Origin of the sequence: uncultured Phyllobacterium sp., from assembly GCF_902479695.1 — a bacterium.
Classification (GTDB): Bacteria; Pseudomonadota; Alphaproteobacteria; order Rhizobiales; family Rhizobiaceae; genus Phyllobacterium; species Phyllobacterium calauticae.
The window spans coordinates 57,672-113,272 of the sequence record NZ_CABSQF010000010.1 but is presented as its reverse complement, the minus strand read 5'-3'; the positions used below and the strand labels follow the sequence as shown (position 1 = coordinate 113,272).

The 55,601-nt window shown below is 60.3% G+C and carries 60 protein-coding genes (1 of these 60 only partly in view); 33 read left to right on the top strand and 27 right to left on the bottom strand.

Annotation, left to right across the window (positions count from 1 at the left end; all coding sequences use genetic code 11):
• A protein-coding gene (locus RDL77_RS08670) for a SulP family inorganic anion transporter (protein WP_374042693.1) crosses the window boundary here: on the top strand, positions 1–933 show its 3' portion. It extends 768 nt beyond the left edge of the window; only the last 933 of its 1,701 coding nucleotides appear in the window; its start codon lies beyond the left edge, outside the window; the stop codon is at positions 931–933.
• Between the two features lie 8 nt (positions 934–941).
• Positions 942–1,562 (top strand): ParB-like protein, encoded by a 621-nt coding sequence (locus RDL77_RS08665; RefSeq protein ID WP_223613472.1) that lies wholly within the window; start codon positions 942–944, stop codon positions 1,560–1,562.
• Here the strand turns inward: RDL77_RS08665 and phnF are convergent, their stop codons facing one another.
• Positions 1,563–2,309 carry a phosphonate metabolism transcriptional regulator PhnF gene (phnF, locus tag RDL77_RS08660; protein ID WP_288192537.1) on the bottom strand — a complete coding sequence of 249 codons (747 nt, stop codon included), beginning with the start codon at positions 2,307–2,309 and terminating at the stop codon, positions 1,563–1,565. It lies immediately after the preceding gene.
• Positions 2,310–2,393: 84 nt separating this feature from the next.
• On the opposite strand from phnF, the gene phnG reads away from it, so the two are divergent.
• From phnG to phnN, 14 genes are all read left to right on the top strand, one after another.
• Positions 2,394–2,882: a phosphonate C-P lyase system protein PhnG gene (gene phnG / locus RDL77_RS08655; RefSeq protein WP_288192536.1), complete on the top strand. Its 489-nt coding sequence runs from the start codon at positions 2,394–2,396 to the stop codon at positions 2,880–2,882.
• Complete coding sequence (gene phnH / locus RDL77_RS08650) at positions 2,882–3,493, top strand: phosphonate C-P lyase system protein PhnH (protein WP_288192535.1); 612 nt, start codon at positions 2,882–2,884, stop codon at positions 3,491–3,493. Before phnG ends, phnH begins: the two co-directional genes overlap by 1 nt.
• Positions 3,494–3,496: 3 nt before the next feature.
• Positions 3,497–4,603: a carbon-phosphorus lyase complex subunit PhnI gene (locus tag RDL77_RS08645; protein WP_288192534.1), complete on the top strand. Its 1,107-nt coding sequence runs from the start codon at positions 3,497–3,499 to the stop codon at positions 4,601–4,603.
• Positions 4,600–5,481, top strand: coding sequence for an alpha-D-ribose 1-methylphosphonate 5-phosphate C-P-lyase PhnJ (locus RDL77_RS08640; RefSeq protein ID WP_182549213.1), 882 nt, complete (start codon positions 4,600–4,602; stop codon positions 5,479–5,481). Before RDL77_RS08645 ends, RDL77_RS08640 begins: the two co-directional genes overlap by 4 nt.
• A 2-nt stretch (positions 5,482–5,483) precedes the next feature.
• Complete coding sequence (phnK, locus tag RDL77_RS08635) at positions 5,484–6,260, top strand: phosphonate C-P lyase system protein PhnK (protein ID WP_091877674.1); 777 nt, start codon at positions 5,484–5,486, stop codon at positions 6,258–6,260.
• Between the two features lie 4 nt (positions 6,261–6,264).
• Entirely contained in the window at positions 6,265–6,972 is a 708-nt protein-coding gene (gene phnL, locus RDL77_RS08630) for a phosphonate C-P lyase system protein PhnL (RefSeq protein WP_288192533.1), read from the top strand.
• A complete protein-coding gene (locus RDL77_RS08625) occupies positions 6,969–7,583 on the top strand; it encodes a DapH/DapD/GlmU-related protein (protein WP_288192532.1) in 615 nt (204 codons plus the stop codon). Before phnL ends, RDL77_RS08625 begins: the two co-directional genes overlap by 4 nt.
• Positions 7,584–7,681: 98 nt before the next feature.
• Entirely contained in the window at positions 7,682–8,515 is an 834-nt protein-coding gene (phnC, locus tag RDL77_RS08620) for a phosphonate ABC transporter ATP-binding protein (RefSeq protein ID WP_223612877.1), read from the top strand.
• A gap of 84 nt (positions 8,516–8,599) precedes the next feature.
• Complete coding sequence (gene phnD, locus RDL77_RS08615; RefSeq protein WP_223613473.1) at positions 8,600–9,511, top strand: phosphonate ABC transporter substrate-binding protein; 912 nt, start codon at positions 8,600–8,602, stop codon at positions 9,509–9,511.
• 77 nt (positions 9,512–9,588) lie between these two features.
• Positions 9,589–10,548 (top strand): phosphonate ABC transporter, permease protein PhnE, encoded by a 960-nt coding sequence (phnE, locus tag RDL77_RS08610; RefSeq protein ID WP_223612878.1) that lies wholly within the window; start codon positions 9,589–9,591, stop codon positions 10,546–10,548.
• Between the two features lie 9 nt (positions 10,549–10,557).
• On the top strand, positions 10,558–11,892 hold the full coding sequence (gene phnE, locus RDL77_RS08605; RefSeq protein ID WP_288192531.1) for a phosphonate ABC transporter, permease protein PhnE: 1,335 nt from the start codon (positions 10,558–10,560) through the stop codon (positions 11,890–11,892).
• A 65-nt stretch (positions 11,893–11,957) separates the two neighbouring features.
• Positions 11,958–12,665, top strand: a complete 708-nt coding sequence (locus tag RDL77_RS08600; protein ID WP_223612880.1) for a DUF1045 domain-containing protein — start codon at positions 11,958–11,960, stop codon at positions 12,663–12,665.
• Between the two features lie 2 nt (positions 12,666–12,667).
• Complete coding sequence (locus RDL77_RS08595; RefSeq protein ID WP_288192530.1) at positions 12,668–13,807, top strand: alpha-D-ribose 1-methylphosphonate 5-triphosphate diphosphatase; 1,140 nt, start codon at positions 12,668–12,670, stop codon at positions 13,805–13,807.
• Entirely contained in the window at positions 13,807–14,433 is a 627-nt protein-coding gene (gene phnN, locus RDL77_RS08590) for a phosphonate metabolism protein/1,5-bisphosphokinase (PRPP-forming) PhnN (protein ID WP_308526389.1), read from the top strand. The genes RDL77_RS08595 and phnN overlap by 1 nt, the downstream gene beginning before the upstream one ends.
• Before the next feature lie 66 nt (positions 14,434–14,499).
• Here the strand turns inward: phnN and RDL77_RS08585 are convergent, their stop codons facing one another.
• Entirely contained in the window at positions 14,500–15,567 is a 1,068-nt protein-coding gene (locus tag RDL77_RS08585; RefSeq protein WP_223612882.1) for a porin, read from the bottom strand.
• 309 nt (positions 15,568–15,876) lie between these two features.
• Here RDL77_RS08585 and dusA point away from each other — a divergent pair, with 309 nt between their 5' ends.
• Positions 15,877–16,887 (top strand): tRNA dihydrouridine(20/20a) synthase DusA, encoded by a 1,011-nt coding sequence (gene dusA, locus RDL77_RS08580; protein WP_288192529.1) that lies wholly within the window; start codon positions 15,877–15,879, stop codon positions 16,885–16,887.
• A 5-nt stretch (positions 16,888–16,892) separates the two neighbouring features.
• Here dusA and RDL77_RS08575 read toward each other — a convergent pair whose 3' ends face one another.
• From RDL77_RS08575 to RDL77_RS08565, 3 genes are read right to left on the bottom strand one after another with little or no spacing between them, the layout of a single operon-like run.
• On the bottom strand, positions 16,893–17,597 hold the full coding sequence (locus RDL77_RS08575) for a TIGR02281 family clan AA aspartic protease (RefSeq protein ID WP_223612884.1): 705 nt from the start codon (positions 17,595–17,597) through the stop codon (positions 16,893–16,895).
• Positions 17,597–17,830 carry a DUF1289 domain-containing protein gene (locus tag RDL77_RS08570; RefSeq protein WP_223612885.1) on the bottom strand — a complete coding sequence of 78 codons (234 nt, stop codon included), beginning with the start codon at positions 17,828–17,830 and terminating at the stop codon, positions 17,597–17,599. The genes RDL77_RS08575 and RDL77_RS08570 overlap by 1 nt, the downstream gene beginning before the upstream one ends.
• An 18-nt stretch (positions 17,831–17,848) precedes the next feature.
• Positions 17,849–18,622 (bottom strand): adenosylcobinamide-GDP ribazoletransferase, encoded by a 774-nt coding sequence (locus tag RDL77_RS08565; RefSeq protein WP_223612886.1) that lies wholly within the window; start codon positions 18,620–18,622, stop codon positions 17,849–17,851.
• 133 nt (positions 18,623–18,755) lie between these two features.
• Between RDL77_RS08565 and cobT the strand changes: the two genes are divergently transcribed.
• Positions 18,756–19,775 (top strand): nicotinate-nucleotide--dimethylbenzimidazole phosphoribosyltransferase, encoded by a 1,020-nt coding sequence (cobT, locus tag RDL77_RS08560; RefSeq protein ID WP_288192557.1) that lies wholly within the window; start codon positions 18,756–18,758, stop codon positions 19,773–19,775.
• 27 nt (positions 19,776–19,802) lie between these two features.
• On the opposite strand, the gene RDL77_RS08555 is transcribed toward cobT, so the two are convergent.
• Positions 19,803–20,240 carry a MarR family winged helix-turn-helix transcriptional regulator gene (locus RDL77_RS08555; protein ID WP_288192528.1) on the bottom strand — a complete coding sequence of 146 codons (438 nt, stop codon included), beginning with the start codon at positions 20,238–20,240 and terminating at the stop codon, positions 19,803–19,805.
• Positions 20,241–20,336: 96 nt separating this feature from the next.
• On the opposite strand from RDL77_RS08555, the gene RDL77_RS08550 reads away from it, so the two are divergent.
• Positions 20,337–20,690, top strand: coding sequence for a hypothetical protein (locus RDL77_RS08550; protein ID WP_288192527.1), 354 nt, complete (start codon positions 20,337–20,339; stop codon positions 20,688–20,690).
• 55 nt (positions 20,691–20,745) lie between these two features.
• Here the strand turns inward: RDL77_RS08550 and RDL77_RS08545 are convergent, their stop codons facing one another.
• Together RDL77_RS08545 and RDL77_RS08540 are read right to left on the bottom strand one after the other, a co-directional pair.
• Positions 20,746–21,192: a DoxX family protein gene (locus RDL77_RS08545; protein ID WP_288192526.1), complete on the bottom strand. Its 447-nt coding sequence runs from the start codon at positions 21,190–21,192 to the stop codon at positions 20,746–20,748.
• A gap of 90 nt (positions 21,193–21,282) precedes the next feature.
• A complete protein-coding gene (locus RDL77_RS08540; protein WP_288192525.1) occupies positions 21,283–22,806 on the bottom strand; it encodes a HAMP domain-containing sensor histidine kinase in 1,524 nt (507 codons plus the stop codon).
• A gap of 134 nt (positions 22,807–22,940) precedes the next feature.
• Here RDL77_RS08540 and RDL77_RS08535 point away from each other — a divergent pair, with 134 nt between their 5' ends.
• The 4 genes from RDL77_RS08535 (at position 22,941) to RDL77_RS08520 (ending at position 25,420) form a co-directional block, all read left to right on the top strand.
• On the top strand, positions 22,941–23,591 hold the full coding sequence (locus RDL77_RS08535) for a thermonuclease family protein (RefSeq protein WP_288192524.1): 651 nt from the start codon (positions 22,941–22,943) through the stop codon (positions 23,589–23,591).
• Positions 23,588–24,199 carry a glutathione S-transferase family protein gene (locus RDL77_RS08530; protein ID WP_288192523.1) on the top strand — a complete coding sequence of 204 codons (612 nt, stop codon included), beginning with the start codon at positions 23,588–23,590 and terminating at the stop codon, positions 24,197–24,199. The genes RDL77_RS08535 and RDL77_RS08530 overlap by 4 nt, the downstream gene beginning before the upstream one ends.
• Before the next feature lie 10 nt (positions 24,200–24,209).
• On the top strand, positions 24,210–24,830 hold the full coding sequence (locus RDL77_RS08525; protein WP_223612893.1) for a uracil-DNA glycosylase family protein: 621 nt from the start codon (positions 24,210–24,212) through the stop codon (positions 24,828–24,830).
• Positions 24,831–24,940: 110 nt separating this feature from the next.
• The gene (locus RDL77_RS08520) at positions 24,941–25,420 is read left to right on the top strand and encodes an Lrp/AsnC family transcriptional regulator (RefSeq protein WP_105732368.1); all 480 of its coding nucleotides are present in this window, start codon (positions 24,941–24,943) and stop codon (positions 25,418–25,420) included.
• 31 nt (positions 25,421–25,451) lie between these two features.
• Here the strand turns inward: RDL77_RS08520 and RDL77_RS08515 are convergent, their stop codons facing one another.
• Positions 25,452–26,081 carry a TetR/AcrR family transcriptional regulator gene (locus tag RDL77_RS08515; RefSeq protein ID WP_288192522.1) on the bottom strand — a complete coding sequence of 210 codons (630 nt, stop codon included), beginning with the start codon at positions 26,079–26,081 and terminating at the stop codon, positions 25,452–25,454.
• Positions 26,082–26,213: 132 nt separating this feature from the next.
• Between RDL77_RS08515 and gap the strand changes: the two genes are divergently transcribed.
• The gene (gene gap / locus RDL77_RS08510; RefSeq protein ID WP_288192521.1) at positions 26,214–27,221 is read left to right on the top strand and encodes a type I glyceraldehyde-3-phosphate dehydrogenase; all 1,008 of its coding nucleotides are present in this window, start codon (positions 26,214–26,216) and stop codon (positions 27,219–27,221) included.
• Between the two features lie 50 nt (positions 27,222–27,271).
• Here the strand turns inward: gap and RDL77_RS08505 are convergent, their stop codons facing one another.
• Complete coding sequence (locus tag RDL77_RS08505) at positions 27,272–28,141, bottom strand: NAD(P)-dependent oxidoreductase (protein WP_288192520.1); 870 nt, start codon at positions 28,139–28,141, stop codon at positions 27,272–27,274.
• Between the two features lie 61 nt (positions 28,142–28,202).
• On the opposite strand from RDL77_RS08505, the gene RDL77_RS08500 reads away from it, so the two are divergent.
• A complete protein-coding gene (locus tag RDL77_RS08500) occupies positions 28,203–30,659 on the top strand; it encodes a penicillin acylase family protein (protein WP_288192519.1) in 2,457 nt (818 codons plus the stop codon).
• A 5-nt stretch (positions 30,660–30,664) separates the two neighbouring features.
• Here RDL77_RS08500 and RDL77_RS08495 read toward each other — a convergent pair whose 3' ends face one another.
• The 8 genes from RDL77_RS08495 to moaA form a co-directional block, all read right to left on the bottom strand.
• Entirely contained in the window at positions 30,665–31,285 is a 621-nt protein-coding gene (locus tag RDL77_RS08495; protein ID WP_288192518.1) for a glutathione S-transferase family protein, read from the bottom strand.
• A gap of 25 nt (positions 31,286–31,310) precedes the next feature.
• The gene (locus RDL77_RS08490; RefSeq protein WP_288192517.1) at positions 31,311–32,147 is read right to left on the bottom strand and encodes an ABC transporter permease; all 837 of its coding nucleotides are present in this window, start codon (positions 32,145–32,147) and stop codon (positions 31,311–31,313) included.
• The gene (locus RDL77_RS08485; RefSeq protein ID WP_223612900.1) at positions 32,144–32,854 is read right to left on the bottom strand and encodes an ABC transporter permease; all 711 of its coding nucleotides are present in this window, start codon (positions 32,852–32,854) and stop codon (positions 32,144–32,146) included. Before RDL77_RS08485 ends, RDL77_RS08490 begins: the two co-directional genes overlap by 4 nt.
• Before the next feature lie 156 nt (positions 32,855–33,010).
• Positions 33,011–33,802, bottom strand: a complete 792-nt coding sequence (locus RDL77_RS08480; protein WP_223612901.1) for an ABC transporter substrate-binding protein — start codon at positions 33,800–33,802, stop codon at positions 33,011–33,013.
• 233 nt (positions 33,803–34,035) lie between these two features.
• Positions 34,036–34,545 (bottom strand): molybdopterin-guanine dinucleotide biosynthesis protein B, encoded by a 510-nt coding sequence (gene mobB / locus RDL77_RS08475; protein ID WP_288192516.1) that lies wholly within the window; start codon positions 34,543–34,545, stop codon positions 34,036–34,038.
• Positions 34,542–35,189, bottom strand: a complete 648-nt coding sequence (gene mobA, locus RDL77_RS08470; RefSeq protein WP_288192515.1) for a molybdenum cofactor guanylyltransferase MobA — start codon at positions 35,187–35,189, stop codon at positions 34,542–34,544. The genes mobB and mobA overlap by 4 nt, the downstream gene beginning before the upstream one ends.
• A 3-nt stretch (positions 35,190–35,192) precedes the next feature.
• Positions 35,193–36,122, bottom strand: a complete 930-nt coding sequence (locus RDL77_RS08465; protein WP_308526388.1) for a DMT family transporter — start codon at positions 36,120–36,122, stop codon at positions 35,193–35,195.
• 91 nt (positions 36,123–36,213) lie between these two features.
• Positions 36,214–37,203 (bottom strand): GTP 3',8-cyclase MoaA, encoded by a 990-nt coding sequence (gene moaA, locus RDL77_RS08460; protein ID WP_223613476.1) that lies wholly within the window; start codon positions 37,201–37,203, stop codon positions 36,214–36,216.
• 182 nt (positions 37,204–37,385) lie between these two features.
• Here moaA and RDL77_RS08455 point away from each other — a divergent pair, with 182 nt between their 5' ends.
• Positions 37,386–37,766: a DUF971 domain-containing protein gene (locus RDL77_RS08455; protein WP_288192514.1), complete on the top strand. Its 381-nt coding sequence runs from the start codon at positions 37,386–37,388 to the stop codon at positions 37,764–37,766.
• Between the two features lie 276 nt (positions 37,767–38,042).
• Here the strand turns inward: RDL77_RS08455 and RDL77_RS08450 are convergent, their stop codons facing one another.
• Positions 38,043–38,276, bottom strand: coding sequence for a hypothetical protein (locus RDL77_RS08450; protein WP_288192513.1), 234 nt, complete (start codon positions 38,274–38,276; stop codon positions 38,043–38,045).
• Between RDL77_RS08450 and RDL77_RS08445 the strand changes: the two genes are divergently transcribed.
• Positions 38,257–40,131 carry a murein L,D-transpeptidase gene (locus RDL77_RS08445; RefSeq protein ID WP_288192512.1) on the top strand — a complete coding sequence of 625 codons (1,875 nt, stop codon included), beginning with the start codon at positions 38,257–38,259 and terminating at the stop codon, positions 40,129–40,131. The genes RDL77_RS08450 and RDL77_RS08445 overlap by 20 nt on opposite strands.
• Before the next feature lie 187 nt (positions 40,132–40,318).
• Positions 40,319–41,488, top strand: a complete 1,170-nt coding sequence (locus tag RDL77_RS08440; RefSeq protein ID WP_288192511.1) for a Fic family protein — start codon at positions 40,319–40,321, stop codon at positions 41,486–41,488.
• Positions 41,489–42,126: 638 nt separating this feature from the next.
• On the opposite strand, the gene RDL77_RS08435 is transcribed toward RDL77_RS08440, so the two are convergent.
• The 6 genes from RDL77_RS08435 to RDL77_RS08410 form a co-directional block, all read right to left on the bottom strand.
• A complete protein-coding gene (locus RDL77_RS08435; protein WP_288192510.1) occupies positions 42,127–42,858 on the bottom strand; it encodes a proteasome-type protease in 732 nt (243 codons plus the stop codon).
• A 31-nt stretch (positions 42,859–42,889) separates the two neighbouring features.
• A complete protein-coding gene (locus RDL77_RS08430) occupies positions 42,890–43,687 on the bottom strand; it encodes a transglutaminase family protein (protein WP_223612909.1) in 798 nt (265 codons plus the stop codon).
• Positions 43,688–43,692: 5 nt separating this feature from the next.
• Positions 43,693–44,634: an alpha-E domain-containing protein gene (locus RDL77_RS08425; RefSeq protein ID WP_223612910.1), complete on the bottom strand. Its 942-nt coding sequence runs from the start codon at positions 44,632–44,634 to the stop codon at positions 43,693–43,695.
• Between the two features lie 72 nt (positions 44,635–44,706).
• The gene (locus RDL77_RS08420) at positions 44,707–46,119 is read right to left on the bottom strand and encodes a circularly permuted type 2 ATP-grasp protein (RefSeq protein WP_223612911.1); all 1,413 of its coding nucleotides are present in this window, start codon (positions 46,117–46,119) and stop codon (positions 44,707–44,709) included.
• A gap of 226 nt (positions 46,120–46,345) precedes the next feature.
• Positions 46,346–46,849: a BA14K family protein gene (locus tag RDL77_RS08415; RefSeq protein WP_288192509.1), complete on the bottom strand. Its 504-nt coding sequence runs from the start codon at positions 46,847–46,849 to the stop codon at positions 46,346–46,348.
• A 185-nt stretch (positions 46,850–47,034) separates the two neighbouring features.
• Complete coding sequence (locus tag RDL77_RS08410) at positions 47,035–47,718, bottom strand: HAD family hydrolase (RefSeq protein WP_288192508.1); 684 nt, start codon at positions 47,716–47,718, stop codon at positions 47,035–47,037.
• Between the two features lie 243 nt (positions 47,719–47,961).
• Between RDL77_RS08410 and rpiA the strand changes: the two genes are divergently transcribed.
• The 3 genes from rpiA to gor all read left to right on the top strand — a co-directional run bounded on the left by rpiA (position 47,962) and on the right by gor (position 50,827).
• Positions 47,962–48,657: a ribose-5-phosphate isomerase RpiA gene (gene rpiA, locus RDL77_RS08405; RefSeq protein WP_288192507.1), complete on the top strand. Its 696-nt coding sequence runs from the start codon at positions 47,962–47,964 to the stop codon at positions 48,655–48,657.
• Between the two features lie 36 nt (positions 48,658–48,693).
• The gene (locus tag RDL77_RS08400) at positions 48,694–49,314 is read left to right on the top strand and encodes a DUF2059 domain-containing protein (RefSeq protein ID WP_223612915.1); all 621 of its coding nucleotides are present in this window, start codon (positions 48,694–48,696) and stop codon (positions 49,312–49,314) included.
• 121 nt (positions 49,315–49,435) lie between these two features.
• Complete coding sequence (gene gor, locus RDL77_RS08395; RefSeq protein WP_288192506.1) at positions 49,436–50,827, top strand: glutathione-disulfide reductase; 1,392 nt, start codon at positions 49,436–49,438, stop codon at positions 50,825–50,827.
• 41 nt (positions 50,828–50,868) lie between these two features.
• Here the strand turns inward: gor and RDL77_RS08390 are convergent, their stop codons facing one another.
• Entirely contained in the window at positions 50,869–52,368 is a 1,500-nt protein-coding gene (locus RDL77_RS08390) for an FAD-dependent oxidoreductase (protein ID WP_288192505.1), read from the bottom strand.
• Positions 52,369–52,472: 104 nt separating this feature from the next.
• Here RDL77_RS08390 and RDL77_RS08385 point away from each other — a divergent pair, with 104 nt between their 5' ends.
• Positions 52,473–53,111: a TetR/AcrR family transcriptional regulator gene (locus tag RDL77_RS08385; RefSeq protein WP_288192504.1), complete on the top strand. Its 639-nt coding sequence runs from the start codon at positions 52,473–52,475 to the stop codon at positions 53,109–53,111.
• Between the two features lie 18 nt (positions 53,112–53,129).
• Here the strand turns inward: RDL77_RS08385 and RDL77_RS08380 are convergent, their stop codons facing one another.
• Positions 53,130–54,014: an alpha/beta fold hydrolase gene (locus RDL77_RS08380; RefSeq protein ID WP_288192503.1), complete on the bottom strand. Its 885-nt coding sequence runs from the start codon at positions 54,012–54,014 to the stop codon at positions 53,130–53,132.
• Between the two features lie 196 nt (positions 54,015–54,210).
• On the opposite strand from RDL77_RS08380, the gene RDL77_RS08375 reads away from it, so the two are divergent.
• Complete coding sequence (locus tag RDL77_RS08375) at positions 54,211–55,590, top strand: class II 3-deoxy-7-phosphoheptulonate synthase (protein WP_223612920.1); 1,380 nt, start codon at positions 54,211–54,213, stop codon at positions 55,588–55,590.
• The last annotated feature ends 11 nt before the right edge of the window (positions 55,591–55,601 follow it).

Sequence of the window (55,601 nt, the reverse complement as noted above, 5' to 3'; positions counted from 1 at the left end):
CGCAGCCTGCTGCCCCTCGCATTGCTGGTCGCCGTGGTGGTAATGGTGCAAACGGCCGCCACGACACGGTCTTTCGTGTCCAGGAACGGCGCCGCGCCCGACGTCAACCGCGATTTTGTCGGCGTGGGGGCGGGCAGCATCCTGTCGGGGCTGTTTGGCGCCTTTCCGGTCAATGCCAGCCCGCCGCGCACGGCGATTGTCACGGAAACCGGCGGGACATCGCAGATCAGCGGCCTGATCGCAGCGGCAATTGTCCTGGCGCTGGTGGCGTTTGGCGGCCAGCTGCTGGCGAGCGTGCCGCATGCTGCCCTGGCGGGCATCCTGCTTTTCGTCGCCCAGAGGATCATCCGCTGGCCGACGATTATTGCCGTCTACCGGGAAGCGCGGGGCGAATTCGGCCTGATCCTCATCACCATGGCGGCGATCGTCGCCCTGCCCATCGAATCGGGGGTGACCATCGGCATCGGGCTGTCGCTGCTGCATGGCCTGTGGGCCGTGATGCGCGCCCGCCCCATCGAGTTCGAAAAAGTGCCCGGCAGTTCGATCTGGTGGCCGCCGAGCGCCGCCAGGGACGGCGAGAAGATACCCGGTGTGCTGGTCGTGGCGTTTCAGGCGCCGCTTTCCTTTGTCAACGCCGATGATTTCAAGCGCGGTCTGTGCAGCACCATCGATGCGAGCGGGCCGGCGCTCAACCTCGTTGTCCTCGAAGCCAGCAGCATTATCGAGATCGATTACACGGCATCGCAGGCCCTGACGGACGTGATAAACTACTGCCGGAACGCCGATGTGAAATTCGCCATAGCCCGGCTGGAATCGGTCCGGGCGCAGAATGCCCTGTCCCGGTTCGGGCTTATCGCCTTGCTCGGGCCGGGCAACATCTTTCACAGTGTCGATGATGCCATCCGAAAACTGGCACCAAGCGTAGGGGAATGATCATGCAGATATCCGGAACGAGAGAACCCATTGTAACGCCGGTTGCGATCAAGGATCTGCGGCCGACCCAGATCACCGTCGGCATGCGCGAAGTGGACGAAAAGCGCAAGAAATGGCGCCAGCAGAAGGGCGAGAAGGGCGGCAAGTTTCTCGGCGAACACATGATCCCCGTGGTGCTTGGACCGAACAGGCGCAATTACGTCATCGACCATCACCATCTTGCGCGCGCGCTGCACGAGGAGGGGGTGAAACACATTCTTGTCACTGTCGTCAGCGACCTGTCATCGCTGGAGAAGGATGCGTTCATGGTGGTTCTCGACAATCGCGGCTGGATGCATCCCTTTGATGCGGAGGGCAAACGCCGTGACTATGCGGCCATTCCCAAGGCGATCAAGGATCTTGACGACGATCCGTTCCGCAGCCTTGCGGGTGAACTGCGCCGTGCCGGCGGCTATGCCAAGGACACCACGCCGTTCAGCGAGTTCCTCTGGGCGGATTTTCTGCGGCGCCGGATAGGCCGCAAGACGGTGGAAGCCGATTTTGACGCTGCTCTCAACCGCGCCCTCAAGGAAGCCAAGGGCGATGCCGCCGGCTATCTGCCGGGCTGGTGCGGGTCGGTGACGGATTAGCTAGACCATCGACTTGCCGTCGATTGCGATCTCCATGCGGTCGGCGGCAAAGCGGCTTCTGGCATATTCAATGGGATGACCGTCCATATCGACATTGATCGCCGTCGAGACCAAAACGATGGCGCCCGGCGACAGGCGCAGGTGCCGCAAATCCTCCGCATCCGCATGGCGCGCGGCGATGATGGTCGATTTGCGCAGATAGTCGTCAATGCCGGCCGCCTTCAGGGCGGCGGTGATGGAACCTGACGCCCGGTAATCCTCGACGATATTGGGAACGCGCGCGATATCGAACCATACGGTTGCACAGGAGATCGGATTGCCGTCCGCCGTGTGCATGGAATCGATCCTGATCACCTGACCGCCTGTCATGCCGAGGGCCGAAGCCACTTCTTCGCTCGGGTCTTCGATGCTGTGGCCCAGCACGATACCTTTTGTCTCGCGCACCTGCGTCGACATGATTTCGGAAAACCGTGTCCGTTCGCCGATGCGATAAGTGAGCTTCCTGCTGTTGGCAACGAATGTGCCACGGCCCTGCTCGGCGCGCAGGACGCCTTCCTTGGTCAGGGCGGCAATGGCGCTGCGAATGGTGTGGCGGTTGACCGCGAATCGTTCGGCCAGCGTAACCTCCGGCGGCAGCCTGGCACCGCTCGGCATTTTGCCCGCCGTGATGTCGCCGCGAATCTGGTCGGCAATCTGCCGCCAGATGGCAACGCCGCTGTTGCGGGTGATGAATCGTGCGGATTTCACGTTTTGTCATGCTCCTGTCATTGACGGGATTTATAGGTGTGTTTATTGTCTAGTTGTATAGATAAATAGACAAATCTGAGCGAGATGTCAATGATCAAAGAAAATATACAGTCCACGGAAACCGGCAGCGCGCCGGATCTGCAGCGCAAGGCGGCCATGGCCCTGCTGGCGCAGGCCACCGCGCCTGAAATAGCGGCCCTGTGGGCCGGATGGGGCGACAAGCCCGAGGTAGAAACCCTGCGCGGCCCGGAAACCGGCCTCGTCATGCTGCGCGGCCGTATCGGCGGCGGCGGCGCGCCGTTCAACCTGGGCGAGGCGACCGTGACGCGCGCAACGGTGCGGCTCGGCAATGGTTCGGTCGGGCATGCCTATGCGCTTGGGCGTCACCGGGAAAAGGTGCAGCTCGCGGCGGTCTTTGATGCGCTCTGGCAGCAGCCGGAATGCCGCGAAGCGGTGGAACAGGTGGTGCTTGCGCCAATCGCTGATCGCCTTGAACGCAATCGCACGTTGAAGCACGCCGAGACGGCAGCCACCAAGGTCGACTTTTTCACAATGGTACGGGGTGACGACTGATGCGTTCCGACACACAAATCTTCGAAGGCGGTTTCAGCGACAGCGTGCTGAACGCGCAAACCGTCTTCCGGGCGCTGATGGATGCCATGGCCAATCCCGGCAGGATCGTGGAAGTGAGCGATCTTGCCGTGCCGCCTGCACCGCTTACGCCTCTCGCTGCGTCGATTGCCGCAACCCTGTTCGATCATGATGCAACGGTGTGGTGCGACCGGGCGATCTCGGGTTCGGCGGCATGCACGGGATGGCTGAAATTCCATACGGGTCTCGAACTGACCGGCGAACCGGCGGATGCGGATTTTGCCCTGATCAGCGATGTGGCAATGATGCCCTCGCTTGAATCCTTCTGTCGCGGCACGTCGGAATACCCTGATCGTTCGACGACGCTGATCCTGCAGATCGATGGTTTCGACGGCGCGGACACGCTCGTTCTCGAAGGGCCGGGGATCAAGGATTCCATGGCGTTCTCACCCAGCCAGCGGCCGAAAATGTTTATCGATCAATGGATCGCCAATCGCGCGGCCTTCCCGCGCGGTGTCGACCTGATCTTCGCCGGTAAGGGTGCGCTTGCCGCGCTGCCCCGCACCACGCGCATCAAGAAGACGGAGGCCTGAACCATGTATGTTGCAGTCAAGGGCGGCGAAGCCGCCATCCGGAATGCGCACAAGCTTCTGGCCGACCGGCGCCGCGGCGACCGGGATGTGGCACCCATCCAGCTCGATCAGATTGTCGAGCAGATGTCGCTGGCCGTCGACCGGGTCATGGCTGAAGGCTCGCTCTACGATCCTGAACTTGCGGCTCTGGCCATCAAGCAGGCACGCGGCGATCTGATCGAAGCAATTTTTCTCGTGCGTGCCTACCGGACCACATTGCCCCGTTTCGGCTATACCAAGGCGCTTGAAACGGCGCAGATGCAGATCGAACGGCGCATTTCCGCCACGTTCAAGGATCTTCCCGGCGGGCAGCTTTTGGGCCCGACATTCGATTACACCCACCGTCTGCTCGATCCTGAGCTTGCCGTGGATGCACCGATTGAAGCGCCAGACCAGCGCGACGAGCCGGAGGTTTTCACACCCCGGGTCACCGACATCCTCGGCCATGACGGCATGATCGAGGAAGATGGTGACCTGCCGGAAGGTGCAGTTGCCGGCGACTTGACCCGCGAACCGCTGACCTTTCCGCTGGAACGCGATCTGCGCCTGCAGGCGCTGGCACGCGGCGATGAAGGTTTTCTGCTCGGGCTCGCCTATTCGACGCAGCGCGGTTATGCCCGCAGCCATCCCTTTGTCGGTGAAATCCGCATCGGGGAGGTCGAGGTTGAACTTGAGGTGGCAGAGCTGGATTTTCCGCTGACGCTCGGCACCATCCGGGTCACCGAATGCCAGATGGTCAACCAGTTCAAGGGGTCGGCAAAGCAGCCGCCGCAGTTCACGCGCGGCTATGGCCTGGTGTTTGGCCAGAGCGAGCGCAAGGCCATGTCGATGTCGCTGTGCGACCGTGCCCTGCGGGCAAGGGAGCTGGGCGAAGATATCACCGCCACCGCGCAGGACGAGGAATTCGTCATTTCCCACAGTGACAACGTGCAGTCGACGGGCTTCGTCGAGCACCTGAAATTGCCGCACTACGTGGATTTCCAGGCCGAACTCGATCTGATCCGGCGCATGCGCGCCGAGCATGAGCGCAACCGGCTGGACGGCGTCGAAACCAAAGAGGCAGCAGAATGACCGATCTAGCGACCTATAATTTCGCCTATCTGGATGAACAGACCAAGCGGATGATCCGCCGCGCCATCCTGAAAGCCATTGCCATTCCGGGTTATCAGGTGCCGTTCGCCTCGCGCGAAATGCCGATGCCCTATGGCTGGGGCACCGGCGGCGTACAGGTGACCGCCGCCGTTCTTGGACCCGATGATACGTTGAAGGTGATCGACCAGGGCGCCGATGACACGACCAATGCCGTGTCGATCCGGGCCTTTTTCCAGAAAGTCGCCAATGTCCGGGTGACGACGAAAACAGCGGATGCGACGATCATCCAGACGCGCCACCGCATTCCCGAAGCACAGCTGCAGGCCGGGCAAATTCTCGTCTATCAGGTGCCGATCCCCGAGCCGTTGCGGTTTCTGGAGCCGCGCGAGACCGAAACCCGCAAGATGCATGCGCTGGAAGAATACGGCCTGATGCACGTCAAACTCTATGAGGACATTGCCCGCCACGGCCATATCGCCACCACCTATGCCTATCCGGTGAAGGTCGAGGGGCGTTATGTGATGGATCCGTCGCCGACGCCGAAGTTCGACAATCCGAAGATGCATATGTCTCCGGCATTGCAGCTTTTCGGGGCAGGGCGCGAAAAGCGCATCTATGCGGTTCCGCCTTATACGGAAGTCGTCAGTCTTGATTTCGAGGATCATCCCTTTGAAATCCAGACATTTTCCCAGCCTTGCGCCCTGTGCGGGGCAAAGGGCAGCTATCTGGACGAGGTCATTTTGGATGACAAGGGCGGCAGCATGTTTGTCTGTTCGGATACGGATTTTTGTGAAGACCGGCAGGCCAAGGGGCATCGCGGTGCGCTGGCGGCGGATACTGCGGAGGCAGCAGAATGAATATGAGCGATACACCTCTCTTGAAGGTCAAGGACCTCTCCAAATTCTATGGCAGCCGCATCGGCTGCCAGAATGTCTCGTTCGAGCTGTGGCCGGGTGAAGTGCTGGCGATCGTCGGTGAATCCGGCTCGGGCAAGACCACTTTGCTCAACTGCCTGGCAACGCGTCTTGCCCCGTCGGCTGGCTCGGTGGAATACCGCATGCGCGATGGTCAGTTCCGCGATCTCTACCGGTTGAGCGAAGCGGAACGCCGCTTCCTCATGCGCACCGACTGGGGTTTCGTGCACCAGAATCCGGCCGATGGCTTGCGCATGACAGTCTCCGCCGGTGCCAATGTCGGCGAACGGCTGATGGCCATCGGCGACCGGCATTATGGCAATATCCGTGCGACGGCCACCGACTGGCTGGGCCGGGTGGAAATCGCCTCCGACCGTATCGACGACCAGCCGCGCGCCTTTTCCGGCGGCATGCGCCAGCGCCTGCAGATCGCGCGCAATCTCGTCACCAATCCCCGGCTTGTCTTCATGGATGAGCCGACCGGCGGTCTCGACGTATCCGTGCAGGCCCGTCTGCTCGATCTGTTGCGTGGGCTGGTCAGCGATCTCGGATTGGCAGCTATTGTCGTCACCCACGACCTGGCGGTTGCCCGACTGCTTTCACACCGGATGATGGTGATGAAGGATGGCCACATCGTTGAAACCGGTCTGACCGACCGGGTGCTTGACGATCCGCAGGCACCTTATACCCAGCTTCTCGTTTCCTCCATCCTGCAGGTCTAGCATCATGCCAACACCTCTCGTTGTTTCCGATGTCGCCAAGAGCTTCACCATGCATCTGCGCGACGGCATCCGTCTGCCCGTGGTGGCGAATGTCTCGTTTTCCATCAAGGCGGGTGAATGTGCCGTTCTCGGCGGTCCGTCCGGGGCGGGCAAAAGCTCGATCCTCAAAATGGTCTATGGCAATTATGCCGTCGACCAAGGCCAGATCATCGTGCCCTATGGCGACCGGCTGGTCGATCTTGCCAGTGCTGATCCGCGCACGGTTCTCGGCGTCCGCCGCGACATGATCGGCTATGTCAGCCAGTTCCTGCGCACCGTGCCGCGTGTGTCGGCGCTCGATGTCGTTGCCGAACCGCTGGTGGCGCGCGGCATCGACCGCACCGAAGCGCGTGACAAGGCCGCAGCCCTGCTTGCCGGGCTCAATCTGCCCGAACGGCTCTGGTCATTGCCGCCTGCCACCTTCTCCGGCGGTGAACAGCAGCGCGTCAATATTGCGCGCGGTTTCATCACCGATCACCCGATCCTGCTTCTGGATGAGCCCACGGCTTCGCTCGACGCCAAAAACCGCGAGGTGGTCGTTTCGATGATCCGCAGCAAGAAGGAGGCGGGTATCGCCATGCTCGGCATTTTCCATGACGAGGATGTGCGCGAGGCCGTGGCCGACCGCATCATCGATGTGACCGCATTTGCCGTGCAGAGCGAGGCAGCATGACCCGGCTTTCCCCAACACCGCTCATCCACGCGACCGCGCACGTCGAGGACAGCGAACTCGGCCGTTACACGGAGATTTCCGAGCGCTGCCGCATCAGCGAAACCAAACTCGACGATTATTCCTACATCATGCAGGACGGTGCGGTCTGGTGTGCCACGATCGGCAAGTTTGCCAATATTGCCGCGAGTGCGCGCATCAATGCGACCAATCATCCGACGTGGCGGCCAACGCTGCATCACTTCACCTATCGTGCCGGTGACTACTGGGACGATGCGGGTCCGGAAGAGTCATTTTTCGAATGGCGCCGGACCAATCAGGTGCGTATCGGCCATGACGTCTGGATCGGCCATGGCGCGACCGTTTTGCCCGGTGTTACCGTCGGCGATGGCGCCGTGATCGGGGCAGGGGCAGTGGTCTCACGCGATGTTGATCCCTATACGATTGTCGGCGGTGTTCCCGCCCGCAAAATCCGCGACCGTTTCGACAAAAAGACGGCGGAACGCCTGCAAACACTGGCGTGGTGGGACTGGGATCACGCCCGCCTGCGCGGCGCTCTGGATGATTTTCGCGCCCTCGATATCGAGGCATTTCTCGAAAAACATTCAGGCTGACTTCTGCTATCCCCAGTTGTCACGCAAGTGCAATAAAAGTGCCATCGCACCTTCACACTAGGGCTTTAGGACAGGGCAATACCAACAAGGATTGGCCTATGCTGAAGATTGAAAACGTGACGCGTCGCTTTGGCAGCAATATTGCCATCGACAATGTCAATGTTGAAATCCCGCAGGGGCAGATGGTTGGGGTTATCGGTCGCTCGGGTGCAGGCAAGTCGACGCTGCTGCGCATGATCAACCGCCTGATCGACCCGTCCGAAGGGTCGATCATCTTCGACGGCAAGGATGTGGCCAAGCTCAACGGCTCGGCGCTGCGAACCTGGCAACGCGATTGCGCGATGATCTTTCAGCAGTTCAACCTTGTTCCCCGCCTCGATGTCCTGACCAATGTCCTTCTTGGACGCCTGAACCACCGATCCACCATCAAAAGCCTTCTCGGCATTTTCTCACGCGAAGAACGTGCCATGGCAATCGCCGCCCTTGAGCGGCTCGATATCGCCAAAACCGCCCTGCAGCGGGCCGGAACGCTCTCCGGCGGACAGCAGCAGCGGGTCGCCATCGCCCGGGCGCTGATGCAGAACCCCAAAGTCATTCTCGCCGACGAACCCATCGCCTCCCTCGATCCGCGCAATGCGCAGGTGGTGATGGAGTCTCTTCGCGACATCAATGAGAAAGAGGGTCTCACCGTCATCACCAACCTGCATACGCTCGATACGGCGCGGCATTTCTGCGAGCGCATCATCGGCATGCAGGGCGGCAAGGTGGTTTTCGACGGAACACCTGACGATCTGACCGAGGCTGCCGCCCGCCGTATCTATGGTGCTGATGGCCTGAAGGATGCGTTCTCGGAAGCCATCACATCGACAAGCATTGCGCGTCATGCGCCGACACCAATCCCCGAATTGGAGGCCATTTTGGCCGCGCGTTGAGCGCTAAACGGATCGGCTTGCCCACGTAACGGGCTCAAGTCCACATAAAAAACCTTGGAAGCTTTGACAGGAGAGATAGTCATGTTGCTTAAGAAAGCCCTTATGGGTGCGATTGCAATCAGCGCCGTGTTTGCAGGCTCGATGGCTCGTGCCGAAAACCTTGAGACCTTTCGCGTCGGTATCATCGGCGGCGAAAACGAAGCAGACCGCCTGCGCAATTACCAGTGCATCGTCGACAAGCTGCCAAAGGTTCTCGGCGTCAAGGACGTCAAACTGTTCCCGGCGACGGATTATGATGGCGTCATCCAGGGCCTGCTCGGCGGCACCCTCGACTATGCGGAACTGGGCGCTTCTGGCTTTGCCAAGATTTACCTGACCAATCCGAAGGCTGTCGAGCCGATCCTGACCACCGTCCAGACCGACGGCGCGACCGGTTACTACTCGATCATGGTTGCCCGCAAGGACAGCGGCATCAAGACGCTGGCCGACATGAAGGGCAAGAAGCTCGGCTTTGCCGATCCTGACTCCACATCCGGTTACCTGATCCCCGTTACCTCCCTGCCGAAGGACATCAAGACTTCGGTCAAGGAATACTTCTCTGAAACCGGTTTCGGTGGCGGTCATGAAAACCTCGTTCTCGCCGTCAAGGACGGCAAGTTCGATGCCGGCACGACATTCGGCTCCGGCGTCGGCAAGTTCGACGAAGGCTACACCTCAGGCAATCTGCGCAAGATGGTCGACAAGGGCCTGATCGACATGAAGGATTTCGTCGAACTCTGGAAGTCGCCGCTGATCCCGAACGGCCCGATCGTTATCCGCACCTCGCTGGATGCCGACCTGAAGAACAAGTTCAAGGCATTCATGCTCGATCTGCCGAAGAGCGATCCTGCCTGCTTCGCAGCCACCATGGGCGGCGATTTCAAGAGCTATACTGAGGTCAACACCCAGTTCTATCAGCCCATCATCGACGCCCGCAAAGCGCAGATCGGCGGATAAGCCAGTCACGCATCGTCACGGCCAGTTCTGCGGATCTGGCCGTGATTTTGTTTGCGGCACCTTGAAGGATGTTTGCAATGAGCAGAACCGCTTCCCCTGAGTTGTCGTCCGACGGCATCCAGATCGAACGGCACTGGCAGGAGCTTGCCGGACGCCGCCGTGCCTATAGCTGGATCATCGCCATAGGACTGCTGGTCACCATTGCCGGGTCCCTGTGGTTTGCCAATGAATCCAATGCGGGCAAGTTCTTCGACCGTTTGCCGCATCTCTTCGATTTTGCCGGGGACCTGGTTCCGCGCGACGGATGGGAAGTCTGGCGCGCCATGTTCGACCTGCCGTCGCCCTATTTCGACGGAAGCCTGAAATACGACTATCCGGAAGGGCGGGTCTATCTCTTCGGCGGGTTCTACATGCCCGAATATTTCTACAAGATGCTGGAAACGCTCAATATCGCGATTCTGGCGACGCTTGCCGGTTTCATTTTCGGCTTCATGATCTGCTTTCTCGCGGCCAAGAATCTGGTGAAGAACCGTTTCATCCGGTTTGCCGCGCGCCGTTACATGGAAATCCTGCGTGCCTTTCCGGAAATCGTCATTGCCGGTTTCTTTGCGGCCATCCTGTCGCTGGGGCCCATCCCCGCCATGTTCGCCGTTGGCATCCACACGATCGGCGCTCTCGGCAAGCTGTTCTTCGAAGTCGTCGAGAATGCCGATATGAAGGCGGATGAGGGGCTGCGCGCCGTCGGCGCCAACTGGTTCGAACGCGTCGGCTTCGGCATCGTGCCGCAGGTCATGCCGAATTTCATGTCCTACGCTCTGCTGCGGCTCGAGATCAACGTGCGCGCCTCGACCATCATCGGCGCCGTTGGCGGCGGCGGTATCGGCGAGGAGCTGCGCCTGTCGATCGGGCGCGGGCATCAGGCCAAGACGCTGGCGATCATCCTGCTCCTGTTCGTCACGATCATTGCCGTGGATCAGTTTTCCGCATGGCTGCGTCGCCGCCTCGTTGGCGAGCAGGCCTTCACCGTTGGCGGTTAGGATAATATCATGAGCGCTATCACAGCCGACACCATTGCCGATTTCGAGACCCGGTATCCCGCCGTCTTCAATCCGCCGTTCTGGCGCCGTTTCATGCCTGTGCTGATTGCAGCGGGCATCGTGGCCTATGTGTTCTATTGCTGGTGGTTCTTTTCCATCGGCACCGTGCTTGCCGGCGGCCAGTGGCAGCGTGCCGAACTCTATGCCCGCGATTGGGTGTCCTATGCCATCAAGACCACGGTGCGGCCGGGGCCGACGGGTGCGACCGTCAGCTATCCCCGGTTTTCCGAGCTGGGCGACAATCCGAACCCGAGCTGGGTGGTGAAGGACGGCAACAATGTCGCCATCCTCTTCGGTTCGGACAAGAAGCTCGATATCAACGATCAACGCGTCATCGTCACGCGGGGCGGCGAGAATCTGACCGTTCTGCTCGCGACGGATGGTGCCAAGCCGCAGGGGCCACTGCCAAGCTGGGCAACCCTGAAAGAGGATCAGGTGACGGTGAGTTTCGGCTTTGCCGGGCAGGCCGATATCATTCCGCAGCGGGTCGTGGTGAGCCGCCGGTTCCTCGGCTGGGCGAATTTCGTCTTCGATACGAGTTCGCCGTTCTGGGGCAAGTCCTTTGGCGAGGTGGCCTCGCTGATCGTCAGCGGCGAGCGCATCAAGCCCGAGATGTCGAATGCATCGCTTGCCTTCGACAATATCTGGTTCAACTCATCATGGCAGCACGGCGATGTCTGGACAAAGCTGCTGCAGACCATCGTCATGGCCTTCATGGGCACGCTGATGGCATCGCTGCTGTCATTTCCGCTGGCCTTCGTCGCCGCGCGCAACATCACGCCGAACTTTTTCGCCAACCAGATCACCAAGCGCTTCTTCGACTTCCTGCGCTCGGTGGATATGCTGATCTGGGCGCTGTTCTTCACCCGCGCCTTTGGCCCGGGACCGCTCGCCGGTATTTCGGCGATTTTCTTCACCGATACCGGTACGCTCGGCAAGGTCTATTCGGAAACGTTGGAAAATATCGACGACAAGCAACGCGAGGGCGTCAAGTCTGTCGGTGCGTCGCCGGCCAATGTGCAGCGTTATGGCGTCCTGCCGCAGGTTCTGCCGGTTTTCGCCAGTCAGGCGCTGTATTTCTGGGAATCCAACACGCGCTCGGCCACCATCATCGGTGCCATGGGTGCGGGCGGTATCGGCCTGAAATTGTGGGAAGCGATGCGCACCAACACCAACTGGCACAATGTTGCCTATATGGTCGTCCTCATCCTTGTTGTGATATTCATTTTTGACGGCATCTCGAATGCGCTGCGATCCCGTTTGACCGGGAAGACACAACATTAAATCTCGACGTTCAAAGGCTTGTCATAATCGGAGCGTAACGCGAGACTGTTCCAGAGGAATCATCCATGCGCTATGCAATCTACTTCACGCCGCCATCGGCCGACCCGCTATTGAAAGTGGCGGCGAACTGGCTTGGCCGCAACGCTTTTACCGGTCAACCGGTGAAGCCGCCGCAGATTCGCGATCTGGCGCGTGAGGATTTTGCACAGTTGACGGAGCCGGCGCGCCGCTATGGTTTTCACGCAACGCTGAAGGCGCCGTTCCATCTGGCTGACGGGATCGAAGAACGCGAGCTTCTCTCGGCCCTCATGCATTTTGCCTCCTCCATCGAGCCGGTTGAAATTCCCAAGCTGGCGATCGCCAATCTTGACGGGTTTTTCGCCCTCGTGCCGGAGGAACCGGTGGACAGGCTGAACCAGCTGGCCAATGACGTGACGGTAGCCTTCGACCGTTTCCGCGCGCCGCCGAGCGAAGCGGAGATCAAGCGGCGCAACCCGGAAAAACTGTCGCCGGCCCAGCGCCGCAATCTGGAACAATGGGGCTATCCCTATGTTTTCGAGGATTTCCGCTTCCATATGACCCTGACAGGTCCGGTTCCCGAGCGTGACCGGCCCAAAATCGAACGTATTTTGAGTGAATTCCTGGAGCCAGTCCTCGAAGAGCCAGTCGAAATCAACAATCTCGCTTTGTTTACGGAAGCCGAGCCGGGCTTCCCCTTTGAAATTCACTCGCTGCATCCGCTGGCCGGAACCAACCGTAGAAAGACTGCCTGATCATGTCCGCCGAATTGATCCTGAACAACGCGCAAATCGTTCTCGAAGATGACGTCATCAAGGGATCTGTCCTGATCCGTGACGGCAAGATTGCCGATATTTCCACCGGGACAGCATCGGGCGGCGAGGATTTTGGCGGCGACTATCTCATTCCGGGGCTTGTCGAACTGCACACGGACCATCTGGAAGGCCACTATGCGCCGCGTCCGCGTGTGCGCTGGAACCCGATTGCAGCCGTGCTTGCGCATGATGCGCAGATTGCCTCATCCGGTATCACCACGGTTCTCGATGCGCTGCGCATCGGCCTTGACCGCGATGCGGACATGTCCGCCGGGGAAATCCGCAAGCTGGCCGACGCCATCGAAGACAGCGTGCAGCAGGATCGCCTGCGTGCCGATCACTATTTCCATCTGCGCTGCGAAGTGTCGGTCGCCGACTGCCTCGACGGGTTCCATTATTTCGACAATGACAGCCGCGTGCGGCTGGCCTCGCTGATGGATCATGCGCCGGGCCAGCGTCAGTTCGTCGACCTGGAAACCTATGCCTATTACTACCAGCGCAAGCTGAAGCTGTCCGACCTCGAGTTCAACCTGTTCTGCGAACAGCGCATGGAGGAATCGGCGCGCCATTCCGCACCACACCGGAAAGCCATTTCGGATCTGTGCCGCGAGCGCGGCATCGTGCTTGCCAGCCATGACGACGCGACGACAGCCCATGTGGATGAAGCGGTGGAGCAGGGCATCCACGTGGCGGAATTCCCGACGACACTGGAAGCGGCGGCTGCCTCGAAGCAGGCGGGCCTTGCCGTGCTGATGGGCGCGCCGAACGTCGTTCGCGGCGGTTCGCATTCCGGCAATGTTTCGGCGCGTGAGCTGGTCGAACATGGCCACCTCGACATCCTGTCCTCCGACTACATTCCGTTCAGCCTGATCCAGTCGACATTCTTCCTGAGCGACGTGGTCGAGGGGATCACCCTGCCGGATGCCGTACGGCTGGTGACAAAAAATCCGGCCGCGGCGGTCGGTTTCGACGACCGCGGTGTTATCGAAGTCGGCAAGCGCGCCGATCTGGTGCGGGTCCGGGTTGACGAGCACATTCCGATCGTCCGCACGGTGTGGCGCGAAGGCCGCCGGGTGGTCTGATGGCAGCGGCAACGATCGAACGCGCACTCAATCCGGCATCGGCGCCGTTGCGCAATGGCGTGTTTGTCGCCGTTGTCGGCCCGAGCGGGGCGGGCAAGGACACGATCATGGATTTTGCCCGCGATGCATTGCGCGGCCAGCCGGATTTCCATTTCGTGCGCCGCGTGGTGACGCGGCCGTCAACGGTCGATGCGGAAGACCATGACAGCCTGGGTGAGGAGGAGTTTCTGGCCGCGCAGCGGGCAGGGGCATTCTGCCATTGCTGGGAAGCCCACGGCCTGCGCTACGGCTTGCCCGTCTCGGTGGACCAGCAGGTGGAACAGGGCGCGGTGGCCATTGCCAATGTGTCGCGCGGTGTCCTGCCGGCGTTGCGCCAGTCCTATGCCAATTTCATTGTCGTGCACATTACAGCGTCGCCCGAGGTCCTGGCGCAGCGTCTGGCCGCGCGCGGCCGCGAGGATGCCGAGGAAATCAAGCGCCGCCTGATGCGGGCTGCGCCAAACCCGTGCGATCCCTCCGATGCCGTGATGATCGACAATTCGGGCGAGGTTGCCGTCGCAGGCCGTGCTTTTGTCGCTATTCTCAGGAAATCGTCGGCATTTGCCGCCGTTTCCGAGCAGATATGAACTGGACTTATCCGGATATGCAAAAACCGGGGGCAAGCCCCCGGTTTTGTTTACTCTTCGGTCTTCCTAGAAATTGCGCTGGAAGCGGATCGTGCCGCCGAAAGCATCATCGTTGCCGCCATTGGCAAGCGAGGTGTCCTTACGGTCGCCGTCAAATTTGGTGTAGTTCACTTCCGGCGTGATGGTGAAGCCGGGGACGAGCTCGTAAGCAACGTTCAAAGCCGCAGCAACGGTGCCTTCCGATTCATAGCCGACGAGACCGTTGATGGTTGCCTTGTCGGAAACCTTGGCGGCCAGTCCGCCCCAGGCCGCCCAGTCGCCGTGCCATGGCGCGAGGAAGTTGCGGTTGACGCGGGTGCTGTCGTAGCCGGACTGATAGCCGCCCATGACGAAGGCCGAGAACGTATCGGTGAACTTCAGGTCGAAGCGCAACTTGCCGGCGAATTCTTCGACGTTGGAGTCATAACCGCCGATTGCACTGACGCCGCCCCAACCCTGCTCGAACTTCACGCCGCCCATCAGATGGGGCAGGTAGCTGTCGATGACATAGCCGGAATAACCGTCATTGGTCGAACCCTGTTCGGCGGCGACGATCACCGACAAGCCATTGCCCGCGGCATAGGTATAGCTGACCTGATTGCTTGCCCAGCTGTTGTAGTTGATCACATCGTCATTGATGATGTTACCGGCGTAATTGGTCCATGAGCCGAAGATTTCGTCGGCAACACCGATGCGGAAGCCGCCGAGCTCAATGAAGGCCTGGGGAATGGTGCCGCCGCTGTTCACGCCATTGGTGTATTCGAAACGGGTCTGGATGTAGGAACGCAACGTGCCGAGCTCGGTTTCCGAGCGGGCATCGAAGCGGATTTCCGTGCGCAGATGCTTGTTCCAGGTGCCGAACTCGCCGCCGCTGTAGACATTGTCACCCGCGCCGACATCGTAGCGCACATACCCGCCGATCTTCAGGCAGGTTTCAGTACCGGGGATATAGAAGAAGCCCTTGCCATAAGCATCGCAGACGCGAACATACTCAACCGGTTCCGGCTGCGCCACCACGATAGCATCCGCTGCGCGGGCGCCAGTAACGGCAACCAACGCCGCCGCCGAGCCAAGAAGAATAGCTTTGATGTTCATCGGGAGCCTCCATGCAAATCGATGAATCTGTTTTAGGCCGGTTTTTATGACGGTGTAAAACTGAAAAATGCCGAACCGGCGGTTCGATAGACTTTGTTGCGGTTTTATCACGCTACTGAATGTATCATGTCAGGCCGGGGCATTGCGGCGCGAAAGCCATGCTCCGGTGGACAAAACGGCCGCCGCGCATTATGAGGAGCGGCGCAATCTGTGGCGAAGGCCGGGAGAATCCGGCCTCTTCACCGTCACATTGCCGATCACGAATTGTGCAAACGCGCCAACACCAATCGAAAGCATCCGGACTTGGCAATGACGGCTGAACAGAACAATGGCTACACGCACAACCGCTTTGCGGTTGCGCCGATGATCGATTGGACCGATCGCCATTGCCGGACGCTGCACCGCCAGTTCACGCGCCATGCCTTGCTCTACACGGAAATGATCGTGGCGGACGCGGCCATCCACGGCAATCGCGAACGGCTTCTGGGTTTTTCCAGTGCTGAGCACCCCGTTGCCTTGCAGCTCGGCGGCTCCGATCCGGCCAAGCTCGCCGAAGCGGCGCGTGTGGGGGAAACCTTCGGTTACCGCGAGATCAACCTGAATGTCGGCTGCCCGTCGGACCGCGTGCAGTCCGGCACGTTCGGTGCCTGCCTGATGAAAACGCCCGGTCTGGTGGCCGACTGCGTCGCTGCGATGAAGCGGTCGGTGTCGATCCCCGTCACGGTCAAATGCCGGATCGGCGTCGATGATCAGGATATCGAACCGGCGCTCGACGATCTCGCTGGCGGCGTGTTCGCGGCGGGGGCCGATGCCCTGTGGGTGCATGCGCGCAAAGCCTGGCTCAAGGGGCTCTCACCGAAGGAGAACCGGGATATTCCGCCGCTGGATTATGACCGCGTCTACCGGCTCAAGCGGCAAAACCCGAGTCAATTCATCGGGATCAATGGCGGTATTCAGACGCTTGATGAAGCGCTTCAGCATTTGAATCATGTGGATGGTGTCATGCTCGGCCGCGCCGCCTACAACAATCCCATGTTGCTCGCCGATGTGGACAGGGCGATCTATGGCGATGCCCGTCCGGCCGCATCGGTTGATGCGATCATCGACCATATGTGCGCCTATGCGGATGAGCACATGCGGCAGGGCGGGCGCGTCTCGCACATAGCCCGCCACATGGTCGGCATGTTCCATGGCGCAGCCGGTGCGCGGCGCTGGCGCCAGATTCTGTCGACGGAAGCCAACAGGCCGGATGCGGACAGCAGCGTCATCCGCCGTGCCTATGAAGCCGTGCAAGCGGGATTGGCCGACCAGGCCGCCTGAACCGTCTAATCCGACAGGATCAGGCGATCGCCACGCACGGAAAAACCGCTGAGGGTGTTGAGGAAATTCATGCCGAGCAGGCTGCCGTCCATGCGGCCCTCCTGCGCGACCATGGCACGGATATTGCGCCGGAGGATGGCACCGATTCTGATTTCGTCCAGCATCACGATCGCGGCAGTGGCTGCGCCGTTCGCCGTCATGATCGGCGTCCTGTAGGCCAGCTTGTCCGGATTGAGGCCCGCCCGCCGCGCGTCGTCATAGGAGAGCACGATGGACGATGCGCCGGTATCGACCATGAAGCCGATCGAGGCATTGTTGACCGAGCCCTTGACCTCGAAATGACCGTTTTCTGCCTTGGCCAGCGTCACTGTCACGCCGCCATCGCCATCCCGTGCGGAAATCGGGCTGCCGGGAACGAGCCCCGCCGTGACGCGGTGACCGATGTCCTGCAGTTCATAGCGATACTGGTAACCGGCAACCAGAGCCATCAGAATAACCAGCCACATCGCCATGTTGCGCAGGAAGTGGCTGAGCGGGATGCCGGAGCCGAGCAGGCCTGCCGCGATCACGATGCCCCAGATGCTCATATAGGCAAGGCGTGCGAACTGGTCATTGGCCAGACCCAGCGTCGTGCCGCTGCCATTGTTGGCGATGAGGAGGAGGGTTGTTCCGGCGATGAGGGCGACGATGATCCAGAACAGGCGGGGCATCAGATCTCCTGTTCCTTCTCACGGGCCATGCGGGTGCGCCGGGTTTCGCGGCGCGGGCGGCGTTCGATGCTGTCGAGACGGGCGGCAAGGCCGGCCATGATCGTCCGGCGATTATCCGGCGTCATCGTCAACCATGCGCCGATTTCCTCGCGCGTGCGCCCGCAGCCGAAACAATAGCCGGTCTTCATATCGATGGCGCAGACGAGGATGCAGGGTGACTCGATGGTGCTCATATCCCAGATTTGGTACAGTTAGACCGCAATCACAAGCCCGAGCAAAAGCGAAATCGTTGCCAGTTGCTGCATGGCGCCCAATGTATCGCCGGTCTGCCCGCCGATTTTGTCGCGGCAGAGGGCTGCAAAGCCATAAAACACCAATCCAGCCAGACAGGCGGGTACGATCACGGCAAAAGGTCCCCCGGCTGCGCCATAGCCGATCACGAGGATGACCGCGCCGATGATCAGGCTGAAATTGGCGGCGTCTTCCGTCGGCGTGCCCGCGCTGTCGGCAACGCCGCCGGAGCGGGCGGAGGGGAGCATCTGCCAGAATTTGACCAGGATGGCCCGGCTTGCCGCCTCCGTCGCCACGAGAACGGCGATGGAGGCAATGGGGCTGAGATCGCTGAGAATATCCATGTAGAAGGCAACGCGCAGCAGCACGGAGAGGATCAGCGCCAGCGTTCCGTAGGAGCCGATGGCCGAATCCTTCATGATCTCAAGCCGCCGCGCGCTGGTTTTCCCGCCGTAGAAGCCGTCGGCAGCGTCGGCAAGGCCGTCCTCGTGCAGGGCGCCGGTGACAATGATCGAGGTGGTGACCAGCAGCAGCGCGGTCACGAATTCCGGCAGGTCGAGGGTGTGTCCGACAAGGATGACCACCGCGGCAGGCACGGCGATCAGGATGCCCGCGAGCGGAAAGCCGCGCACCGTGTCGTGCAGCGAGCCCTGATAATCCTCGAACCATTGCGGCGATACCGGCCAGCGCGACAGAAAGGCCAGCGCGCGCATCGTTTCCTTCAGCAGTTCCATGACCTGTTCCCGTTCAGCAAAGCCGGCGGCCGGGGCGCGACATTCAATGCCGCCCGATGGCCTTTGCGTTTTGTCTGCCAAAGCTTATAGGACGTGCATCGATAATTTGCCATGAAGACTTGGTTCAAGGAACATCATGACCACTGGCCTGCCATTTGACGATTTTCGCACTCTCATCGAAACCCTGCCCGGACCGGACGAGGCCGCGGTCGCCGCCGTGCGCAAGCGCGATTCGACACTGACCAAGCCGCCGGGCGCGCTCGGCCGCATGGAAGAGATCGTCGAGTGGCTGGCCGCCTGGACAGGCCGTTCGCGTCCGCAGGTGACGCGGCCGCTGGTCGCGGTTTTCGCCGGCAATCACGGCGTCACCGCCAAGGGTGTTTCGCCCTATCCGTCATCGGTGACGGCGCAGATGGTGGAAAATTTCGCGGCGGGCGGCGCGGCGATCAACCAGATCTGCATCGCCAATGATCTCGGCCTGAAAATCTTCGATCTGGCGCTGGAATATCCCACCGCCGATATCACCGAAGAAGCGGCGATGGACGAAAAGACCTGCGCCGCCACCATGGCTTTCGGCATGGAATCCATCGCGGGTGGCACGGACCTTCTGTGCATCGGCGAGATGGGTATCGGCAATACCACCATTGCGGCGGCGATTTTCCACGCCCTCTACGGCGGAACGGCGGAGGAATGGGTCGGACCCGGCACGGGTGCGACCAGTGACGGCATGAAGCGCAAGGCGGATGCCGTGCGTACCGCCGTGGCACTGCACGGCTCGCACCTGAAGGATCCGTTGGAGGTGCTGCGCCGTCTGGGCGGGCGCGAGATCGCGGCGATGGTCGGTGCCATTCTGGCGACACGCGTCGAAAAAATCCCCGTCATCATCGACGGCTATGTCGCCACCTCGGCCGCCGCGATCCTGCATGCGGCCAACCCGGAAGCCATCGATCATTGCCTGTTCGGCCATGTCTCGGCGGAACCCGGCCACCGCAAGGTTCTGGAAAAGCTGGGCAAGAAGCCATTGCTCGACCTTGGCATGCGGCTGGGCGAGGGCACCGGTGCGGCGCTCGCCGCCGGTATCGTCAAGGCGGCGGCGCTCTGCCACAGCGGCATGGCAACATTCGACCAGGCAGGCGTCAGCAACCGGGACTGAGACTTTTGCGCCGCAGCCCCCGGCCAATCATCCGGGGGCTGGATTGGCGTTGCCGGCCAGCCGCTCCAGCAAATCCCGCACCATGTCCAGCTCCGCTTCCGTAAACCCGGAGCGCAGTCGCGCGTCGTAGGCCATGGCGACACGCCGCAGGCGATGAAACATTGCGCGCCCGTCATCGGTCAGCTCGATCCGGTGGATACGCCGGTTGTCCGGTTCCCTTTTGCGCAGCAAAAGACCTGCATCCTCCATGCCATTCAAGTGATGCGTCAGGGTCGGGCCCTGGATGCCGACCTCATCGGCCAGTTCCGATTGCATCCGGTGGCCGCCGCGCGTCAGCGCCAGCAGGATAAGCCAGACCGATACGGAGCCGCCTTCGGCAGCCAGAGCATCATCGAAGGCACGGCTGACAGTTTTGGCCGTGCGCGCGAGCAGCAATCCGATGGGTGGGTGTACGGGTTCCATCATATTCCTTTGACATCGAACAGTTAGATATCTATGTATTATCCGATCGTATCAATCAAGATACCAATTCGCGTCAATACGCCAACAGGGAGGTTCATCATGCCAGTCTTTCTGATGATTTTGCTCGCCATTCACGTCTTGTCATCAATCTTTTGGGCGGGATCGACGTTTACGCTTGCCCGTACGGGCGGTGCGGGAAGCCAGCAGTTCTTCCGGCCGCAAATGGGGGCGGCGACGGTGGCCTTTCTGAGCGGTGCCACGCTGATGGGGCTTTACCACGGCAGCTGGCTGTCGGGCTCCGAGACGGTTCTCGGGATCGGCATAGTCGCCGCCATCGCCGCAGCGGGGGTGCAGGGTGCGTTGCGGAAAAAACCGGAGATATCCCACCGCATCGCAGCCGGTCTGCTGGCGGTCACCGCCGTCTGCATGGTGATCGCCCGATTTGCTGCCTGAGCGGATGGAGTGATACCGCCGGCACGCGGGGCGCATGCCGGCGGTGCAATACTGGCTAGAATTCCTTGCCGATTTTTGCGTCGACCGAATGATTGCTGGCGCCGCGGATGACAAAGAAGAACAGGATCGCCGCCCACAGGATGGATTTTTCCGAACCCGCCCAGCCCTGACCCTGCGCGATCCAGTGGAAATAGATCGTCACGGCCAGCACGATGGTGGTGGCAAAGGCTGCCGGGCGCGTCAGGAAGCCGAGCGCCAGCAGGATGCCGCCGAAAAACTCCGTTGCCGCCAGCAGCGGCGACCAGAACACGCCGGGATAAAAGCCCAGACCCTCGACCATTTCGACGGCACCGAACGGGTTGGCGATCTTGCCTGCGCCGTGCACGACAAGTGCACCGCCGGCAATGACGCGCAGAAGCGTTTCCGAAAATTGTGCGAGGCCGGTGTAGATGCCGCCAAGAGCCGGAATGATCAGAGGACGGTTGTTTCCATTTGCGTTCATGAAGCTTCCCCATATGAACCTGTTGCAATGGGCCAGCAATGGCGGGGTGCCGCATAACGCGCAAATGACAATTAATTGAACCTGAGTATTCTAGGCAACTTTTTTGGCGGCGGCGGATTTCGTGGCGGAATCCATATTTTGCAGGACCCGCGCACGCGGGAAAACCGCAAGCGCTTCCGTGCCTTCGCGCAATTTGGAGAAGAGGTGGAACTCGCCGTCATGCATGTGCACGAGGGCCTGCACGATGGGCAGGCCAAGGCCCGTGCCCTGTTCGGCGTTCTTGATGGCGATGGAGCCCTGGCCGAAGGCGGACAGGACCACCGGGATTTCCTCCGGCGGGATGCCCGGGCCATTGTCGCGCACCGAGACATACTGCCCGCCGCCCGCCGTCCAGCCGACCTTGATGTCGATGCGGCCGTTCTGCGGGGTGAATTTCACCGCATTGGCCAAAAGGTTGAGGATGATCTGCCGTATGGAGCGCTCGTCGGCCTGCATCGGCCACATGCCGGTTTCGAACTGGGGCAGCAGCCGTATCCCCTTGTTGCGGGCCTTCAGATCCATCATGTGGATGCATTCTTCGGCGATGTCGGTTAGCAGCAGCGGCTCCTCGTTGATGGAGTAACGCCCGGCTTCGATCCGGCTCAGATCGAGGATTTCGTTGATGAGGTTGAGCAGGTGGACGCCGGAGGCATGGATATCCCCGGCATATTCGCGATAGGTGGTGTTCTGTATCGGCCCGAGCACTTCCTTGGCCATGACTTCGGAAAAGCCGAGGATGGCGTTGAGCGGCGTGCGCAGTTCGTGGCTCATGGAGGCGAGAAAACGGGATTTGGCCAGATTGGCTTCCTCGGCGCGGCGGCGGCCTTCGTCGGACATGGCGTTGGCCGTTTCCAGCTCGGCGATCAGGGCATCCTTCTCCGCCTGCAGGGCAAGGGAGACGGATACCGAGCGGTTAAGCCGTGTCGCCACGAGATAGAAGAAGGCCAGCCCCGCAAACAGCATGATGACCATCGTCGCCTGTATCGGGCTCTGCAGGTGGCTGGTGGCGAGGATCGTGTAGGTGATGACCGGCACGGTGAATGCCGCGAGGATGGCCGCGCGCAGGGCCGAACAGATGATCGCGGTAATCGCCATGGCCAAGATCAGGACAACCGCCTGAATGACCGGGAACAGGCTGATGCCGCAGGTGGCGCAGCTCAGAAAGGAAAAATACGCCCATCCCATGCTGGTGAGAAAATGACCGCCGAGATAGATGATCTGCCAGTTCTTGACCTGTTCGTTCGTGATGCCGATTTTTTCCAGGCGGCGGGCGAGAAGGCCGAGCACCATATAGAGGCCGATCGTGATGCCGGCCCAGACGACCATGTCCCGGCCAAATCCGGCGAGGACGCCGGCCACGGCGATCAGGGCGATGAACAGCGGCAGCATTGCCGCGTTGACGATCAGCGCGCGGGTGTGCATGAACAGCAGTTCGCGTTCGAAGTGCCTGATGCCGGCATGTTCCATCAGACGGTCGCGGGCGCGGCGAACCACAACGGACAAATCCTTGTTGCGCGGCAGTTTTCGCCGGTCAACAATGTTTTTGTCTGCACTGATTGCGTCGAGTAATGCCATGCGCCCCGTTCCAGATCGCCGTTTTGTCTGCACTCCGGCAGCATTGCATCGCAAGCCTATTCATAAATGATTAAAAGACTTTCAAATCTGCCCAATCGGCGAGGAGAATCAACCGGCATGGATGGTACGTCGCAATGAACGGGCGGTTTGGCCGTTATCGCCGGCGCTGGCAGCGTCCTGCGGCGGCGCCGCGTCCGCTCGCCAGGAAACTGGCCGACTATCTGCTGATGCTGGTGTTCTTCGCTCTGGTTGCGCTGCTGGCGGCGCGGTTGTCGGTGCCGCGCGAGGTGCGGGAGATAACGGGCAAGGCCTATGTCATCGATGGCGATACGGTGGTCGTGACGGGGCAGCATGTCCGCCTCAAGGGGATCGATGCGCCGGAACTCGCCCAGCGTTGCGGCAAAGGGCAGGGCGACTATGCCTGCGGGCAGGAGGCGCGGCAGGCGCTGGTCAGGCTGATCGGTGGCCGGCCGGTCCGCTGTGAAACGAGCGGGCGGGACAAGTACAGGCGCGATCTCGGCACCTGTTTTGCAGGCGATGCCGATCTCAACCGCGCCATGGTCGAGACCGGACAGGCCGTTGCCTATGGCGACTACCGCGACGCGGAAATGCAGGCGCGGACGGAACGAAAGGGGCTGTGGAAAAGTTCTTTCGACAGGCCGCAGGATTGGCGGAAGCTGCACCAGCAGGACGCTGAAACAGCGCCGGAGGCGCGGAACCGGCTGGCCGATATCGTCAATGGCGTCTATGACTGGGTGCGTCAGAAACTGGGAGAGATCTGGTGAAACTATATGATGGAGGACGGGCGCCGAACCCGCGGCGCGTGCGCATATTTTTGGCGGAGAAGGGTGTCGAGGTGCCGCTCGTGCCTGTCGACATGGGGGCGATGGGGCATCGCTCGGCCGAAGTGACCGCGCTCAATCCCATGCAGCGCCTGCCCGTGCTTGAACTCAATGACGGAACTGTTATCACCGAGTCCGTGGCGATCTCCCGCTATTTCGAGGAAATCTACCCCGAACCCGCCCTGTTCGGTCGGGGTGCGGTTGGCAAGGCGCTGGTGGAAATGTGGCAGCGGCGTGTGGAACTGCACCTGTTTGCCAGCGTTGCCGCCGCCTTCCGTCATATCCACCCGGCGATGATCGAATGGGAGGTGCCGCAAATTCCCGCATGGGGCGAGGCAAACAAGCCAAAGGCCGTGGCATTCCTGGATATTCTCGACACGCAGCTTGCAACCAACGCCTTCATCGCGGGCGACGACTATTCCATCGCCGATATTACCGGGCTCGTGGCCATCGATTTCTTCAAGCCTGCCCGGATCGAGATGCCGGGCCATGTCACGCATGTGAAGCGCTGGTACGATGCCGTTTCTAGCCGGCCGAGTGCCAAGGCATGAGGCGCTGACCATGCCAGCCCCGGCGCTTGACGTCCTGGCCGCGCAGATCAAGGCATGCCGCCTGTGCCGGGATGCGCCGCACTATCTGCCGCCTTTGCCGCATGAGCCCAATCCGGTCTGCGTGCTGTCGCAGACCGCGCGCATCGTCATCTGCGGGCAGGCGCCGGGCATCCGCGTTCACAACAGCGGCCTGCCGTTCAACGACCCGTCTGGCGACCGGTTGCGCGACTGGCTCGGGGTCGATCGCACTGCATTTTACGATCCGGACAAATTTGCCATCGTGCCGATGGGGTTCTGTTTCCCCGGCTATGATGCGCATGGCGGCGATCTGCCGCCGCGCAAGGAGTGCCGTCACATCTGGCACGATCAGGTTTTTGCCGCCATGCCGCAGGTCGAGCTTATCCTGACAATCGGCCAGTATGCGCAGGCCTACCATCTGGGAAAGCGCCGCCGTGCGAGCATGACCGATACGGTCTTTCACTGGCAGGATTATTTCGATGCGGCGTCCGGACCCTCGATTCTGCCCCTGCCGCACCCGTCCTGGCGCAACAGCGGCTGGCTGCGCCGGAATCCATGGTTCGAGCAGAACGTTCTCCCTGTGCTCCGGCAGAAGGTCAGGATTCTAATTTGACCGGTTTACGGATGAAATTTTTTTCAGAATTATAAAGTTTAGAATATTTTTCTTGTACGGTGGGGGAATTACGGACCATAAAGTATCCCATTCCAAAGGGACAAGAGATCATGGACAGACTCGACCGAAAAATTCTTCGCCTCCTGCAGGAGGATGCAACGCTTGCGGTGGCTGATGTCGCCAAGAAGGTAGGGTTGTCGACGACGCCGTGCTGGCGCCGTATCCAGAAACTGGAAGAGGATGGCGTGATCCAGCGCCGCGTTGCCATCCTCGATCCCGTCCGCGTCAATACGCGTGTCACGGTGTTCGTGTCGATCCGCACCGGGGCGCACAACAATGAATGGCTGAAGCGTTTTTCCGAAGTGGTGCAGGAGTTTCCCGAAGTGGTCGAGTTCTACCGCATGAGCGGCGATGTCGATTATCTCCTGCGGGTCGTCGTGCCTGATATTGCCGCCTATGATGCCGTGTACAAGCGCCTGATCGCCAAGATCGACATTCGCGACGTGTCCTCGGCCTTCGCCATGGAGCAGATCAAGTACACGACGGAACTGCCGCTCGATTACATGAGCATCGAAAAGGAATCGGCCTGATCGCCCCAGGCGCATAGACCCGCCATGGTGCCTACGGCGCGGTGGTCGCGCCCGCGGCCTTGAGAATCAATGCAATACTATTGCGCGCGATGCGTTCAAGGTCCGCCCGGGCCGTACCGGCGCGGGCGCGCTGCGCAAGGCTGTGCTGCAGGGCGGCAAGCATGTCGGCGACCGCATCGATGTCGGTCTCGGGCGGCAGTTGGGCGTCATCGCGCGCCGCCGCGATCCGGTCGCGGAAGCGCGCGTCCGTGCGTCCGAGAGCGGCAAACAGTTCGGCGCCGATCAATGGGTCGGCTGTCGCCTCACCGGTGATGACGCTGAGCACGGGGCAGCCGAGCGGGCGGTCGTCCCCTTCCGAATAGATGGCAACAATCATCAAAAAATAGTCATTGAGCGCCTTTGCCAGCGAGGGTTCGCCGAAGAGGGCACGCTTCCAGTGCTCGGCACTGTCCTCGACATAATGCTCGACGGCCCGCAGGTAGATCGCGCGCTTGTTGCCGAAGGCGGCATAAAGGCTCGGCCGCGCCATTTTCGTCGCCTCCGACAGGTGGTCGAGCGATGTGGCGGTGTAGCCGCGACGCCGGAATTCGAGGAGTGCGGCACCGAGCGCAGCCTTGGCATCGTATTGGCGCGGGCGCCCGCGGGCGGATTGTTCTTTCATTTTTGTACCGTATCGCAATAAATTCGTTGCAAAAATTTTTATGCGAAGTAGTCTAAAATTCAGCGGCACGGAAAGCAATCCCTCTCGAAGAAGAGGCGCGCCATTTCTCCGCCTGGACAAAAAGGACAATCGATGACTGACAAAATCCGTATCGGCATCAACGGGTTCGGCCGCATTGGCCGGACGGTTCTGCGGGCCGCGATGGCGCGCAACGACGTCGAGATCGTGGCGATCAACGACCTGCTGCCAACCGATCATCTCGCTTATCTCCTCAAATATGACAGCGTGCATGGCGGTTTCCGGGGCAGCATAAGTGCCGCAGACAGCGCGCTCGATATCAATGGCGGCAGGGTCAGGGCCTTCAGCGAACGGGACCCCGGCGCAATCGGTTGGGGCGAGGCGGGTGTCGATGTGGGTATCGAGGCGACCGGCCGCTTCCTGACGCAGGCTGCCGCGGAAGGACACCTTTCTGCCGGTGCCGGTAAGGTCCTGCTCTCGGCGCCGCCGGAGGACGACACGCCGGTCTTCGTCATGGGCGTCAACGCGACCGGCTATGCCGGTCAGAGCATTGTCTCGAACGCCTCGTGCACGACCAATTGTGTCGCGCCGCTCGCCAAAGCCGTGAACGACGCTTTCGGCCTCGAAGAAGCGCTGATGCTTACGGTTCACGCCACGACGTCGAGCCAGAACACGGTCGACGGTGTGGCACGCAAGGACTGGCGTTTCGGGCGCGGTATCCTCGAGAACATCATCCCGGCGACGACCGGCGCGGCGCGCATGGTCGGCAAGGTGGTGCCCGAATTGAATGGGCGGATCAACGGCATGGCGGTGCGCGTGCCGGTCTCTGATGTATCGATGATCGATCTCACATGCCGTCTCAGGGAAAACGTGTCCTACAAGGACATCTGTGCGATGATCCGCACGCAGGCGGCGAACGCGATGGCCGGCATCCTCGCCTATTGCGACGAACCCGTCGTCTCGACCGACATGCGCGGCAATCCGAATTCATCGATCTTCGACGCGCTCGCCGGCATGCAGATTGAAGGCGGGTTGACCAAGCTTGTTGCCTGGTACGACAACGAATGGGGTTATGCCTGCCGTTGCCTTGACCTGGCGGCGCACATTTCGCGCGCCCGGTAGGCGTTGCTGGGACATCGGCCCGATCGTCTCAGGCCGATGTCCCGGCCCGGCTATTTCTCCAGACGTGCCAGCAGGGATGACGTATCCCAGCGGTTACCGCCCATGTTCTGCACCTGCTTGTAGAACTGGTCGACCAATGCCGTGACGGGCAGCTGTGCGCCGTTGCGGTCGGCCTCGTCGAGGCAGATACCCAGATCCTTGCGCATCCAGTCGACGGCAAAGCCGAAATCGTATTTTCCGGCGTTCATGGTCTTGTGGCGGTTTTCCATCTGCCACGATCCTGCGGCGCCCTTGGAAATGACCTCGATGACCTTTTCGATATCAAGGCCAGCCTTCTTGCCGAAGTGAATGCCTTCGGCCAGCCCCTGCACGAGACCGGCAATGCAGATCTGGTTGATCATCTTGGTGAGTTGGCCCGCACCGGCGGGGCCCATGAGGCCGACCATTTTGGCAAAGGATACGATGACCGGCTTTGCCCTGTCGAAAGCTTCCGATTCGCCGCCGACCATGACGGTCAGCACGCCGTTTTCGGCACCGGCCTGGCCGCCGGAAACCGGCGCATCGAGAAAATGCAAGCCGCGCTTGCGCGCCTCCACATCGAGTTCACGCGCCACTTCCGCCGACGCGGTGGTGTGATCGACGAAAATCGCGCCCTTCTTCATCGTGTGGAAGGCGCCGTTCTCGCCGATGGTGACAGCCCGCAGATCGTCATCATTTCCGACGCAGCAGAAGACAAAATCCTTATCCGCAGCGGCTTCGCCGGGGGTCGGTGCATGCTTGCCGTGAAACTGCTCAGCCCACTTTTTCGCCTTTTCGCCATTGCGGTTGAAGACGGTGACGTCATGGCCCCCACGAGTCTTCAGGTGACCCGCCATCGGGTAACCCATTACACCAAGACCGATAAATGTGACTGTTGCCATTCCGTAATTTCCTCTGTCAGATAGGCTATGTGTTCGAAGGATTGCGGGAGAGGTTAGGACAATGCGGCGGATCATCAAAGGCCTATTGTGGATTGTTTTTTCCCTCATTCCGCTCGCTCTGATCGCTGGAGGCGCCGGTTACGTCTGGCTGGCCCGCTCGGTGGCCCCGGCCACCGGCGAGATGGTGCTGACGGACCTTGCGGCGCCCGTCACGGTGACGCGGGACAAGAACGCGGTGCCGCATATCGTCGGCAGCAATGTCGAGGATGTCCTGACCGCTCTCGGCTTTGTCCACGCGCAGGAACGCCTGTGGCAGATGGAGGTCACCCGCATGGCCGGGCAGGGGCGCCTGTCCGAAATGTTCGGCGACAAGACGGTTTCCACGGACCGGTTTCTGCGGTCGCTCGGCGTCTATGAATCCGCCGTCGCGTCGGCCGCTTCGCTCGATCCGGCCGATCGCAAACGCATCGATGCCTATGTGCGCGGCATCAACGCCTTCATCAACAGCAGGGGACGCTCCTTCGCATCGAAATATTCGCCTGAATTTGTCGTCCTCGGCTACAAGCCGGATGAATGGACGGCGGCCGATGTGATCGTGACGCTGAAGATGATGTCCGTGACCTTGGCAGCCAATATCGATCAGGAAGTGTTGCGTCTCAAATTTGCCCGGCTGGGAATGACGGATGCGGAAATCACCGATCTCCTGCCGCCCGTGGCCGATGACGCACCGCCACCGCTGCCGGATCTGAAGCAGCTTTTGGGCTTGCCAAGCGGACCGATCAAGATCGGCGCTTTGCAAGCCGAACAGCGGTTTGCCGCGCTCAATGCCGTCATGTCGACCGGCGCATCGAACAATTGGGTGGTGGGCGGGGCGAAAACCGAAACCGGCAAGCCCATCCTGGAAAACGATCCGCATCTTGGGCTGACGGCGCCTGCCGTCTGGTATCTGGCGCATCTGGAGGTGAAGAACGCCGATGGCAGCAGCAAGAACCTCGTCGGGGTGACGCTGCCGGGAGCGCCCCTGGTGCTGCTGGGGCGCAATGACCGCATTGCGTGGGGTTTCACCAATACTGGCGCCGACGTTCAGGATATTTTTGTCGAACGGATCAATCCGGCCAATCGGAATGAATATCAGACGCCAGAGGGCTTTGCGCCGTTCCGTAGGCAGCCTGTCACCATCAAGGTCAAGGGCGGCAGTGACGTGACCTTCGACCGGCTGGTCACGCGGCATGGGCCGGTCCTGCCGGCGGACTATCGTGGTCTCGATCATTATCTGCCTGGCAACACGGTTGCAGCGCTGGCATGGACGGCGCTTGCGGATGATGACAAGACCATATCCGCCGGGCTGAAACTTTGGGATTTTGCCAGCGTGACGGATTTCCAGAACGGGATGCGCGATTTCGTGACGCCGATGCAATCGATGGTGATTGCCGATGTCGACGGCAATATCGGGCTGATCGCACCGGGCAGGGTGCCGGTCCGCGATCCCGCCAACCGCATCATGGGGCGTGCGCCGTCGCCGGGCTGGGATGCGACCTATGACTGGAAAGGCACCATTCCCTACGAGGAACTGCCCCGCAGCTATAACCCTCCGGAAAATGTCATCGGCACGGCCAATACCAAGATGGTGGATGCGGCCTATCCGCATTTCCTGACATTCGACTGGGACGAGACATGGCGGTTCGACCGGATCAAGGCGCTGATCTATGGCGCGGACCGGCAATCGATGGAGAGCAACCGCAAGGCGCAGGGCGATGCCTATTCCAACGCCTATGCGGTGCTGGGACCGGTGATGCTCAAGCTGATCGAAGGACGAAAAGACATCGATCAGGCCGCGTTCAAGCAGTTGAGCCAATGGGATTATGTGGAAGACCGCAACCGCATCGAGCCCTTGCTGTTCAATGCCTGGCTGCGCGCGGCCACCAAACGCATTGTCGAGGATGATCTCGGCGAGGCCTTCCCAACCTACTGGCAGGTCCGGGTATCGGCGATGCTGCGCTGGCTCGGACCCAATCCGGCGCGGGACTGGTGTGACGACGGGCGGACGCCTGAGAAGGAAAGCTGCGGCGACGTGCTTTCCCTGGCGCTGGCCGATGCCCTGAAAGATCTCGATGGCCGCCTCGGTGCGGACCGCTCGAAATGGAACTGGGGCGCGCTGCATTATGCCTATGGGGCGCACCGGCCGTTCGCGCAGGTCAGCCCGCTCGACCGCATCTTCAATGTGGATGTGCCGGCCTCCGGCGGGGCTTTCACGCTCGACCGGGCAAAATCGCAGCTCACGGATGAAAGCAATCCGTACCGTGCCACGCACGGCAGCAGCTATCGCGGCCTGTTTGATCTGGCCGATCTCAACCGGTCGACCTATATCCAGACAAGCGGCCAATCCGGCAATGCGTTTTCAGCCAATTATCGCGATTTCGCGCAGAAATGGGCCAATACCCAGGCGATCACCATCTCCACCGACGAGAAGGTCTACCAGGACGGCCTGCTGGGGATCTGGCGGTTGAAGCCGCAGTAAGTCTGTCAGGTGAGCGGCGTCATCACGGCCTTCCGGTAGGCCGGGCGGCTCTTGAGGCGTTCGTACCATGCGAACAGATGCGGGTGATCGGGGCGCTTGATCGGCATCTCGAACCACGCATAGGCAAAGCAGCCGAGCGGGATGTCGCCGACACCGAAGTCTGCGCCGGAGAGATAGGGCTGGGAGGCCAGCGCCGCATCGGCAATGGCAAACATCGCGCTGCATTCCGCCAGACCCTTGTCCTTGGCGGCGTGATCCTGCTGATCCGGCGCGAGGCGCACCGTGTTCCAGAACACGTCGCGGAAGGGGATGGCGATGCTTGACGTTGCCCAGTCCATCCATTTTTCCGCGCTGGCACGCGCCGCGGCATCTTCGATATGCAAGGTCGACTTGCCGTATTTCGCCGCGAGATAGCGCACGATCGTGTTGCTCTCCCAGAGTGCGAAGCTGTCGTCTTCAATGGCGGGCACGCGGCTGTTGGGGTTGATGGCGCGATATTCCGGGCTGGCAACGATGCCATAGGCACCGCCGGCGGGAATATTTTCATAGGGAATGGACAGTTCTTCGGCGGCCCAAAGCGCCTTCTTGACATTGGTCGAGTTGCCGCGGCCCCAGATTTTCAGCATCGTTTGTTTCTTTCGGTCAGTTGAATCAGCGTATCAGATGCCGGGTGATGCGGCGTTCTATCCAGTCCCAGATGTGACGCAGTATTTCCACCAGCAGCAGATAGATGATAGCGGCCCAGAGATAGGCCTGGAAATCGAAAGTCCGTGAATAGGCGAGTTTGGTGTAGCCCATGAGATCGTAAACGGTAATCAGGGCGACGATGGCCGACCCCTTGATCATCAGGATGACCTCGTTGCCGTAGGGGCGCAGGGCAACGATCAGCGCCTGCGGCAGGATGACCTTGCGGAATGTGACGAATTTGGAGATGCCGAGGGACGCCGCGCCTTCCCATTGCCCGAGCGACACGCTCTGGATGGCGCCCCGCAATATTTCCGCCTGATAGGCCGCCGTATTGAGCGCGAAGGCCAGGAAGCCGCAATACCAGGCTTCACGGAAGAACCACCACAGCCCGACATATTCGAGCTGCGTCTTGAATTCGCTGACGCCGTAATACATCAGGAAGACCTGGGCGATCAGCGGCGTGCCGCGGAAGAAATAGACGTAGCCATAGGCGATCGCCGCGCCGATCTTGTTCTTGGTCATTCGGCCATAGGCCACGGGGACCGACAGGATGGCCCCGAAAATAATGGAGCTGAATACCAGCGTCAGGGTGGTGACCAGGCCCTGCCAGTACTTTGGGCCATAGGTCTGGATGAGAACGATATCCCAGGCGGCATAGAGGTCGAGCAGGAGCCCGATGATCAGGGCGGCCCAGAACGCGACGAGCACATGGCCGATAATCCGCGTCCTGGTCCAGCGTTTCGCCGGTGCGGGCGGACGGCTTATCGCGGCTGTGCGGGCATTGAGGACGCTTTCGGTCATCGCCGCACTCCGCTGGCTGTCGTGCGCCGTTCAATGGCATGGATCACGAAGGACGAGAGAATGGCGAGCACCAGATAGATCAGGCAGGCCGTACCGTAGAACAGGAAGGCATGTTTGGTCACGCGCGCCGCAACGCCGGTCTGGCGCAGGATATCCGCCAGTCCGATCGCGGACACCAGCGCCGTATCCTTGAGCAGGATCATCCACAGATTGGAAAGGCCGGGCAGGGCGACGCGGATCAGTTGCGGCAGGACCACTTTCCACATTGTCTGGCCGTAGGAGAGCCCGATGGCATAGCCGCCCTCATACTGGCCGCGCGGGATGGCACGGAATGCGGAGAGAAAGACCTCGCTGGCGTAGGACGAAAACACGGCGCCCATGGCGAACATGCCGGCCAGAAACGAGTTGATTTCGATGGTTCCGGAAAAACCCAGCAGCACGCCGAGCTTCTGGATGCCGATCTGTGCGCCGAAATAGACGAGAAACAGGGTGAGCAGCTCGGGCAAGCCACGAAAGATCGTGGTGTACATATTGGCAGCAAGCCGGATGGACGGTTCTTCGGCCTGTTTGCCGAGAGCGACGAAAAATCCGATGAGCAGTCCGATGGGCAATGTCGCAAGCGCAAGAGTGACAGTCACAAGAATGCCGCTTGCTATGCTCAGGCCCCAGCCGCCTTCACCAAATCCCAATAACGCAATTGAGCCCATAGGCTTCTTTCATTCTTTTGCAGGCCATTCCCCAGTGCCCGATTTTTCGGGCCGGCCCGTCATTTTTGAATTTAAAGTTCAGGTTCGAATTTGGAGTTCAGGAAGGGATGGCGGAACAGATCCGCCATCCCCCTTGGTCAATTCACAAGGCTAAAATCAATTTTCGGCGCCATAAACGTCAAGCTTGAAGTACTTGTCGTTGATCTGCTTGTATTTGCCGTTCTTGCGGATCGCAGCGATGGCAGCGGAGAACTTGTCAGCCAGGGCCGTGTTGCCCTTCTTGACAGTTACGCCAGCGCCCGGACCGTGGATGACCGGATCCGGCGTGATCGTGCCGAGGAGCTTGCAGCACTTGCCGGCATCGCTGTCGAGCCACTGGCCCAAAACGACCGAGTCGTCCATGGCAGCGTCGATGCGGCCATTGGCCAGATCGAGCTTATACTCGTCGGCGGTCGGATACATCTTGATGTCGGCGCCGCTGTATTTGGCTTCGGCAAAGTTGGAGTGGCTGGTCGATGCCTGCACGCCCAGTGTCTTGCCCTTCAGGGATTCCGGCGTGACGTCCTTCAGCTTGGAATCCTTCGGTACGGCAATGCCGGGAGGCGTGTTGTAGTACTTCTTGGAGAAATCGACCTTCTTCAGGCGCTCATCCGTGATGGACATGGATGCGATGATGGCATCGAACTTGCCGGCCTGCAGGGCGGGAATCATGCCGTCCCAATCCTGGGTGACGAAGGTGCACTGCGCCTTCATCTCTTCGCAAAGCGCCTTGCCGATATCGATGTCAAAGCCTTCCAGCTTGCCGTCCGGCGTCAGGTTGTTGAAGGGCGGGTAGGCTCCCTCTGAAGCGATGGTCAGCTTCAGGGCGTCCTCTGCATGGGCCGCTCCCATGGACAATGCAAAGGCAACGGCAGCAACGCCGAGTGCGAGACGCTTGGTGATACGCATTATTCAACCTCTCTTTTGTGGCCCGGCTGTTCCCCTGTTCTTTTGGACAGCCTTCCGGGCAAGGTCGCAGTTTTTTCACTGCTCCTGACCGGCGATATTCCCACTAGTTTTCTGATAAAAGCAACCGGGAATCTTTTACCGGGCGGCGATTCAGGACGGCAAAACCACATAATTGTTTGAGGATTATATTTTTCTTGCGCAGCTTCCGCGCGAAACGTCATTTCCTGACCCGCCTAGCGGGCAAGCCCCATCTCATGCTCGATAAAGTCGGCCAATCCTGTCGTGTTATCCAGGTCGAAGACGGGAATCTGCCCGTCCGTCACCGGAAAATCGCTGGCGATGGCGACAATGCCGGAATCATTTTGCGCCAGGCTCCCGCCGGGCCGTCCCTCCAGCCGCCGCGTCTCGATCTTCTTGTGGCCTTCGCGCTTGTAGCCCTCGACCAGAACGAGATCGCATGGGGCAAGCCGCGCGACAATCTCTTCGAGGGACGGTTCCGCCTCATCAGCCAGTTCATGCATGAGCGCCCAGCGGCGGTCGGAAACAATGGCCACTTCTCCGGCGCCCGCTTTGCGGTGGCGGAAGGAATCCGTGCCTTCCTTGTCGATGTCGAAATCATGATGGGCGTGTTTGACGGTTGAAATCTTCCAGCCGCGCCGCGTCAGTTCCGTTACGAGCTTGACCGTCAGCGTTGTTTTGCCCGAGTTCTTCCAGCCGGTGATGCCAAAGATGCGGTGGGTCATGAACATGTCTTCCAATCGCTTGATTCTGCGATCATCGACCGGGCCCGGCCGAGATCGTCCGGGCGATTGATATTGAAGAACGGATCGAATGAATCGCCTGATTGCGCCGTCATCAGCGGAAAATCCACCGTGCGGTGTGCGTGGTCTTCGATCCAGGTACGGACCCGCCGGTTCTCCGGATCGCGCAGCCATTGCTTCAGGTCCTCCTTCATCGCAACCGGCCAGAGCCCGAACACCGGGTGCCATGTCCCACCGGAGACAGCGACGGCGATGTGATCCGGAGCACCTGCGATGGCCCCGCCAAGTCTGGAGGCGAGATCATGGGGAAAGAACGGCGTGTCCGTGGCGACGGTCAGGATATGGGTGAAGGGAAGCGCGCTGCCTGCCGCCCATTCCATGCCGGCAACGATACCGGCGAGAGGGCCGGCGAATCCCGTGACGCTGTCTGCGACAACGGGCAGGTGCAGATCGGCGAGCGGCGCAGGGTCGCCATTGCTGTTGATGGCCAGGGTTTCCAGCTGAAGCGACAGGCGCGCGACGATGAAATCGATCAGCCGCGCCGTGCCGAACGGCAAAAGCGCCTTGTCATGCCCGTCCATGCGGCTCGACCGGCCACCGGCCAGAATGATCCCTGCAATGCGCACCGCTTACACTCCATCGGGCGAAGAACCGGCCGCCACAGCCGTTGCGGCGGGCAGCCTCCGTCCCACAATCCGCTCACGGTAAAGCGTATAGAGGCCGCTGCCAATAACGATCATCGCGCCGATGATCATGGGAAGATCGGGCAGGTCGCCGAAGAACAGGAAACCCAGGAGAATGGCCCAGACGAGGCTTGTGTAGCGGAACGGTGCGACAAAGGAAATTTCGCCCTCGCGCATGGCGAGAATGATGAAATGGTAGGCGACGATCACGCAACAGGAGGCGAAGAACAGGAGGCCGGTGTTCAGCCAGGTCATCGGCGTCCAGCCGCCCAGCGGGCCGATCAGGCCGATGCCGGCCAGCGATACGCCCGCCGATGTCAGGGCGGATATCATCAGCACCGGGATGGTTTTGGGCACGCGCCGCGTGGCGAGATCGCGCATCGCGGCGAAGATCACGGTTACGGCGATCAGCAGGACGTAGGGACTGACGCCCTCGTAACCCGGGCGAACAATGATGAGGACACCGCAGAAGCCGACGGCGATGGCGATCCAGCGCCGCCATCCCACGGGTTCGCCGAGGAACATCGCCGCACCCAGCGTGACGGCCAGCGGCAGGGCCTGCAGAATGGCCGAGGTGAGGGCGAGGGGAACATGAACAAGCGCGATGAGAAAACTCACGGTTCCCACGACTTCGCCGACGGCGCGCAGGATCGTCATGCGGTGCAGGGCGTGGCGCAGCGGTATCAGCATGCCCTGCCGCCAGGCGAGCAGCAGGATGAGCGTGGTCGCCATCACGCCGCGCACCAGCATCACCTGGCCCATGTTCATATGCGCGCCAACCAGTTTGACCGTCGCGTCATTGAAGGTGAAACTGGCCATGCCGATGGCCATGTACAGGCTGCCGCGAAGATTGGGCGTAAGCGCCAAGGCGTTCATCCGAATGAGAGCAGGCGATTCTCCCCCGGAATCGCTCCGTTTGATATATCAAGCGGCGAGGCTTCGTGCATCCGGAATATTGGAAAATGCTCTAGCCGCCGGTCACGCTCATATGGCGCGAGACCGCAGGGCGGTTGTGGCGGCGATCGATGATGAAATCATGTCCCTTCGGCTTGCGGCCGATGGCTTCGTCGATGGCCTCGTTCAAGAGGTCATTGCCTTCCGAGGCGCGCAGCGGCGCGCGCAGGTCAGCGGCGTCTTCCTGTCCAAGGCACATATAGAGTGTGCCGGTGCAGGTCAGGCGAACGCGATTGCAGCTTTCGCAGAAATTGTGCGTCATCGGCGTGATGAAGCCGATGCGCCCGCCCGTTTCGCGAATATGCGCGTAACGTGCCGGGCCGCCGGTCTTGTAGGGAATGTCATCCAGCGTGAATTGCCGGGCAAGGTCGGCCCTGACCATGGACAGCGGCAGATACTGATCGGTCCGGTCCAGATCGATTTCGCCCATCGGCATGGTTTCGATCAGCGTCAGGTCCATGTCGCGGCCATGGGCCCAGCGGATCATCTCCGGGATTTCCAGGTCGTTGAACCCCTTGAGGGCAACGGCATTCAGCTTGACCCGGATGCCGGCAGCCTGCGCCGCGTCGATGCCTTCCATCACCCGCGCCAGATCGCCCCAGCGGGTGATCGCGTGGAATTTTTCCGGATCGAGCGTATCGAGCGATACATTGATGCGTTTGACGCCGTGCTCGGCCAGTTCCGCCGCATGGCGGGCGAGCTGCGAGCCATTCGTGGTCAGGGTCAATTCTTCGAGAGCACCGCTGCGCAAATGGCGCGACAGCTCACCGATCAGATGCATGATGTTCTTGCGCACCAGCGGTTCGCCGCCGGTCAGCCGCAGTTTTTTGACGCCCTTTCCGATGAAGGCGGTGCACAGGCGGTCCAGTTCTTCCAGCGTCAGAAGGTCTTTCTTGGGCAGGAAGGTCATGTGCTCGGACATGCAATAGGTGCAGCGGAAGTCGCAGCGATCGGTGACCGACACGCGCAAATAGCTGATCGTCCTGCCGAAAGGATCAACCATCGGTGTTTGTACAGCCGTTTTCTCGAGCAATGCGACGTGGTCCAAGCAAACCTCCTTGAGAAGAGATAGGGTGGCGGCCCCGGCTTGTCCAGTCTCTATAGGATTCCGCATGCGGACGATTGTTCACTTGCGACCAAATGTCGGGGCGCATAGAGAAGAGTGCGCATAAAGGAGCATCTGCCATGACCACTGCCTGGCCCAAGGAATTGCGGGTGAGCAAGGATCGCCGTTCCCTGACGATCGCATTCGATACCGGCGAAACCTACACGTTGAGCGCGGAACTGCTGCGCGTGGCTTCGCCATCGGCGGAAGTGCAGGGGCATTCGCCGGAACAGCGTGTGACGGTTCCGGGCAAGGTGAATGTCGAAATCGCCAAGATGGACCCCGTTGGCAATTATGCGGTGCGCATCACCTTCGATGACATGCACGATACCGGCCTTTTCAGCTGGGATTACCTGATCGACCTCGGCCGCAACCGCGACGAGCGCTGGCAGGCCTATCTCGATGAACTGGCGGCGAAAGGCTTGAGCCGCGAGCCCGTCCCGACCCGTCATCGCCACTGATCCCTGCTGCGGAGCAATAGTACCGGTATCCGCGCGGGCTTTCCCGTGAGAAATATTTTCTTCAGAAGACTATAACCTGCTTTGGCGGGCGTGCTCAAAGTACTTATCAATGCTATAATGAACAACAGTAAGGTTACTTGGAAATATTTGTGCGCCGAATAGCGCAATTCAAGTTTCGCGTCACTTGAGCTGTGACATTATTGCATGTTCCGCAAAAGAATTGATTGGGTCAGGGGCGTGATGCGCGAATCGTTGTGAAAGCTGCGGTGAATTGCGTTAAATGAGGCGATAGCCATCATCACGGTGCTTGAGCGGCGCGCGCGAATATAAATCGAAGGGGCGGGTTATTGTTAAAAGATTGTAAATAGGATGCGGCGAAACTGGCTGTGAATCACCATTCGTGGCCTGCATCCGTTGCGGGCGTGACTGTACCATCTGGGCGGGCATTATGAATTCCAATTCGAAAAAGCATGCGATTTTTGTAGCTGCCATGTTGTCAGCAACAGCCATTTCCATGTCTCCGGCACTGGCCGCCGACAATTTGATGGATTTCCTGTTTGGCAGCCGCCGCGTACAGGCACAGCCGGTCTATGCGCCGAAGCCTGATCTGCCGCGGCAGCAGCCCGTTGCCCGGGCAGCGCCGGTCAAGCGGGTGACGGTGACCGCGCCGAAGAATTACGATTACAAACCCGACGGGCTGGTGCGGGTGGACTTTTCCAAGATCGACCTGCAACTGACGGCATCGGCCAATCAGAACCCGGATGCCGCACCGCAGATTCCGCTGGAACAGTTCGGCCTGAAGTTCGAACAGATCAGGGAAGCCCATATTCTGGCGGAAAAGGACATAGCGGACGCTATCGTTGCCTATTATGCCCTGAAGCAGCAGCCCATCTGGACGTCCTCCTATGATGTCTCGGCCAAGGCCAAGGCGGTCGCGGCGGTGTTCAACGCGGCGGGCGCCGACGGGCTTGATCCAAAGGATTATGCGGTCAAGCTGCCGAGCGATGATTATGACCGGGCCAACATTCCGGCGCGGCTGAAGGAACTGGCGGATTTCGAACTGACCATGTCGGCGCGGGCGCTGCGCTATGCGATGGACCAGGGTGACGGGCGCATCAATCCGAACCGGCTGAGCGGGTTCCACGATTTCGCCGTTGACCGGGTCAAGCCGCGTGCGATGATCGAGCAGCTTGCGTCGACCAACGATGCCGCTGCGCTGCTCAAGAGTTTTGAGCCGCAGAACAAATGGTATGCGGAACTGAAGCAGAATCTGCATGAGCTTGGCGGGACCAGCGCCGAGCCGACGGTGCGCGTTGCGCCCGGCACAATGATCCGTCCCGGCGAGGAAAATCCGGAAATCCGCAACGTGGTCGCCTTGATCAAGGCGAAGGCGCCGAAGGATTTTCTCGCCAAGCATGAAGCCGTGCTGCAGGAGCATGAGAATGCGACGGTTTACGACCCGAGTCTGGTCGAGGCGATCAAGGATTTCCAGACCAGCCAGGGCAAGAAGCCCGATGGCGTGATCGGGCGCGGCACCATCAGTTCGCTGCAGGGCGAGACCAACAGTTCCAAGCGCGACCGCATTCTCTATTCCATGGAGCGCCTGCGCTGGCTGCCGCATGATTTCGGCAAGCGCTACGTCTTCATCAACCAGCCCGCCTATCGCGCGCAGTATTTTGACGACAACGCGGAAAAGCTGGCGATGAACATCGTGGTCGGTTCGCCGACCAACCAGACCTACTTTTTCGACAACACGATCCAGACCGTGGTGTTCAACCCGTCCTGGGGCGTGCCGCGGTCGATCATTCTCAATGAGATGATGCCGAAAATTCTCAATAACCCCTCTTATCTCGAGAACAGCGGTTACGAGGTCTATGACAAGTCCGGCCGTGTCATTCCGTCAAGCGCGGTGGACTGGGCGCAGGTCGCATCCAGCGGCGGCGGTGTCGGCATCCGCCAGAAGCCGAGCCTCGACAATGCGCTGGGCGAGCTGAAGATCCTGTTCCCCAACAGCCATGACATCTACATGCACGACACGCCGGCAAAGTCCTACTTCAAACGGGATATGCGGGCGCTCAGCCACGGCTGCATCCGTCTGGAACGTCCGCGCGACATGGCTGCGGCCGTGCTCGGGGTGCCGGTCGAGGAGCTGAACCAGTATTTCGGCAAGAACGAGCGCAGCGTCCGGGTCAAGGACCCGCTGCCGGTTTACGTCTCGTATTTCACCGCGTGGCCGGACGCCAGGACCGGCGCCATCCAGTATTTCGACGACGTCTATCAGCGCGATCTCTACATGGAAAAGGCCATCGTCAAGACGACGGCGGTGCGCCAGGCGGACGTTCCGCAGACGACGGCAAAGCTGTAGGTTACCGGTTTGCGGGCGAAGTTGTAAGCGACAATAAAGGCTGCGAGCTGCGACCGCGGCCCATGATGATCGTCAGCATGGGCGCCTTTCTTAATTAGCCGCCGTCACTAATAAACAAAAATGCAATTTTCTTTATTAATGGATCGTGCTATTTAAATCTCATACATTTAGCATTTGGAGCCAGGCCGTGCCCCATACTTCCACGCTTAACGGACGCCTTGGCAGATTTGTCGAAACGGCTGTTGCCGGTGAGCGCGTCAGGGACTTCGTTCCGCCACCTCTGCCGCCGGAACCGCCTGTCGATATCTCCCACCTGCTGACCCGTTTGAGTGCGGCGGAACGTGCACTTGGGCGGCTTGACGGCGTATCCATCCTTCTGCCGAACAAGGAACTCTTCCTTTATATGTACGTGCGCAAGGAAGCTGTTCTGTCTTCGCAGATCGAGGGAACGCAATCGACCCTGTCCGACCTCCTGCGATTCGAGACGGAGGCAGCGACCGGGAAGCCGCTGGACGATGTCCGCGAAGTCTCGAACTATGTCGATGCGATGATGTACGGACTGGAGCGCATGGCTGAGTTGCCGATTTCCCTGCGCCTGATCCGCGAGATGCATGGCAGGCTCCTCGACAACGGGCGTGGGGCGGCGCAAAATCCCGGCGCGTTCCGTACCTCGCAAAACTGGATCGGCGGCACGCGTCCCGGCAATGCGATGTTTGTTCCCCCGCCGCCCAACGAGGTCATGAACTGCCTCGGCGATTGGGAGCGCTTCGTCCATGCAGAGACACCGGGAATTCCGCCGCTCATCAAGGCCGGTCTGCTGCATGTTCAGTTCGAAACGATCCATCCCTTTCTGGATGGCAACGGCAGGCTTGGCCGCCTGCTGATCACGCTTTTCCTCTGTGCTGAAGGCGTCCTGCGCCAGCCGCTGCTCTATCTTTCGCTTCATTTCAAGGCGCAACGCGCCGATTACTACCGTCTCTTGCAGGAAGTGCGTGAGCGCGGAGCATGGGAAGCCTGGCTGGAGTTCTTCCTTGATGGCATTGCCGAAACCGCCAACCAGGCTTTTGACACGGCAAATCGGATCACCGTTCTCCTTGCGGCGGATCGCGGGCGCATTGTCGCGGAAGCTGACCGCACAGCGTCTGTCCTGCAGGTCCACGACCTGATGCGAACTCGCCCGTACCTGACTGCGGTTTCAGTGACGGAAAAGACCGGATTAACAATGCCAACCGTCAATGCGGCCTTGGCGCAGCTTCAATCGCTTGGGATCGTCAAGGAAATCACAGGACGCAAACGTGGTCGCGTGTTTGCCTATGGCGCTTATCTTGACATCTTGAGCGAGGGGGCCGCTGGATAAATTCTGCCATTGGATTGAGCTCTTGAACATATTGCAACAACAGAAACCGCAGCGTCAGGCGGCCACCAGCCCCAGCACGAAGGCCGGTGGGACGATCAGCCATAGAACTTTGAGCCAGTCGGATAGCGACTGGTACGTATCGAACAAATCCTGCCAGAAATTGTAGTTGTCCATGTTCACTCCCTTTCACACGAGGAAAGTGGTCACCCGAGGGTTATCCTCTGGTGACCGGGGAGTTGATAACTCTCGAGGGAGAGCGCTTTCGCCTTTAGGGTTGCCCCCTGAACATACGCGAAGGCCTCCCCGACCATAAGACCGGGAAGTGCATTTTACGGCAGCACAACGCCGCCCTCGAGGGGTTATCAAGCCCCAAGACCGGCCCGTTTCGACCGGTCTCATCGCGGACCATAGTGGGAAAGTGAAGCGGGCGGAAGGGGTTAGGGCGCGAGTTTGCGGCGACGGTTTGGGTTTTGTGAATAGATTGGCTGCAAAACCCGTCATGCGTGGTTCGACAGGCTCACCATGAGGGATGTGGTTTGGCTGCAAGGCCAAATGTAAGCGTTGCAGAATATAACACCCTGCAATCCTCACCCTCCCTCATGGTGAGCTTGTCGAACCACGCATCCGAGGTTTTGCAGCTAATCGATCTTGAATGTCGGCAGGCTCTGGAACGCCAGTTTGAGAGCCTGCGACCAGCCGTCGGAAATGGCCTCGTAATAGGGATCGTTGCGCTCGATGCGCTTTTCGAAGCCCAGTTTGAGGCTGTCCGCCGCGTAAAACTGCATGTCCAGGGGCAGGCCGACCGACAGGTTGGATTTCAGGGTGGAATCGAAGGACACCAGCAGCAGTTTGGTTGCTTCCTCGAACGTCATGGCCGGATCGTAGGAACGCACGATGATCGGCTTGCCGTATTTGTGCTCGCCGATCTGGAAGAACGGCGTGTCGGGTGAGGATTCAATGAAGTTGCCTTCGGGGTAGATCAGGAACAGGCGGGGCTCGCCGCCCTTGATCTGTCCGCCCAGAATGATCGAAGCGCCGAAGGAATCGGCGCGCTGGCCATTGGAATCCACGTCGTGGATCACATTCTTGATCGTATCGCCCACCAGCTTCGCCGTCTGGAACATCGAGGGCATGTCGAAGATCGACGGTGCCCGCTCGGACGGAATCTTGGTGCGTTCGTTGAGAATGCTGATGACGGTCTGCGTCGTGGCAAGATTGCCTGCCGACAGAAGCGTGATGACACGGTCACCGGGCTTCGCCCATGTGTACATCTTCTTGAACGTGGAGATGTTGTCGACGCCGGCATTTGTTCTGGTGTCCGACATGAACACAAGACCACGATCCAATTTAAGCCCGACGCAATAGGTCATAGCGAATCCCGAATTTAAAAAATCCCGGCGATTACTGCTCTACATTGAGGTCCACGGCAAGCGATTCCATGCCCGGGCCGAAGCGCATGCCGGAAATGGGCGACGCTTCATTGTAGTCGAGGCCGCAGGCGATGCGCACATAATGCTCGTTCGGGCAGATGTTGTTGGCGGCATCGAAGCCGACCCAGCCGAGCCCGTCAATATGGGCTTCCGCCCAGGCATGGGTGGCGGTCTGTTCGATGCTATCGAGCATCATGAGATAGCCCGAGACATAGCGGGCAGGAATTTTCAGGACACGGGCGACGGCGAGGAAAACATGGGTGTGGTCCTGGCAGACACCCGTTCCCAGTGTCAGCGCCTCTTCGGCCGTCGTGGCGATGTCGGTGGTGCCCGGCGTATAGGCGACGGCACTGTGCAGCGTGTCCATCAATTCATGCATGAGCGCCAGCTTGTCGTCCTTGACTTTCAGGCTGGCTGCAAGCTGGCGGACGGCATCCCCCGGCTTCGTCAGTGCGGTTTCGCGCTCATAGAGCCAGATCGGCATGAAATTATAGACCTTGCCGAGCACGCCGGAGCGGTCTTCCGTCTCCACCTGGCCCGCGGCCTCGATGACCAGTTCCTTTGCATCGCGGTTAAGCCGCACGAGCTGCGTCCGGTTGCCGTACCCGTCGCGGTAATTCGCCTCCTGCTCGGCGCCGTGAACCGTCACGGCCCAGTCGATGACCTTCTGGCCGGGCGAGCTCGAGGGATGCAGGCGCAAACGCTGGACAGCATACTGCACCGGGAAATCATACTGGTAGCGCGAGGTGTGTTTGATGGTCAGGAGCATGGCGTTCAATCGAAATTGTAGGCTTCGGCAATTTTGCTGCCCAGGCCGTATGTCTGATAGATCAGGTCACTGAGAAACTCATGCAGGCCGTTGTCGAAGATGGTGCGGATGTCGTTGTTTTCGAGCCGTGTCATGATGCTTTCCGCCATGTCGTGGCACTCGTGCCGCTTGCCGTAATCATTGGCGAGAAACGTGAGATTGTCGACGATATTCGAGTAACAGAAGTTCAGCGACCGCGGCATGCGCGAATTGAGGATCAGGTAATCGGCGATGTTCACCGGATTGTATTCGACATCGTAGACCCAGCGATAGGAGCGGTGGGCCGAGACCGAGCGCAGGATCGACTCCCACTGAAAATTGTCGAGTGTCGTGCCGACATAGGAAATCGACGGCAGCAGCACGTAATATTTCACGTCGAGAATGCGCGCCGTGTTGTCGGCCCGTTCGATGAACGTGCCGATGCGGGCGAAATTGAAAATCTCGTTGCGCAGCATCGTGCCGTGGAAGGCACCGCGGATGATGGCGGTTTCACGCTTGATCTGGTCGAGGACGCGCGGAAGATCCGTTTCAGGAACCGCCGCGGCAAGCGTCGATTTGAGGATCATCCAGGTTTCATTGACGCTTTCCCAGGCTTCGCGGGTAAGGGCTGTGCGCACCATGCGGGCATTGGAGCGGGCTGTTTCGATGCAGGACATCACGCTCGACGGATTGCCGAGGTCGCGCAGCAGAAAATCCGAGACCAGGCTGGCGTTGTATTCGCCGTATTTCGCGTCGTAGCCGATTTTCACCCCGGCGCTCATCAGCACGGAGGACCATTCCTCCGGCGCATCGGAGGTTTTCGTCAAAGCCATCCGCAAACCGGCATCGATCAGGCGTGCCATATTCTCTGCCCGCTCGATATAGCGGAACATCCAGTAGAGACCATTCGCGGTGCGACCAAGAAGCATGTTTTGGTTGTATCCCTCTTTTATTTCTTGATGGGGCCGTCTGTGGCAGCCCTCATTCCCCATTCAGAGTGGTCAGTCGTCGAGAACCCAGGTGTCCTTTGTCCCGCCTCCCTGGCTGGAATTGACAACGAGCGAGCCTTCCTTCAGCGCCACGCGGGTCAGGCCGCCCGGCGTGATGCGGATGCGGTCGGATACGAGAACGAAGGGGCGCAGATCGACATGGCGCGGCGCCAGACCCTTTTCCGTCATGATCGGCGTCGTCGACAGGGCGAGCGTCGGCTGGGCGATGTAGTTTTTCGGATTGGCCTTGAGTTTCAGCGCGAAATCCTCGCGTTCCTGCTTGGTGGCCGCCGGTCCGACCAGCATGCCGTAGCCGCCGGAGCCGTGAACCTCCTTGACGACAAGATCGGCAAGGTTTTCCAGGACATATTTCAGCGTGTCCGGTTCGGAACAGCGGTGCGTCGGCACATTCTCGAGGATTGCCTTGCGTCCGGTATAGAACTCGACGATCTCCGGCATATAGGAATAGAGCGCCTTGTCGTCGGCGATGCCTGTGCCGGGGGCATTGGCGATGGTGATGTTGCCGGAGCGGTAGACATCCATGATGCCGGCAACGCCGAGCGCGGAATCGCGGCGGAAGGTGAGGGGATCGAGGAAGGAGTCGTCGACACGCCGGTACAGCACGTCGATGGCGCGGTTGCCTTCCGTGGTCCGCATCACCACCTTGCCGTTCTCGATCTTGAGATCGCTGCCCTCGACGAGCTCGACACCCATCTGGTCGGCCAGGAAGGCGTGTTCGAAATAGGCTGAATTGTAGATGCCGGGGGTCAGGACGGCGATGGTCGGCGTGCCGTTGCAGCCGGGCGGCGCGACGGCCGCCAGGGACTGGCGCAACTGCTTGGGGTAGGTTTCGACGGGTCGTACCTTGATCTGCTGGAACAGCTCCGGAAACAGCTGCATCATCGTTTCGCGGTTTTCCAGCATGTAGGAAACGCCGGATGGCGTGCGGGCATTGTCTTCGAGAACGTAGAACTGGTTTTCTTCGGTCCGGACGATGTCGACGCCGATAATGTGGGTATAGACATTGCCGGGCGGGCGGAAGCCAACCATCTCCGGCAGGAAGGCATCGTTGTGGGTGAACAATTCCCGCGGGATGCGGCCCGCGCGGATGATTTCCTGGCGGTGGTAGATGTCATCGAGAAAGGCGTTGAGGGCCATCACACGCTGTTCGATGCCCTGCGACAGGCGCCGCCATTCATTGCCGGTGATGATGCGCGGGATGATATCGAAGGGGATCAGGCGTTCTGCCGCTTCCTCATCGCCGTAGACGGCGAAGGTGATCCCGGTTTTGCGGAAGACATTTTCTGCATCGCGCGCCTTCTGCGCAAACCTTTCCGGGTTCTGGGTATTAAGCCAGCATTGCAGTTGTTCATATGGCGGGCGTACCTGACCGCCGGTTTTGATCATCTCATCAAATGGCTTCACTCATAATCCCCTTCACACACGATCATTCAAGCGCGTTGGGAAAAAAATGCAAGCACATTCCGCTATTTACGCTGCAACGCGGATAATCGCCCAAAAAATGGGCAATGGTTGCGAATTTGAGGCAAATTGGCTGCTACTTCCGTCTAAAGCATAGGCGTCAACGCATCGGTACGACCCCGGTCACAGCGGTGACTGGGGGCATGAATCAAGCGCGTTCTGTTCCGCCTTATGGCGAAACGCACTGGCGGCGCGGGCCATTGTTGGGCTGGTATGTATTGTCATACGCCCGGTACGACCGGTAGCGATTGTAGCACCAGCGTGTGTGATAGCTTGAGCCGCGTCTGACAATGCGGTCATTGTTGATGGCGTTGCCGATGATTACACCGCCCGCAAAGGCAGCCAGCGGGAACCATGCGCCGTTATAGTACCGATAGCCGGGACGGTAGTCGCGATATCCGCGATGGCCTCTGTACCAGTAGCGGTCGCCGCGGTATCCCCGGTCGCCATGCCAGCCGCGATTACCGTGCCAGCCGCGATTGCCGCGCCAATGACCGCCGCCGCGCCAGCCATGGCGCATCCTCCAGTTGCCGTGATCCCGGACTTGCTTGACGGGATTCGAGCCTTCGATGGACAAGGGCACCATCGGGGCGGAATAACTGGCCACGGAGCTTGCGGAAACCATGCCGATCGACATGACGGCCGCAGTGAACAACGAAACAAGCTTTCTCATATTTCCTCCTGAAATCCCGAAGATGCACATCTTCGTTGTCATGAATGCGCGAATAGGCTGCGGATACTACACCCATGGGCGTGGTATCGATCAAAATATGCAACGCATGATTGCAGACTTTGTTCCATCCCGGATCTTCAGGCACTTGCCGTCGGGAAAGCTAAGCCTTTCCGATTCAAGCCAAATCAGGCATTGACCGCGTTGATCAGACGTTCCGCGAGGTCGAGGTTCAATTCACGATAGTGTGAAATGACCTTGCTTGGTTCGTAGCTCGACACGTGCAGGTCGGAATAGCCGAAATCCACCGCAATCACGGGAATGCCCGCGGCTTTGGCCGTGTCGATGTCCGTCCGGCTGTCGCCGATCATCAGGGCGCGGTCGCGGTCGCCGCCCGCCTTGGCGATGGTCTCGAAGAGGTGGCGGGGATCGGGTTTGCGGAACGCGAACGTATCGGATCCGCATATGGCGGCAAAGCGCTGCTGCTGGCCGAGCGCCGTCAGCAGGCTGACGGACAGGCCCTCGAACTTGTTCGTGCACACGGCAAGGAGGTAGCCGGCCTTGGCAAGATTGTTCATCACATCTTCCACGCCGTCGTAAAGCGCGGAATGGCCGGGCATGTTCTTGCCGTAGTGCTCGAGGAAAAGACCGACCAGCCAGTCGAGTTGTTCCGGGCTGAGAATTTTCTGCTGTGCCTCGAACGCCCGTTCGATCATCACGCGGCCGCCTTGCCCGACATAACGGCGCAGCGCAACCGGGTCTACTTTCTGCATGCCGGCCGCTTCGAGGCAGTGGTTGAGACTGTCGAGCAAGTCCGGGGCAGTATCGACCAGGGTGCCATCGAGATCGAAAACAACAATAGGTTTGGACATTCTGTGCACCTGCGATTTTAAGGTTCGGATGAGGAGTTCCGCGATTTATGCATTTCAGGCGTGGTACGATCCGCTTATGTATAGGGCGAAATCATGTATCGAGCCTTGACCCGTCTGTCTGACGTGTTAGGGAGCCAAGTGGAACGAATGTGACATTCGCATCCCATTTGACATCACGCGCCATATGCGAATGTCAGAATAGGACCACTAGTGTCAAGTCAAAGCAGGGAGAGGGCGCCAAGGATGGATGCCAGGACACTGAAGATCAAGGCGGCTGCCGAAGCGCTGACCTATGTCAAAGATGGCATGCGCCTGGGTATCGGCACCGGCTCCACGGCCGAAGAATTTGTGCGCCTTCTGGCGGAAAAGGTCGCCGCGGGCCTTGATGTCATCGGTGTGCCGACGTCGGAACGCACGGCGGCGCTGTGCCGGGAGCTTGGCGTCAGGCTGACCACGCTGGAGGAAACGCCGGAGCTGGACCTGACCATTGACGGCGCCGACGAGATCGGCCCGGAACTCGCCTTGATCAAGGGCGGCGGCGGCGCACTGCTGCGTGAAAAGATCGTGGCTGCCGCGTCGGCGCAAATGCTGGTGATTGCGGATGAGTCGAAAAATGTCGAGGTGCTCGGCAGGTTCCCGTTGCCGATTGAAGTGAACCGTTTTGGCCTTGCGGCAACGCAAATCGCCATCGAAAAAGCTGCTGCAGCGCTTGATCTGTCCGGTTCCGTTACATTGAGGATGACGGGAGGCGAAGCATTTGTTACAGACGGCGGGCATTTGATCCTGGATGCATCTTTTGGCCGCATTCCGGATACAAGAGCGTTATCAAACGCTCTGCACGCCATACCGGGCGTTGTGGAGCATGGACTATTTCTAGGGCTGGCGCGCGTGGCTATTCTGGCCGGTGCTGACGGCATACGAACACGAACACAGCCTTGACAGGCAAAGTCTTGAGAAAAACGGAGCAATAAATCCATGAACCGAGCAACTGGCTTTCGCCGTTTGATTGCACCTCTGTCTATCGCGATCATGCTGGGCAGTCTTTGTACCGCGCAGGCGCAGGAAATCACCGCATCGCATCTTGCTGCCGCACGCGCTGCAATTGCAGCGATGAAGAAGACGGATATGTTTGACGGGATTTTGCCAGACGCGGCACAGAACTTGAAAGTTCAGCTGATCGATAAAGATCCCAATCTTGAGTCCATCATCAGTTCCACCGTGGACGAGCAGGCATTGGCCCTGGCGGCGCGTCGCGCGGATCTCGAAAACGAAGCTGCCCGTGCTTATGCCGTGTCGTTTTCGGAAGAAGAGCTGAACGCCATCACCGGCTTTTACAACTCTCCTGCAGGCAAGAAATTCCTGTCTGAAGACCCAATCGCAATGCGCGAAGTGTTGAAGGCCGCCAGCATCTGGCGCGCCGGTATTGCCCGCGATCTTGCGCAGGCTGTGGCCGAAAAGGTCGTTGCGGCCGCCGCGGCGACAGCACCGGTAACGCCGGCTCCCGCGCCTGAAACACCGGCCGCGCCGGAAGCGCCTGCCAAAGCCCCGGCAAAGGCCCCGGCCAAGCCGGCAGCGCCTGCCAAGCCGAAGCCTTGATCCTTTCCGCTTCCTGACTGTTTGCAAAGCCCGGTGTCCAAGCCGGGCTTTGTTCTTTTAAAGCGGCGCTATAAACCCATATAAAGTGATCAGCAGCGGAACAGATTCGGAGTGTGTGCAAATGGCGACCTATGACTATGACCTCTTTGTCATCGGCGGCGGCTCGGGCGGCGTGCGCGCGGGACGCCTGGCGGGTGCCATGGGCAAGCGGGTCGGGCTGGCGGAGGAATACCGCATGGGCGGCACATGCGTCATTCGCGGCTGCGTGCCCAAAAAGCTCTTCGTCTATGCCTCGCAATTCCAGGAACATTTCGATGCGGCGGCGGGCTATGGCTGGACCGTTGGCAAGAGCACCTTTGACTGGCCGACGCTGATCGCCAACAAGGACCGCGAAATCGCCCGTCTCGAAGGGCTTTATCGCAAGGGGCTGGAAAACTCCGACGTGGAGATTTTCGAGAGCCGCGCCATGCTGATCGACGATCACACGATTGAAATCCTCAAGACCGGCAAGCGGGTGACCGCTGACCAGATCCTGATCGCCGTCGGCGGTCACCCAAGTCCGCACCCCTCGCTGCCGGGCAATGAATTCTGCATCAGCTCGAATGAAGCGTTTCATCTGGATACGCTGCCGAAAGCCATTGTCATCGAAGGCGGCGGCTATATCGCGGTGGAATTTGCCAATATTTTCCATGGCCTTGGCGTCGACACCACGCTTGTCTATCGCGGCAAGGAGATATTGTCGCGCTTCGATCAGGATCTACGCCACATGCTGCATGCGGCCATGGCGGAAAAGGGCATTCATGTCCGTTGCACGGAAATCATCACCAGGGTCGAACGCCAGGATGATGGCCGCAAACTGGTGCATCTGTCCGGCGGCGATGCGATTGTTGCCGATCAGGTGATGCTGGCCATCGGCCGCGTGCCGAACACGACATCGCTCGGTCTCGAAGCGGCCGGTGTTGCCGTGGATGAGACGGGGGCGATCAAGGTGGATGGCTATTCCCGCACGAGCAGGGAAAACATCTGGGCGGTCGGCGATGTCACCAACCGGGTGCAATTGACGCCTGTCGCCATTCACGAAGCCATGTGCTTCCTTGAGACCGCCTTCAAGAACAATCCGACGAAGCCGGACCACGCGCTGATCGCGACGGCGGTGTTTTCGCAGCCGGAGATCGGTACTGTCGGCCTGACCGAGCAGGACGCGGCGCGCACATTCAAAGCGGTCGAGGTGTACCGGGCGGTGTTCCGCCCGATGCGCAATACACTGTCCGGCAGCACGGAAAAGATGCTGATGAAGCTGATTGTCGATGCAGACAGCCGGAAAGTTGTCGGCGCGCACATTCTTGGGCCCGATGCGGGCGAAATGGCACAGCTCCTGGCCATTCCCATGAAGGCCGGATGCACCAAGGAAGATTTCGACAGGACGATGGCTGTGCATCCGACTGCCGCCGAGGAACTGGTGACGATGTACAAGCCGACATACCGGATCGTCGACGGCGCGCGTATCGACTGATACCGGAGCCTTGCTCCGGTAAAGGCTCGACCCGGGCGGGATCACGGTAGCGATGGCGCGAACCAGCGTCGGAGTGCCTGCTCCAAACCGTCCGTGCTGTCGTCGTCACCCGCCCAGGCAATGCAGGCGTCCGGACGGATCAGCAGGGAAGGTCCTGCATCGACGGCGATGCACCGCACCCTTCCTGTGCGGGCGGCAACGAAGCTGGAAGCCTTCCCCCCGGCGGAGGCATCGAGAAGAACGCCCATGCCATCCTGCATCAGATCGTAGAGCGAGGTCCCGGCATCGCCGGGGCTGACCGGCCGATCGCCCGTCAGACGGCCAACCTCGTCCCGTTCCGAGCCGAGATCGTAACGGATGGAGAAACCGCTCATCATCTCGCCGATGAACCGGTTGACGTCATCGAACTGCATGAGGTTGACGATGATATCGCGCATCGCGCCCGCCTGCGGATCGGGCCGCATGATGGCCATCTGAGCAAGCGTGTTTGCCAGAACGGCTTCGGCAACGGGGCGCCGCTCGTCCGTATAGGTATCGAGCAGGGTTTCGGGCATCTCGCCGCGCATGACGGCGGCGAGCTTCCAGCCGAGATTTGCGGCATCCACGAGCCCGAGACTGAGGCCCTGACCGCCGAACGGTGTATGGATATGCGCCGCATCGCCGGCCAGCAGCACCCGGCCTTGGCGGTAGGTGTCGACAAGTCGTGTGTTGTCAGTCCACCGGCTGCCGGTTTCGAGCGCCTTGACGCGGACATCGGCACCGCTGACACGGCGCAGGACCGCTTCGATCTCCTCCCGCGTGACCGGCGCCTGCCGGTCCTGCGGCGTGCCGGTGAATTCGATCATCACCAGCCGGCCGGGGAAAGGCCCGTAGGAGAAGATGCCGCCCGATGTGCGCCGCCAACCCATCGGTGCCAGGCGGTCGGGATGATCGATTTCGGCAACAGCCTGATAAAAGGTGGACGAGGGCGGCGTGCCGGGGAAATCGAAACCGGCCATCTTGCGGATCGAACTGCGTCCCCCGTCGCAACCGACGAGATAGGCGCAGCCAACACGATCCGTGCCTGCGGGAGATGTCCATTCCACGTCAACGCCGTCGGTCTGCGAGGTGAAGCCGGTGACATCGCAGCCGCGGCGGATATCGATTCCAAGCGCGTGCGCGCGGTCGGCCAGCATGGCTTCGAGGGCCTGCTGGTCCACGGGGCGGGCGCGCCGTTCCGGCTCTTTCTGCGCATCCTTCCGGATCAGGGAGAGGCCGGCGAAATGGCCGCTGTATTTCGATCCTTTGGCCCGCGGGTCCCGCCCGGACTGCGCCATCGCTGCGAAACTGCTCGCCTCAGCGGCGGCGATGGCGGCCGTCATGCCGCGCCGCTGCAACGCCTCAAGCCCCAACGGCCCGAGCCCGCCGGCCTTCATTTCCAGGCTCGGCGTGGCGAGGCGCTCCAGCACGAGAACGCGCGCACCGCCCAAAGTCAGTTCAATGGCGGTGAGGAGCCCGACGGGGCCGGCGCCCACGATCACGATATCAATGTCATTTCTCATATACCTGATCCCAATATGTACTCAGTACACTTATATGGATTATCCGGCACTTCGTGTCAATGCAAAATTGTACTCAGTATATAAATCGTGCTATCAGCGATGACATGACAGTGCCATCCGACCGCCGATCCCGTAAGCGCCTCGCCACCCGGCAAAGCATTTCCATCGCTGCCACCCGGCTTTTCATGCAGCGTGGCTTCGATCATGTGACGGTGGACGAGATTGCGTCCGCTGCCGATGTCGGGCGGATGACGGTGTTCAATCACTTTCCCCGCAAGGAGGACATGTTCTTCGATCGCGAGGAAGAGGGGCGCGAGATGCTGCGCGACGTTTTGCAGCGGCGCGAGCCAGGCGTCACCCCGATCGAGACATTGCGTCTGCTGGCCCATCGGCTGGCTGCGGAGGACGTTCCTTATCTCAGGTTTTCGGTCAGGAGCCAGGCCTTCATGGCGACGATCGAGGGCAGTGAAACCCTGAAGGCCCGGGCGAGAGCGATCCGCGACGAGCTTGCGCAGGCCGTCAGCCTGGCCCTGACTGAGGGCGCGGGGCGGGAACCAGACGATTCCGATGCCCATCTGGCCGCCGGGCTGCTTCTGGCGACATGGACCACGGCTTTCGTCCAGGCGCACCGCTCCTTTCAGCTGAAACAGGATGCGCGGGAAGCGACAGCCGTCTTCCTCGGGCTTGTCGACCAGGGAACCCTCGGCCTGAAAGCCGCGATGGCGGGCACGCCCTACGCCTGAACAATCACACCCGTTCTTTTAGGCAACGCGTTGTTCGGCGCGGTGCGTTGCTCCCAGCGGCACTTTCCCGTGCAGCAGCCAGTCGATGACGGGCGGCCACAGCGTGGCCGTATGGTGTTTGCGGAAGAAGCCGAGGTGGCCGATTGCGCCGCCGGTCGATTGTTGCGGGGATAGCCACAGCTGGTTTGTCGGCGCATTGCCGTAGTGGGTCAAAAGGTGATCGATAGCCTTCGGCGTTCCCCAGGGATCGTCGGTCAATCCGACGGCGAGGAGGGGCGTGCGCACCGACTGAAAATGCTTCGACTCCGGTGTTTTGGCGTCGCCGAAAAGGAAATTGGGATTGCGGCACCAGCGTGCCCAGTCCTGGAAGACACTGCCGGGCAGTTCCTCGCCGATACCGCTCCATTTGGGCACGCGCCCGAGCGAGAGCGCCAGGGGCAGGGCGAGGAAGTTCATCTTGGCAAAGACGGAAAACGGTTCGGCCGTGTTGCGGTAATAGCCGGAGAGCGAGGCGAGCGATGTATAGCGGGCAAAGTCGGAAGACCGGTTGCTGAGGCCAAGCGCCAGGCCGCCATAGGAATGGCCGATGCCCACCAGCGGCCTGTCGCCGGCTGCGCGCCTGAGAACATCGATTGCCGCGGGAAAATCGAGCACGCCCCAGTCTTTCATGCCGAGGCGTGTGGTCCATCCCTTCGGCGTTCCGGATTTCGCGACGCCGCGATAATCGTAGGTGAGTACTGTGGAGGCACCGCAATCGAGCAGCTGACGGGCAAAGTGCCGGTAGAATGTGTTGGGAACGGCGGCCGCGGAGGAGATCAGGACCGCCGGCCCGGTGCCTTTTCCGTCAAACATGGTGCCATGCAGGGGAAAGCCATCAGAGGCTTCAAAAGCAATGTCGCGCATCGGCCGCTCCAACTTTGACTTTAACGTCAACGTAAATCAAAATGCCGCCTGCGACAATCTCGATTTCGTGTTTCCGCCACAAACCTTAACGGGACTGGTATAATAAGGATATTTCCACTATATGAGCGCCTTCCGGAGCAACCGGAAAACGCAAACCACCGCTACCCAGTGCGGACAATAGAAAACAGGTGCAATAATGACGAAGAACTGGACACCGACTTCCTGGAGAGGCAAGCCAATCAAGCAGGCGCCTTTTTATCCGGACGCTCAGGCTGTGAGCGATGTCGAGGGCCGTCTTCGTACCTATCCGCCGCTGGTTTTTGCAGGTGAGGCGCGAAAGCTGAAGCGCCAGCTCGCAGCCGTGTCCAAAGGGCAGGGTTTTCTGTTGCAGGGCGGCGACTGTGCCGAAAGCTTTGCCGAGCATGGCGCGGACAATATCCGCGACTTTTTCCGCGTGTTCCTGCAGATGGCGGTTGTCCTGACGTTCGGCGCATCGCAGCCGGTCGTGAAAATCGGCCGCATTGCCGGTCAGTTCGCCAAGCCGCGCTCTGCCGATACGGAAACCAAGGATGGTATCGAACTGCCGGTCTACCGCGGTGACATCATCAATGGCATGGAGTTCACCGAGGCTGCCCGCATTCCCGATCCGAACCGCCAGGAAATGGTCTATCGCCAGTCGGCGGCAACGCTGAACCTTCTGCGCGCTTTCGCCCAGGGTGGCTATGCCAACCTCGAGAACGTGCACCAGTGGATGCTCGGTTTCGTTTCGGACAGCCCGCAGGGCGAGCGCTATGAGTCACTCGCCCGCACGATTTCCGATACGATGGACTTCATGCGTGCCGTCGGCATCACGTCGGAAACCAACCACACGCTGCGCGAGACGGATTTCTACACCAGCCATGAGGCTTTGCTGCTTGGCTATGAGGAAGCTTTGACCCGCGTGGATTCCACTTCCGGTGACTGGTATGGCACGTCGGGCCACATGATCTGGATCGGCGATCGTACGCGCCAGCCGGACCATGCCCATGTGGAATACTGCCGTGGCATCAAGAACCCGCTTGGCCTCAAGTGCGGCCCTTCGCTGGAGCCCGACGGTCTGATCAGGCTGATCGATCTCCTTAATCCGGAGAACGAGCCCGGCCGTCTGACCCTCATCGCCCGTTTCGGCCATGACAAGGTGGGCGACCATCTGCCCAAGCTGATCCGCGCCGTGCAGAAGGAAGGCCGCGATGTGGTCTGGTCCTGTGACCCGATGCACGGCAACACGATCACGGCCAATGGCTACAAGACACGGCCTTTCGACCGTATCCTGAAGGAAGTCGAAGGCTTCTTTGCCGTTCATCATGCGGAAGGCACCTATCCCGGTGGCATCCACATCGAAATGACCGGCAAGAACGTCACGGAATGCACGGGCGGTGCACGGGCGATTTCGGCGGAAGACCTGTCGGATCGTTACCACACCCATTGCGATCCGCGCCTCAATGCCGACCAGGCGCTGGAGCTGGCGTTCCTCGTCGCAGAACTGCTCAAGAAGGAGCGCAATGCGCACCCGCAGAAGATCGCTGTCAACGGCTGATCGCTTTGCAT

Bases quoted from the DNA above. Each gene is read 5' to 3' on its own strand.
- RDL77_RS08640 (WP_182549213.1), top strand. From the start codon at position 4,600: ATGACCGATCTAGCGACCTATAATTTCGCCTATCTGGATGAACAGACC.
- RDL77_RS08525 (WP_223612893.1), top strand. From the start codon at position 24,210: ATGCCAGCCCCGGCGCTTGACGTCCTGGCCGCGCAGATCAAGGCATGC.
- moaA (WP_223613476.1), bottom strand. From the start codon at position 37,203: ATGGTTGATCCTTTCGGCAGGACGATCAGCTATTTGCGCGTGTCGGTC.
- RDL77_RS08540 (WP_288192525.1), bottom strand. From the start codon at position 22,806: ATGGCATTACTCGACGCAATCAGTGCAGACAAAAACATTGTTGACCGG.
- gap (WP_288192521.1), top strand. From the start codon at position 26,214: ATGACTGACAAAATCCGTATCGGCATCAACGGGTTCGGCCGCATTGGC.
- phnE (WP_223612878.1), top strand. From the start codon at position 9,589: ATGAGCAGAACCGCTTCCCCTGAGTTGTCGTCCGACGGCATCCAGATC.
- RDL77_RS08485 (WP_223612900.1), bottom strand. From the start codon at position 32,854: ATGGGCTCAATTGCGTTATTGGGATTTGGTGAAGGCGGCTGGGGCCTG.
- RDL77_RS08390 (WP_288192505.1), bottom strand. From the start codon at position 52,368: ATGAGAAATGACATTGATATCGTGATCGTGGGCGCCGGCCCCGTCGGG.
- RDL77_RS08465 (WP_308526388.1), bottom strand. From the start codon at position 36,122: ATGAACGCCTTGGCGCTTACGCCCAATCTTCGCGGCAGCCTGTACATG.
- RDL77_RS08585 (WP_223612882.1), bottom strand. From the start codon at position 15,567: ATGAACATCAAAGCTATTCTTCTTGGCTCGGCGGCGGCGTTGGTTGCC.
- RDL77_RS08595 (WP_288192530.1), top strand. From the start codon at position 12,668: ATGTCCGCCGAATTGATCCTGAACAACGCGCAAATCGTTCTCGAAGAT.
- RDL77_RS08535 (WP_288192524.1), top strand. From the start codon at position 22,941: ATGAACGGGCGGTTTGGCCGTTATCGCCGGCGCTGGCAGCGTCCTGCG.
- RDL77_RS08490 (WP_288192517.1), bottom strand. From the start codon at position 32,147: ATGACCGAAAGCGTCCTCAATGCCCGCACAGCCGCGATAAGCCGTCCG.
- mobB (WP_288192516.1), bottom strand. From the start codon at position 34,545: ATGACCCACCGCATCTTTGGCATCACCGGCTGGAAGAACTCGGGCAAA.
- RDL77_RS08415 (WP_288192509.1), bottom strand. From the start codon at position 46,849: ATGAGAAAGCTTGTTTCGTTGTTCACTGCGGCCGTCATGTCGATCGGC.
- RDL77_RS08575 (WP_223612884.1), bottom strand. From the start codon at position 17,597: ATGCCCCGCCTGTTCTGGATCATCGTCGCCCTCATCGCCGGAACAACC.
- RDL77_RS08515 (WP_288192522.1), bottom strand. From the start codon at position 26,081: ATGAAAGAACAATCCGCCCGCGGGCGCCCGCGCCAATACGATGCCAAG.
- RDL77_RS08570 (WP_223612885.1), bottom strand. From the start codon at position 17,830: ATGAGCACCATCGAGTCACCCTGCATCCTCGTCTGCGCCATCGATATG.
- RDL77_RS08400 (WP_223612915.1), top strand. From the start codon at position 48,694: ATGAACCGAGCAACTGGCTTTCGCCGTTTGATTGCACCTCTGTCTATC.
- RDL77_RS08480 (WP_223612901.1), bottom strand. From the start codon at position 33,802: ATGCGTATCACCAAGCGTCTCGCACTCGGCGTTGCTGCCGTTGCCTTT.
- RDL77_RS08565 (WP_223612886.1), bottom strand. From the start codon at position 18,622: ATGGAACTGCTGAAGGAAACGATGCGCGCGCTGGCCTTTCTGTCGCGC.
- RDL77_RS08520 (WP_105732368.1), top strand. From the start codon at position 24,941: ATGGACAGACTCGACCGAAAAATTCTTCGCCTCCTGCAGGAGGATGCA.
- RDL77_RS08600 (WP_223612880.1), top strand. From the start codon at position 11,958: ATGCGCTATGCAATCTACTTCACGCCGCCATCGGCCGACCCGCTATTG.
- RDL77_RS08505 (WP_288192520.1), bottom strand. From the start codon at position 28,141: ATGGCAACAGTCACATTTATCGGTCTTGGTGTAATGGGTTACCCGATG.
- phnL (WP_288192533.1), top strand. From the start codon at position 6,265: ATGCCAACACCTCTCGTTGTTTCCGATGTCGCCAAGAGCTTCACCATG.
- RDL77_RS08380 (WP_288192503.1), bottom strand. From the start codon at position 54,014: ATGCGCGACATTGCTTTTGAAGCCTCTGATGGCTTTCCCCTGCATGGC.
- RDL77_RS08625 (WP_288192532.1), top strand. From the start codon at position 6,969: ATGACCCGGCTTTCCCCAACACCGCTCATCCACGCGACCGCGCACGTC.
- phnH (WP_288192535.1), top strand. From the start codon at position 2,882: ATGCGTTCCGACACACAAATCTTCGAAGGCGGTTTCAGCGACAGCGTG.
- RDL77_RS08495 (WP_288192518.1), bottom strand. From the start codon at position 31,285: ATGCTGAAAATCTGGGGCCGCGGCAACTCGACCAATGTCAAGAAGGCG.
- RDL77_RS08555 (WP_288192528.1), bottom strand. From the start codon at position 20,240: ATGATGGAACCCGTACACCCACCCATCGGATTGCTGCTCGCGCGCACG.
- RDL77_RS08375 (WP_223612920.1), top strand. From the start codon at position 54,211: ATGACGAAGAACTGGACACCGACTTCCTGGAGAGGCAAGCCAATCAAG.
- RDL77_RS08410 (WP_288192508.1), bottom strand. From the start codon at position 47,718: ATGTCCAAACCTATTGTTGTTTTCGATCTCGATGGCACCCTGGTCGAT.
- phnG (WP_288192536.1), top strand. From the start codon at position 2,394: ATGTCAATGATCAAAGAAAATATACAGTCCACGGAAACCGGCAGCGCG.
- RDL77_RS08545 (WP_288192526.1), bottom strand. From the start codon at position 21,192: ATGAACGCAAATGGAAACAACCGTCCTCTGATCATTCCGGCTCTTGGC.
- RDL77_RS08425 (WP_223612910.1), bottom strand. From the start codon at position 44,634: ATGCTTCTTGGTCGCACCGCGAATGGTCTCTACTGGATGTTCCGCTAT.
- phnE (WP_288192531.1), top strand. From the start codon at position 10,558: ATGAGCGCTATCACAGCCGACACCATTGCCGATTTCGAGACCCGGTAT.
- rpiA (WP_288192507.1), top strand. From the start codon at position 47,962: ATGGATGCCAGGACACTGAAGATCAAGGCGGCTGCCGAAGCGCTGACC.
- dusA (WP_288192529.1), top strand. From the start codon at position 15,877: ATGACGGCTGAACAGAACAATGGCTACACGCACAACCGCTTTGCGGTT.
- phnN (WP_308526389.1), top strand. From the start codon at position 13,807: ATGGCAGCGGCAACGATCGAACGCGCACTCAATCCGGCATCGGCGCCG.
- RDL77_RS08645 (WP_288192534.1), top strand. From the start codon at position 3,497: ATGTATGTTGCAGTCAAGGGCGGCGAAGCCGCCATCCGGAATGCGCAC.
- RDL77_RS08550 (WP_288192527.1), top strand. From the start codon at position 20,337: ATGCCAGTCTTTCTGATGATTTTGCTCGCCATTCACGTCTTGTCATCA.
- RDL77_RS08450 (WP_288192513.1), bottom strand. From the start codon at position 38,276: ATGGCTGTTGCTGACAACATGGCAGCTACAAAAATCGCATGCTTTTTC.
- RDL77_RS08445 (WP_288192512.1), top strand. From the start codon at position 38,257: ATGTTGTCAGCAACAGCCATTTCCATGTCTCCGGCACTGGCCGCCGAC.
- phnK (WP_091877674.1), top strand. From the start codon at position 5,484: ATGAGCGATACACCTCTCTTGAAGGTCAAGGACCTCTCCAAATTCTAT.
- RDL77_RS08455 (WP_288192514.1), top strand. From the start codon at position 37,386: ATGACCACTGCCTGGCCCAAGGAATTGCGGGTGAGCAAGGATCGCCGT.
- phnC (WP_223612877.1), top strand. From the start codon at position 7,682: ATGCTGAAGATTGAAAACGTGACGCGTCGCTTTGGCAGCAATATTGCC.
- RDL77_RS08435 (WP_288192510.1), bottom strand. From the start codon at position 42,858: ATGACCTATTGCGTCGGGCTTAAATTGGATCGTGGTCTTGTGTTCATG.
- gor (WP_288192506.1), top strand. From the start codon at position 49,436: ATGGCGACCTATGACTATGACCTCTTTGTCATCGGCGGCGGCTCGGGC.
- RDL77_RS08500 (WP_288192519.1), top strand. From the start codon at position 28,203: ATGCGGCGGATCATCAAAGGCCTATTGTGGATTGTTTTTTCCCTCATT.
- RDL77_RS08385 (WP_288192504.1), top strand. From the start codon at position 52,473: ATGACAGTGCCATCCGACCGCCGATCCCGTAAGCGCCTCGCCACCCGG.
- RDL77_RS08430 (WP_223612909.1), bottom strand. From the start codon at position 43,687: ATGCTCCTGACCATCAAACACACCTCGCGCTACCAGTATGATTTCCCG.